This is a genomic window from Mycobacterium sp. 852002-50816_SCH5313054-b (genome assembly GCF_001667185.1).
Lineage (GTDB): Bacteria > Actinomycetota > Actinomycetes > Mycobacteriales > Mycobacteriaceae > Mycobacterium.
Map to the genome: position 1 here is coordinate 1 of NZ_LZIC01000027.1, position 57,671 is coordinate 57,671.

Annotated in this window: 50 protein-coding genes and 1 pseudogene (1 of these 51 running past the window's edge); 24 read left to right on the plus strand and 27 right to left on the minus strand. The window is 69.4% G+C overall.

Annotation, left to right across the window (positions count from 1 at the left end; genetic code table 11):
- Both A5787_RS03940 and A5787_RS03945 read right to left on the minus strand, forming a co-directional pair.
- Window positions 1–565, minus strand: a 565-nt coding sequence (locus A5787_RS03940; protein ID WP_156763750.1) for a PE family protein, incomplete at its 3' end; no start/stop codon positions are given.
- A gap of 11 nt (window positions 566–576) precedes the next feature.
- Entirely contained in the window at window positions 577–1,056 is a 480-nt protein-coding gene (locus A5787_RS03945; RefSeq protein ID WP_066961931.1) for a gamma-glutamylcyclotransferase, read from the minus strand.
- Between the two features lie 84 nt (window positions 1,057–1,140).
- Between A5787_RS03945 and A5787_RS03950 the strand changes: the two genes are divergently transcribed.
- From A5787_RS03950 to A5787_RS03975, 6 genes are all read left to right on the plus strand, one after another.
- Window positions 1,141–2,556 carry an NAD(P)H-quinone dehydrogenase gene (locus A5787_RS03950; protein WP_066961934.1) on the plus strand — a complete coding sequence of 472 codons (1,416 nt, stop codon included), beginning with the start codon at window positions 1,141–1,143 and terminating at the stop codon, window positions 2,554–2,556.
- 56 nt (window positions 2,557–2,612) lie between these two features.
- Window positions 2,613–4,337, plus strand: a complete 1,725-nt coding sequence (locus A5787_RS03955) for a glycerol-3-phosphate dehydrogenase/oxidase (protein ID WP_066961937.1) — start codon at window positions 2,613–2,615, stop codon at window positions 4,335–4,337.
- A 7-nt stretch (window positions 4,338–4,344) separates the two neighbouring features.
- A complete protein-coding gene (locus A5787_RS03960) occupies window positions 4,345–5,205 on the plus strand; it encodes a pseudouridine synthase (RefSeq protein ID WP_066961940.1) in 861 nt (286 codons plus the stop codon).
- 652 nt (window positions 5,206–5,857) lie between these two features.
- Window positions 5,858–6,661 carry an MBL fold metallo-hydrolase gene (locus A5787_RS03965; RefSeq protein ID WP_066961943.1) on the plus strand — a complete coding sequence of 268 codons (804 nt, stop codon included), beginning with the start codon at window positions 5,858–5,860 and terminating at the stop codon, window positions 6,659–6,661.
- 198 nt (window positions 6,662–6,859) lie between these two features.
- The gene (locus A5787_RS03970) at window positions 6,860–8,032 is read left to right on the plus strand and encodes a PPE family protein (protein WP_066961946.1); all 1,173 of its coding nucleotides are present in this window, start codon (window positions 6,860–6,862) and stop codon (window positions 8,030–8,032) included.
- A gap of 102 nt (window positions 8,033–8,134) precedes the next feature.
- Entirely contained in the window at window positions 8,135–9,310 is a 1,176-nt protein-coding gene (locus tag A5787_RS03975; protein ID WP_066961948.1) for a PPE family protein, read from the plus strand.
- Here A5787_RS03975 and A5787_RS03980 read toward each other — a convergent pair.
- Window positions 9,299–11,608: a heavy metal translocating P-type ATPase gene (locus tag A5787_RS03980; RefSeq protein ID WP_231993810.1), complete on the minus strand. Its 2,310-nt coding sequence runs from the start codon at window positions 11,606–11,608 to the stop codon at window positions 9,299–9,301. The two genes, A5787_RS03975 and A5787_RS03980, sit on opposite strands and share 12 nt — an antisense overlap.
- A 249-nt stretch (window positions 11,609–11,857) precedes the next feature.
- Here A5787_RS03980 and A5787_RS03985 point away from each other — a divergent pair.
- A pseudogene (locus A5787_RS03985) lies at window positions 11,858–12,142 on the plus strand (CBS domain-containing protein); the annotation flags it as partial.
- Here the strand turns inward: A5787_RS03985 and A5787_RS03990 are convergent.
- Window positions 12,139–12,747, minus strand: a complete 609-nt coding sequence (locus A5787_RS03990; RefSeq protein WP_066962302.1) for a DUF5994 family protein — start codon at window positions 12,745–12,747, stop codon at window positions 12,139–12,141. The pseudogene A5787_RS03985 and the gene A5787_RS03990 sit on opposite strands and share 4 nt — an antisense overlap.
- A gap of 197 nt (window positions 12,748–12,944) precedes the next feature.
- Between A5787_RS03990 and mgtA the strand changes: the two genes are divergently transcribed.
- A complete protein-coding gene (gene mgtA, locus A5787_RS03995) occupies window positions 12,945–15,581 on the plus strand; it encodes a magnesium-translocating P-type ATPase (protein WP_082977058.1) in 2,637 nt (878 codons plus the stop codon).
- The gene (locus tag A5787_RS04000) at window positions 15,581–18,505 is read left to right on the plus strand and encodes an arylsulfatase (protein ID WP_197506950.1); all 2,925 of its coding nucleotides are present in this window, start codon (window positions 15,581–15,583) and stop codon (window positions 18,503–18,505) included. The genes mgtA and A5787_RS04000 overlap by 1 nt, the downstream gene beginning before the upstream one ends.
- A gap of 308 nt (window positions 18,506–18,813) precedes the next feature.
- Here the strand turns inward: A5787_RS04000 and A5787_RS04010 are convergent, their stop codons facing one another.
- Both A5787_RS04010 and A5787_RS04015 read right to left on the minus strand, forming a co-directional pair.
- Window positions 18,814–19,122: a DUF732 domain-containing protein gene (locus tag A5787_RS04010; protein ID WP_066961957.1), complete on the minus strand. Its 309-nt coding sequence runs from the start codon at window positions 19,120–19,122 to the stop codon at window positions 18,814–18,816.
- Between the two features lie 112 nt (window positions 19,123–19,234).
- The gene (locus tag A5787_RS04015; protein ID WP_066961960.1) at window positions 19,235–19,591 is read right to left on the minus strand and encodes a DUF732 domain-containing protein; all 357 of its coding nucleotides are present in this window, start codon (window positions 19,589–19,591) and stop codon (window positions 19,235–19,237) included.
- A gap of 162 nt (window positions 19,592–19,753) precedes the next feature.
- Between A5787_RS04015 and A5787_RS04020 the strand changes: the two genes are divergently transcribed.
- Complete coding sequence (locus A5787_RS04020) at window positions 19,754–20,680, plus strand: PHB depolymerase family esterase (RefSeq protein ID WP_066961963.1); 927 nt, start codon at window positions 19,754–19,756, stop codon at window positions 20,678–20,680.
- An 81-nt stretch (window positions 20,681–20,761) separates the two neighbouring features.
- Window positions 20,762–21,874 carry a phosphate ABC transporter substrate-binding protein PstS gene (gene pstS / locus A5787_RS04025; RefSeq protein ID WP_066962311.1) on the plus strand — a complete coding sequence of 371 codons (1,113 nt, stop codon included), beginning with the start codon at window positions 20,762–20,764 and terminating at the stop codon, window positions 21,872–21,874.
- Here pstS and A5787_RS04030 read toward each other — a convergent pair.
- From A5787_RS04030 to A5787_RS04045, 4 genes are read right to left on the minus strand one after another with little or no spacing between them, the layout of a single operon-like run.
- Window positions 21,869–22,192, minus strand: a complete 324-nt coding sequence (locus tag A5787_RS04030) for a DUF732 domain-containing protein (RefSeq protein ID WP_066961966.1) — start codon at window positions 22,190–22,192, stop codon at window positions 21,869–21,871. The two genes, pstS and A5787_RS04030, sit on opposite strands and share 6 nt — an antisense overlap.
- Window positions 22,193–22,223: 31 nt before the next feature.
- On the minus strand, window positions 22,224–22,979 hold the full coding sequence (gene nei2 / locus A5787_RS04035; protein WP_066961969.1) for an endonuclease VIII Nei2: 756 nt from the start codon (window positions 22,977–22,979) through the stop codon (window positions 22,224–22,226).
- Between the two features lie 3 nt (window positions 22,980–22,982).
- On the minus strand, window positions 22,983–27,545 hold the full coding sequence (locus tag A5787_RS04040; RefSeq protein WP_066961972.1) for an ATP-dependent helicase: 4,563 nt from the start codon (window positions 27,543–27,545) through the stop codon (window positions 22,983–22,985).
- Between the two features lie 42 nt (window positions 27,546–27,587).
- Window positions 27,588–28,253 (minus strand): TetR/AcrR family transcriptional regulator, encoded by a 666-nt coding sequence (locus A5787_RS04045; protein WP_066961976.1) that lies wholly within the window; start codon window positions 28,251–28,253, stop codon window positions 27,588–27,590.
- A gap of 247 nt (window positions 28,254–28,500) precedes the next feature.
- Here A5787_RS04045 and A5787_RS04050 point away from each other — a divergent pair, with 247 nt between their 5' ends.
- A complete protein-coding gene (locus A5787_RS04050; protein WP_066961980.1) occupies window positions 28,501–28,884 on the plus strand; it encodes a hypothetical protein in 384 nt (127 codons plus the stop codon).
- A gap of 15 nt (window positions 28,885–28,899) precedes the next feature.
- Here A5787_RS04050 and usfY read toward each other — a convergent pair whose 3' ends face one another.
- Window positions 28,900–29,235: a protein UsfY gene (gene usfY, locus A5787_RS26400; RefSeq protein ID WP_066961982.1), complete on the minus strand. Its 336-nt coding sequence runs from the start codon at window positions 29,233–29,235 to the stop codon at window positions 28,900–28,902.
- A gap of 22 nt (window positions 29,236–29,257) precedes the next feature.
- Window positions 29,258–29,638 carry a hypothetical protein gene (locus A5787_RS04060; RefSeq protein ID WP_066961985.1) on the minus strand — a complete coding sequence of 127 codons (381 nt, stop codon included), beginning with the start codon at window positions 29,636–29,638 and terminating at the stop codon, window positions 29,258–29,260.
- A 246-nt stretch (window positions 29,639–29,884) separates the two neighbouring features.
- Here A5787_RS04060 and A5787_RS04065 point away from each other — a divergent pair, with 246 nt between their 5' ends.
- Together A5787_RS04065 and A5787_RS04070 are read left to right on the plus strand one after the other, a co-directional pair.
- Complete coding sequence (locus A5787_RS04065; protein WP_066961988.1) at window positions 29,885–30,322, plus strand: ATP-binding protein; 438 nt, start codon at window positions 29,885–29,887, stop codon at window positions 30,320–30,322.
- Complete coding sequence (locus A5787_RS04070) at window positions 30,319–31,107, plus strand: RNA polymerase sigma factor SigF (RefSeq protein WP_066961991.1); 789 nt, start codon at window positions 30,319–30,321, stop codon at window positions 31,105–31,107. The genes A5787_RS04065 and A5787_RS04070 overlap by 4 nt, the downstream gene beginning before the upstream one ends.
- On the opposite strand, the gene A5787_RS04075 is transcribed toward A5787_RS04070, so the two are convergent.
- From A5787_RS04075 to A5787_RS04105, 7 genes are all read right to left on the minus strand, one after another.
- Window positions 31,078–31,497 (minus strand): STAS domain-containing protein, encoded by a 420-nt coding sequence (locus tag A5787_RS04075; RefSeq protein WP_066961993.1) that lies wholly within the window; start codon window positions 31,495–31,497, stop codon window positions 31,078–31,080. The genes A5787_RS04070 and A5787_RS04075 overlap by 30 nt on opposite strands.
- A 175-nt stretch (window positions 31,498–31,672) precedes the next feature.
- Window positions 31,673–33,466, minus strand: coding sequence for an acetyl/propionyl/methylcrotonyl-CoA carboxylase subunit alpha (locus tag A5787_RS04080; protein WP_066961996.1), 1,794 nt, complete (start codon window positions 33,464–33,466; stop codon window positions 31,673–31,675).
- A gap of 118 nt (window positions 33,467–33,584) precedes the next feature.
- Window positions 33,585–34,004: a SufE family protein gene (locus A5787_RS04085; RefSeq protein ID WP_066961999.1), complete on the minus strand. Its 420-nt coding sequence runs from the start codon at window positions 34,002–34,004 to the stop codon at window positions 33,585–33,587.
- Window positions 34,001–34,894: a sulfurtransferase gene (locus A5787_RS04090; protein WP_066962002.1), complete on the minus strand. Its 894-nt coding sequence runs from the start codon at window positions 34,892–34,894 to the stop codon at window positions 34,001–34,003. Before A5787_RS04090 ends, A5787_RS04085 begins: the two co-directional genes overlap by 4 nt.
- 93 nt (window positions 34,895–34,987) lie before the next feature.
- The gene (locus A5787_RS04095; protein ID WP_066962005.1) at window positions 34,988–35,632 is read right to left on the minus strand and encodes a nucleoside triphosphate pyrophosphatase; all 645 of its coding nucleotides are present in this window, start codon (window positions 35,630–35,632) and stop codon (window positions 34,988–34,990) included.
- Window positions 35,629–35,868: an acyl-CoA carboxylase epsilon subunit gene (locus tag A5787_RS04100; RefSeq protein WP_066962314.1), complete on the minus strand. Its 240-nt coding sequence runs from the start codon at window positions 35,866–35,868 to the stop codon at window positions 35,629–35,631. Before A5787_RS04100 ends, A5787_RS04095 begins: the two co-directional genes overlap by 4 nt.
- Before the next feature lie 35 nt (window positions 35,869–35,903).
- On the minus strand, window positions 35,904–37,544 hold the full coding sequence (locus tag A5787_RS04105; protein ID WP_066962008.1) for an acyl-CoA carboxylase subunit beta: 1,641 nt from the start codon (window positions 37,542–37,544) through the stop codon (window positions 35,904–35,906).
- 51 nt (window positions 37,545–37,595) lie between these two features.
- Between A5787_RS04105 and A5787_RS04110 the strand changes: the two genes are divergently transcribed.
- Both A5787_RS04110 and A5787_RS04115 read left to right on the plus strand, forming a co-directional pair.
- Window positions 37,596–38,411 (plus strand): biotin--[acetyl-CoA-carboxylase] ligase, encoded by an 816-nt coding sequence (locus A5787_RS04110; RefSeq protein WP_066962011.1) that lies wholly within the window; start codon window positions 37,596–37,598, stop codon window positions 38,409–38,411.
- 19 nt (window positions 38,412–38,430) lie between these two features.
- Complete coding sequence (locus A5787_RS04115; protein WP_066962014.1) at window positions 38,431–38,949, plus strand: PH domain-containing protein; 519 nt, start codon at window positions 38,431–38,433, stop codon at window positions 38,947–38,949.
- Here A5787_RS04115 and A5787_RS04120 read toward each other — a convergent pair.
- Window positions 38,904–39,563, minus strand: coding sequence for a GtrA family protein (locus A5787_RS04120; protein WP_066962017.1), 660 nt, complete (start codon window positions 39,561–39,563; stop codon window positions 38,904–38,906). The two genes, A5787_RS04115 and A5787_RS04120, sit on opposite strands and share 46 nt — an antisense overlap.
- Window positions 39,564–39,672: 109 nt before the next feature.
- On the opposite strand from A5787_RS04120, the gene A5787_RS04125 reads away from it, so the two are divergent.
- The 6 genes from A5787_RS04125 (at window position 39,673) to A5787_RS04150 (ending at window position 46,061) form a co-directional block, all read left to right on the plus strand.
- Window positions 39,673–40,890, plus strand: coding sequence for a 5-(carboxyamino)imidazole ribonucleotide synthase (locus A5787_RS04125; RefSeq protein WP_082977059.1), 1,218 nt, complete (start codon window positions 39,673–39,675; stop codon window positions 40,888–40,890).
- Entirely contained in the window at window positions 40,883–41,398 is a 516-nt protein-coding gene (gene purE / locus A5787_RS04130; RefSeq protein ID WP_066962023.1) for a 5-(carboxyamino)imidazole ribonucleotide mutase, read from the plus strand. Before A5787_RS04125 ends, purE begins: the two co-directional genes overlap by 8 nt.
- A 15-nt stretch (window positions 41,399–41,413) precedes the next feature.
- Window positions 41,414–42,580 (plus strand): acyl-CoA dehydrogenase, encoded by a 1,167-nt coding sequence (locus tag A5787_RS04135; RefSeq protein ID WP_066962026.1) that lies wholly within the window; start codon window positions 41,414–41,416, stop codon window positions 42,578–42,580.
- A gap of 238 nt (window positions 42,581–42,818) precedes the next feature.
- Window positions 42,819–44,009: a PP2C family protein-serine/threonine phosphatase gene (locus A5787_RS04140; protein ID WP_066962029.1), complete on the plus strand. Its 1,191-nt coding sequence runs from the start codon at window positions 42,819–42,821 to the stop codon at window positions 44,007–44,009.
- A 71-nt stretch (window positions 44,010–44,080) separates the two neighbouring features.
- On the plus strand, window positions 44,081–45,637 hold the full coding sequence (locus A5787_RS04145; protein WP_082977064.1) for an ATP-binding protein: 1,557 nt from the start codon (window positions 44,081–44,083) through the stop codon (window positions 45,635–45,637).
- A complete protein-coding gene (locus tag A5787_RS04150; RefSeq protein WP_066962034.1) occupies window positions 45,612–46,061 on the plus strand; it encodes a response regulator in 450 nt (149 codons plus the stop codon). The genes A5787_RS04145 and A5787_RS04150 overlap by 26 nt, the downstream gene beginning before the upstream one ends.
- An 8-nt stretch (window positions 46,062–46,069) precedes the next feature.
- Here the strand turns inward: A5787_RS04150 and A5787_RS04155 are convergent, their stop codons facing one another.
- The 7 genes from A5787_RS04155 to A5787_RS04180 all read right to left on the minus strand — a co-directional run bounded on the left by A5787_RS04155 (window position 46,070) and on the right by A5787_RS04180 (window position 56,326).
- Window positions 46,070–47,263 (minus strand): CoA transferase, encoded by a 1,194-nt coding sequence (locus A5787_RS04155; protein ID WP_066962036.1) that lies wholly within the window; start codon window positions 47,261–47,263, stop codon window positions 46,070–46,072.
- A 12-nt stretch (window positions 47,264–47,275) separates the two neighbouring features.
- Complete coding sequence (locus tag A5787_RS04160) at window positions 47,276–48,190, minus strand: class I SAM-dependent methyltransferase (RefSeq protein ID WP_066962039.1); 915 nt, start codon at window positions 48,188–48,190, stop codon at window positions 47,276–47,278.
- A 190-nt stretch (window positions 48,191–48,380) separates the two neighbouring features.
- The gene (gene ctpC / locus A5787_RS04165) at window positions 48,381–50,507 is read right to left on the minus strand and encodes a manganese-exporting P-type ATPase CtpC (protein ID WP_156763760.1); all 2,127 of its coding nucleotides are present in this window, start codon (window positions 50,505–50,507) and stop codon (window positions 48,381–48,383) included.
- 58 nt (window positions 50,508–50,565) lie between these two features.
- Complete coding sequence (locus tag A5787_RS04170; protein WP_066962046.1) at window positions 50,566–50,847, minus strand: DUF1490 family protein; 282 nt, start codon at window positions 50,845–50,847, stop codon at window positions 50,566–50,568.
- A 1,240-nt stretch (window positions 50,848–52,087) separates the two neighbouring features.
- Window positions 52,088–53,779: a hypothetical protein gene (locus A5787_RS27195; RefSeq protein ID WP_156763751.1), complete on the minus strand. Its 1,692-nt coding sequence runs from the start codon at window positions 53,777–53,779 to the stop codon at window positions 52,088–52,090.
- A 358-nt stretch (window positions 53,780–54,137) separates the two neighbouring features.
- Window positions 54,138–54,866, minus strand: a complete 729-nt coding sequence (locus tag A5787_RS04175; protein ID WP_066962049.1) for a TIGR03089 family protein — start codon at window positions 54,864–54,866, stop codon at window positions 54,138–54,140.
- A complete protein-coding gene (locus A5787_RS04180) occupies window positions 54,854–56,326 on the minus strand; it encodes an LCP family protein (RefSeq protein WP_066962052.1) in 1,473 nt (490 codons plus the stop codon). The genes A5787_RS04175 and A5787_RS04180 overlap by 13 nt, the downstream gene beginning before the upstream one ends.
- A 78-nt stretch (window positions 56,327–56,404) precedes the next feature.
- On the opposite strand from A5787_RS04180, the gene rfbD reads away from it, so the two are divergent.
- A complete protein-coding gene (gene rfbD / locus A5787_RS04185; protein ID WP_066962055.1) occupies window positions 56,405–57,307 on the plus strand; it encodes a dTDP-4-dehydrorhamnose reductase in 903 nt (300 codons plus the stop codon).
- Window positions 57,300–57,671 carry the beginning of a glycosyltransferase family 2 protein gene (locus A5787_RS04190; RefSeq protein ID WP_066962058.1) on the plus strand. It continues 516 nt past the right edge of the window, so 372 of the gene's 888 nt are visible here — the first part of the coding sequence; its start codon is at window positions 57,300–57,302; its stop codon lies off the right edge, out of view. The genes rfbD and A5787_RS04190 overlap by 8 nt, the downstream gene beginning before the upstream one ends.

Consider the following 57,671-nt stretch of genomic DNA (forward strand, 5'->3'; position numbering starts at 1 on the left):
CACCGGCGCCGCCCGTCGCGCCGGCGCCGCCCGTCCCGCCCGCGCCGCCGTTGCCGAACAGGCCGCCGGCCCCGCCCGCGCCGCCGGGCACCCCGGCGAGCGTGCTCGGCCCACCGTTGCCGCCGTCGCCGTAGAGCAGGCCACCCGGCCCGCCGGGCTGGCCCATCCCGGCGACGGTCGTCCCGTTGGCGCCGTTGCCGATCAGCGGGCGCCCCAGCAGCGCCTGGGTGGGCGCGTTCACCGCGCCCAGCAGGTCCTGCTCGAGGGTCTGCAACGGCGAGGCGTTGGCGGCCTCGGCGAGGCTATACGAGGCCCCGCCCGCGGCGACGGCCCGCACGAAGTCGCCGTGCAAATCCGCCACCTGGGCGCTGATCGCCTGGTATTCGGCGCCGTGGGCGCCCAGCAACGCCGCGACGGCCTTGGAGACCTCATCGGCGGCCGCCGCCAGCACCCCGGTCGTCGGAGCCGCCGCCGCCGTGGTGGCCGCGGCGATCGTCGAACCGATGCCCGCCAGATCCGCCGCCGCGGACTGGACCATTTCCGGCGCCGCGATCACGAACGACATGCCGCACCTCCCTAGGCGCTGGTCCCCGGGCCGATGTTTTGCGCCGGGCGGGTGCGCAGGTCGTGCACGTAATCCGCTGGTGCACCGGCGATTTCGGCGGCATCGGCCATCACGCCGAGATACCGAGCCGACGGCAGCCCACCCTCCCAGGCGTCGAGCACGTAAAGCCACGCCAGCGCGGGATCGGTGGTGGTGTCCGACGAGATGCGCTCCACCCGGCACCGGATCTTCTTGTGCACCCCGAACTCGGAACCCTCCCACCGGTCCAGGTTGACCTCGTCGGCCGGCGTCATGTCGTAGAGCACGACGAACACCTTCGAACCGGGGTCCTCGACGACCGTCGCGAGGGCGCCTTCCCAGCCGATGTCCTCGCCGCCGAACGTCAACCGCCACCCGTGCAGCCAGCCGGTTCCGGCCATCGGCGAGTGCGGCGCGCGCTTGAGCATCTGCTCGGGATCCATGTTCGACCCGTACGCGGCGTAGATCGGCACGGGGAAAGCTTAAACGTCGCCCGCTCGCGCGGTATTCACCCGAGCGTTTCGCGGGCTTCCGGCCGCGCAGATAGGTTAGGGCTTGTGGTGACCCGCATCGTGATCCTCGGTGGGGGGCCGGCCGGTTACGAAGCCGCACTGGTCGCCGCCACCTCACACCCCGACACAACCCACGTCACCGTGATCGACTCCGACGGGGTCGGCGGGGCGGCCGTGCTGGACGACTGCGTGCCGTCCAAGACGTTCATCGCGTCCACCGGGCTGCGCACCGAACTGCGCCGCGCCCCGCGGCTGGGCTTCGACATCGACATCGAAGACGCCAAGATCTCGCTGCCGCAGATCCACGCCCGGGTGCGGACGCTGGCCGTCGAGCAGTCGGCAGATATCACCGCCCAGCTGATCGCCGTGGGCGTGCAGGTGGTCGCGGGCCGCGGCGAGCTGATCGACCCGACGCCCGGCCTGGCCAAGCACCGCATCAGGGCCACCGCCGCCGACGGCACGACCAGTGAGCACGAGGCCGACGTCGTGCTGATCGCCACCGGCGCCAGCCCGCGGATCCTGCCGTCGGCCCAGCCCGACGGCGAACGCATCCTGACCTGGCGGCAGCTCTACGACCTGGAGGCGCTGCCCGAGCACCTGGTCGTGGTGGGCTCCGGGGTCACCGGCGCCGAGTTCGTCAGCGCCTACACCGAGCTGGGCGTCCCGGTGACCGTGGCGGCCAGCCGCGACCGGGTGCTGCCCTACGAGGACGCCGATGCGGCGCTCGTCCTGGAGGAGTCGTTCTCCGAACGGGGCGTCAAGCTGATCAAGAATGCCCGCGCCGAATCGGTCACCCGCACCGATGCCGGGGTGCTGGTCACCATGACCGACGGGCGCACCGTCGAGGGCAGCCACGCCCTGATGACCATCGGCTCGGTCCCCAACACCGGTGGCCTGGGGCTGGAACGGGTCGGCATCGAGCTGGGGCGCGGCGATTACCTGCGGGTCGACCGGGTTTCGCGCACCTCGGTGCCCGGCATCTATGCCGCGGGGGACTGCACGGGGCTGCTGCTGTTGGCGTCCGTCGCGGCCATGCAGGGCCGGATCGCGATGTATCACGCGCTGGGCGAGGGCGTCAGCCCGATCCGGCTGCGCACGGTGGCGGCGACCGTGTTCACCAGGCCGGAGATCGCCGCCGTCGGGGTGCCGCAGTCGATGATCGACGACGGTTCGGTGCCGGCGCGGACGATCATGCTGCCGCTGCGGACCAACGCGCGGGCGAAGATGTCGGGCCTGCGGCAAGGGTTCGTCAAGATGTTCTGTCGCAAGTCCACCGGTGTGGTGATCGGCGGCGTGGTGGTGGCGCCGATCGCCTCCGAGCTGATCCTGCCGATCGCGGTGGCCGTGCAAAACCGCATCACCGTCAACGAACTGGCGCAGACGCTGGCCGTTTACCCGTCGTTGTCCGGTTCGATCACCGAGGCCGCGCGCCGGCTGATGGCCCACGACGATCTGGATTAGGGCTTAGCCTGGGAACCGCACGCCTACCGACGAGTAACCGGACAGGAGCCCCCGCAGTGAGCGACCCGATCGACGCGCTGGGACCGCAGCAACGCACGCTGGCCTGGGAGCGGCTGGGCGCCGAGCAGTTCGACGTGGTGGTCATCGGCGGCGGCGTGGTGGGTTCGGGGTGCGCGCTGGACGCCGCCACGCGCGGGCTCAAGGTGGCGCTGGTCGAGGCGCGCGATTTCGCGTCGGGCACCTCCAGCCGGTCGTCGAAGATGTTCCACGGCGGGCTGCGCTATCTCGAGCAGCTGGAGTTCGGCCTGGTCCGCGAGGCGCTGCACGAGCGCGAGCTGTCGCTCACCAAGCTGGCGCCGCACCTGGTCAAGCCGATGCCGTTCCTGTTCCCGCTGACCCATCGGGTCTGGGAACGCCCCTACACCGCCGCCGGCATCTTCCTTTACGACCGCCTGGGCGGCGCAAAATCCGTTCCCGCGCAAAAGCATTTGACCCGGGCCGGCGCCCTGCGATTGAGCCCCGGCCTCAAGCGCACCTCGCTGATCGGCGGGATTCGCTACTACGACACCGTCGTCGACGACGCCCGCCACACGATGACGGTCGCGCGCACCGCGGCGCACTACGGCGCGGTGGTGCGGTCCTCCACCCAGGTGGTCGCGCTGGTGCGCGAGGGCGATCGGGTGACCGGGGTGCGGGTCCGCGACTCCGAGAACGGCGCGGTCACCGAGGTCCGCGGCCACGTCGTGGTCAACGCGACCGGGGTGTGGACCGACGAGATCCAGGCGCTGTCCAAGCAGCGCGGGCGGTTTCAGGTCCGCGCGTCCAAGGGCGTGCACGTCGTGGTGCCGCGGGACCGCATCGTCAGCGACGTCGCGATCATCCTGCGCACCGAGAAGTCGGTGATGTTCGTCATACCGTGGGGCAGCCACTGGATCATCGGGACCACCGACACCGACTGGAACCTCGACCTGGCCCATCCCGCGGCCACCAAGGCCGACATCGACTACATCCTGGGGACCGTCAACACCGTGCTGGCCACGCCGCTGACGCACGCCGACATCGACGGCGTGTACGCCGGGCTGCGCCCGCTGCTGGCGGGTGAGAGCGAGGAAACCTCCAAGCTGTCCCGCGAGCACGCCGTGGCGGTGCCCGCCCCCGGGCTGGTCGCGATCGCCGGGGGGAAGTACACCACCTACCGGGTGATGGCCGCCGACGCGATCGACGCCGCGGCCCAGTTCGTTCCGGCCCGGGTGGCGCCGTCGATCACCGAGAAGGTCAGCCTGCTGGGCGCCGACGGGTACTTCGCGCTGGTCAACCAGGTCGAGCACGTCGGGACGGGCAAGGGTTTGCATCCGTACCGCGTGCGCCACCTGCTGGACCGCTACGGCTCGCTGATCGGCGAGGTGCTGGAGCTGGCGGCCGAAACCCCCGATCTGCTCAGCCCGATCAAGGAGACGCCGGGCTATCTGCGGGTGGAGGCGCTCTACGCCGCCACCACCGAGGGGGCCCTGCATCTGGAGGACATCCTGGCCCGCCGGACGCGCATATCCATCGAGTACCCGCACCGCGGCGTCGACTGCGCCCGCGAGGTGGCCGAGGTGGTGGCGCCGGTGCTGGGCTGGACGGCCGAGGACGTCGACCGCGAGGTGGCCAACTACACCGCGCGGGTGGAGGCCGAGGTGCTCTCGCAGGCCCAGCCCGACGACGTGTCGGCCGACGAGTTGCGGGCCAGCGCGCCCGAGGCGCGCGCCGAACTCCTCGAGCCGGTGCCGCTGAGTTGAGGCGACATTGAGGCGCGCGCCGCTTCCCGTGCGCGACGGGCTGGGCCCGGCGCGGGTGCGGCTGCGGGGCGGCCCGGTGCTGGCCGAGCTGACCGACCGGTTCGGCGCGCCCGCCCGCTCGAAGGTGCTGGCCGGGGAGGTGGTCGACGCCGACGGCGCGGTGGTCGACGACGCGACGGTGCTGGGAGCCGGGTCGTTCGTCTACCTCTACCGCGAGCTGCCCGACGAGGTCCCGGTGCCCTTCGAGATTGCCCTGCTCCATCGCGACGACGACATCGTCGTCGTCGACAAGCCGCACTTCTTGGCCACCATGCCCCGCGGCCGGCACGTGGCGCAGACCGCGCTGGTGCGGCTGCGCCGGAAGCTGGGATTGCCCGAGCTGAGCCCCGCGCACCGGCTGGACCGGCTGACGGCCGGGGTGCTGCTGTTCACCACGCGGCACGAGGTGCGCGGCGCCTACCAGACGCTGTTTTCCCGGGGGGTGGTGCGCAAGACCTACCTGGCCCGCGCGGCCGTCGACCCCGATCTGGTTCTTCCGCGGGTGGTGCGCAGCCGGATCGTCAAGCGCCGGGGCGTTTTGCAGGCCGCCTGCGAGCCCGGCGTGGCGAATGCGCAGACACTGGTGGAACTCGTTTCCCAAGAAGGCCTGTACCGGCTGACCCCGCGCACCGGACGCACCCATCAGCTGCGGGTGCACATGGCCTCGCTCGGGCTCCCGATCGAGGGTGATCCGTTGTATCCCAACGTGATCGACGTTGCGGCCGATGACTTCAGCACGCCGCTGCGGTTGCTGGCGCAGCGCATCGGGTTCGACGATCCGCTGTCCGGTGTGCGCCGCGAGTTCGTCAGCCGGCGGCCCGGCCCGTAACAGTATCTCGGGCGGTGCGACGCATCCCGAACGGAGCCAACGACACCGATACCGCGCCGCCGCGCTATTTGACATACGGGTTCCTACCGGCCCGGTTCATGCCCTCGCCGCTGGACTGGAATCAGCACCGGCGCAGCCGGATTAAGCGGACGTCGTCGAGAGCACCAACACAACCCGCCCGCTGCCTGGGTTTAGAGGCGCTAATGCCGCGGTAGCCAGAGTCGCCGAAAACGGGTGGACGTGACAGTCGTGTAGGCCGGGGAGGCTAAGAGGACAGCCAGACCGGCGGAGACAACGCCGGTCACCCAACGGCCATGCGACAGCCCGGACCCTCTCTTACGCGCGGAACCGCAGCATAAAGCTGTATTCAGGGAGGACATCGGATGCCGCTCGCAAGGGTGTGGCAGACGTCTTGGCGGATTCTTGAAGCGGCATGATGCACCGCACGGCGGGCGGGCGAGGCTTTAGCGCCGAGCCCGACCGATGCCATGTGGGAAGACCAAGCGCTGCGGTCTAGGTTGCCACAACCGCCATGCCCGCATAGCCCGCCACAACACTCCCACCGGGACAGCATCGCCGCCCGACGACCCGGCCCTGCACCGCACCCCGCTTCTCGCCGCGTGAATACGGCGGGACCGGGTAGCCCGCGATCATGGACATCACCGTCACCTTTGTGGGCAACGCCACCACGTTGATCAGCGCCGGCGGGCTGACGCTGTTGACCGATCCGAATTTCCTGCACCGGGGGCAGCGCGCCTATCTGGGATACGGGTTGGTGTCCAAGAGGCTCCGGGAACCGGCGTTGAATATCGACGAGCTTCCGCCGGTCGACGCCGTGGTGCTGTCGCACCTGCACGGTGATCACTGGGATCGGGTGTCGCAGCGGGGCCTCGATCATGGGCTGCCGATCGTCACCACCCCGCACGCGGCAAAGCGGCTGCACCACCGCGGCTTCGGCCACGCACTGGGCTTGTCGACGTGGCAGCGACACACGATCACCAAGGGCGGCAACACCGTTCACCTCACGTCGCTGCCGGGACGTCACGCGCCGGTGTGGAGCCATCGGCTGCTGCCGCCGGTGATGGGCACCATGCTGGAATTCGTTTCCGCCGACCGCACCGTGCGTCGGCTCTACGTGTCCGGCGACACCCTGCTCGTCGAGGAGCTCGACGAGATTCCCGTGCGCTTCGACTCGATCGACGCCGGCGTGCTGCACCTGGGCGGGACGCGGCTGCCGGCGGGCCGGCGGCTGCCGTTCGGGCTGACGGTAACCATGGACGGCCGCCAGGGCGCCGAACTGGTGGCAAAGCTCGCGCTGCCCAAAATGATCCCCGTCCACTTCGACGACTACGGCGTGTTCGCGTCGGCGCTGGCCGACTTCGTCGCGGAGATGCGGCACCGCGGCATGGGCGATCGAATCATCGAATTGGACCGCGGCGCCTCGGCGACCGTATGAGGCGCGCGGGGCCGCCTAGCTGCTGATTTACTTCGCTGGCTAACCTCGTCGGTATATCGTTCGTCTCATCCGGTACTCGAACGAGGAGAGATCTGGGGGCCCGCGCGTGAGGCGTCGACGTGCAGTGTTTCAGCGGCGGTCGTGGCGTCGTCAACGCGACTTTCCTGGGTCGTTGCCCGCATAGGGGATGTGAATGTGATGGATTTTCTAGCGCTGCCCCCCGAGGTGACCTCGGCGCTCGTCCACTCCGGACCTGGCGCGGGCTCGTTGATCGAAGCGTCCGCCGCTTGGCAGCGCCTGACCACCGAATTGGAGAACTCGGCCGGCACCTACACGTCGGCGTTGTCCACGCTGAGTGAGTCGTGGAAGGGTCCGTCGTCGGCGGCCATGGTCGACGCCGTCCAGCCCTACGTCACCTGGCTGCGCACCACCGCGCAGCAATCCCAGCAGCTGGCCGACGCGACCCAGGCCGCCGCTTCGGCGTTCAACTCCGCGCAAGCGACCGTGGTGCAGCCCGCGGCGGTCGCGGCCAACCGGACGCGGCTGTCACAGCTGGTGGCCACCAACGCGTTCGGCCGCAATCTCCCGGCCATCGCCGCAACCGAAGACCAGTACCAGGCCATGTGGGCGACCAACTCCGCGGCGCTGACCCGCTATCAGGCGGCGACGACGCAGGCGCTCGACCTGCAGCAGTTCCTGTCGCCGCCCGCGATCACCGATCCGGCCGGGACGGCCGCTCAGGCCACCGCCACGTCCGCCGCGGCCGGCACGCCGGCCCAGTCAATCTTGGACAGCATCTTGGCCCCAAACACCAACGCGACGGGGATGGGGTTGGCCGGGCTGTTGAACCTGTTCTCCGGCAGCGCCCAGTCATCGTTCGGGTCCTGGTTGAACTCCAACCTGGTCACCACCGGCATCATCAACTCCACCTTCTCTTCGGGCTTCCCCATCAACCTGCTCAGCTATCTCGCGCAGAGCAGTTCGGCCCAGGCGTTGCAAAGCGTGGGCGGTGACATCGGCCAGGGCCTCTCGGAGGGCGAGTCGGCGCTGGGAGCGGCGGCCAATTTGTCCGGCGCGGTCGGGGCGGCACCCACCGGGGCATTGGGCGTGGGCGTGTCGGTAGGCAAGCTGACCGCGCCGCCCGCCGTGGTGGGGCTGCTGCCCGCCTCGCAAACGCCGGTCCAACTCGCCTCGGCCGCATCCCCTTTGGACGGCGTGGACGCCGGATTCCCCATGCTTCCGCCGTTGATGCCACCGCCCATCTCGGCGGGCAGTGGCTGGCGCAAGCGGAAGCAGCCAAACCCAGCAGAACTTCAAGTTGGCGCGGAGGTCAAGGGGAAAGTGATGCGCCCACCGCCGTCGGCGGGATGAGGGCCGACACCGAAATGACCGGTACCGCAACGCATTTCGGAATCACCGCGAGAGGCGACACTTCGCGCTCAGCCAACCCACGCTATCTCCGCGGGTGAAGTCATGGATTTTGGGATATTGCCACCCGAAATCACCGCGGCGCTGATCCACTCCGGCCCCGGTGCCGGGTCATGGGTCGAGGCTTCCGGCGTGTGGCAGCAGCTGGCCATGGAGTTGGAGGATTCTCTCCCTGGTTACGGCTCGGTGTTGTCGTCGTTGGCCGACGCCTGGGGTGGCCCGTCGTCGATGGCGATGATCGAGGCTGTCGCGCCCTACCTCGCCTGGGTGCGCACGACCGCGCAGCAGTGTGAGCGGCTGGCCTCGTCGGCACGGGCCGCCGCGGCGGCGTTCGAACTAGCCAGCCGAACGATGGTGCTTCCCATAGAAGTCAGTGCCAACCGGACGCGGCTGGCAGAGTTGTTGGCCACCAACTGGTTCGGCAGCAACCTTCCGGCAATCGCCACAACCGAAGACGCGTACGAGGGCATGTGGCTCAACAATTCGGCGGCCATGTACCGCTATCAGGCGGCCGCGACACGAGCTCTCGCGCTGCCTCAGTTCTCTTCGCCGCCAGCGATTGCCAGTGCAACCACGGCCGCCGCCCCAGCCGGCGCCGTGCCCACTGCCGCCGCTAGCACCTCGGCGACCTCGATATTGCAGAGCATCTTGGCCCCCAACACCAACGCGACGGGGATGGGGTTGGCCGGGCTATTGAACCTGTTCTCAGGCAGTTCCCAATCCTCGTTGGGGTCGTTCTTGAACTCCAACCTCGTGGACAACGGCGTCCTCAACTCGATCTTCGGCTCGGGTTTCCCCATCAACCTGCTCAGCTACGTGGCGCAGCTGAACACCGCCCAGGCGTTGCAGGGCGTGGGCGGCGACGTGGGCCAGGGCCTGGCGGAGGGCGAGGCGGCCTTGGGAGGGGCGGCGGCCAACCTGTCCGGTGCGGTCGGCGGATCGGCGGCGCCCGCGGGGGCGATCGGCGTCGGCGTTTCGATGGGCGGGCTGACTATGCCGCCCGCCGTCGTGCGGATGTTGGCCGCCTCGCAAACGCCGGTGCAGCTCGCGGCCGCAGTGTCGCCGCTCGCCGCCAACGAATCGGGGTTCCCCTTCATGCCGCCGCCGATGATGCCGCCGGTTGTGCCGCGCAAAAAGGGCAAGGGCGGCAAATACGACGACATCGAGATCGGGCTGGAGATCAAGGGGACCTTCATGACCCGGCCCCCCTCAGCGGGATGACCCCTCGGGCTTGGCGGGCTCGTCCTCGGCCAGCGTGAAGTAGTTCTCCTCCTCCTGCAGAAAGTGCAGGCGCAGCAGCGCGTACAGCCCGTACAGGCAGGCGAGCAGGTCGTCGACCTGGTCCGGTGCGATGGAGCCGCCGCTTTGGGCCAGCGCCAGGTGTGCGCCGATCCGGTCCGACAGCCGTTGTATCTCGGCGTGCGTCCGGCTCATGGTGGCGGTCGCCTCGCCGGTGCCCAACGGATGGGCCAGGGCGGGATAGAGCTGGGTTTCCTCCGCGCGTTCGTGGGGCAGGATGCGGTCCACGAGCAGGCCGTGGGCGCGCGTAACCGCCTGCAGCGCAACCGGATCCGGCGCTTCGGCCAGGCGGTCGGCCGCCTCGCGCAACAGGCCGATGGTGTCGCGCAGTTCGTCGTGTTCGGCGTCGAAGCGGCGCAACATCCGTTCGGTTTGCGCGGGCAGGTCGACCTCGAGGGACGGGTTGCCGCGCAGGGCCCGCAGCGCGTTACCGATCACGGCGACGTCGATGCCCTCCTGCAGCAGCGCGCCGGCGGCCGGCGGCAGCCAGCCGAGAGCGGCGACGGCCATCGCGGCCAGCGACAGACCCATGCCCACGACCGCGCTCTGCACGGCGATGCGCCGCGACCACCGCGCGATGTCCATCGCGTCCGCGAGCCGCTCCAGCCGATCGGTGGTCAACACGATGTCGGCGGCTTCCGAGGAGGCGGTGGCGCCGCGCGCGCCCATCGCGACGCCGACGCCGGCCGCGGCCAGCGCGGGGGCGTCGTTCACCCCGTCGCCGACCATCACGGTGACCGCGCGGCCCTGTTCGGCGCGCACGGCGGCGACCTTGTCGGCCGGGCTCTGCTCGGCGTAGACGTCGTCTAGCCCCAGGACGGCGGCGACCTCGCGGGCGGGCTCGGCGCGGTCGCCGGTGAGCATCACCAACCGCTGCAGCCCGGCGCCGCGCAACCGGCGCACGGTGCGCGGCGCGTGGCGGCGCAACGGGTCGCGCAGCAGCACCGCGCCGACGGGTCGCCCGTCGAGGCAGACCCAGGCGATCGCGGCGGTGTCCAGCAGGGCGCGGTTCACCGCGGCGCGGGCCCACTCCGTGGACGTGTCGCCGCCGAGTTTGCCGACGTAGACGCGCTGGTCGCCCACGGTGGCGGTGACACCCCGCCCGGGTTTCTCGACCACCGCGGTGGGTAGCGAGAGCCGCAGGCCGCGGGCGAGCGCCTCGGTGACGATCGCCTCGGCGAGCACGTGCGGGGACAGCTGATCCACCGACGCCGCCAGCCGCAGGATGTCGATGGCGTCGCGCCCCGGCGCGGCCGCCACGTCGATGACGACCGGGCGCCCCATCGTCAGCGTGCCCGTCTTGTCCATCACCAAAGTCGTTGCGTGCCCGAGGTTTTCGAGCGCCGCCCCGCCGCGGACCACCACGCCCCGCCGCGACGCCCTCGACAGCCCGGACACGATCGCCACCGGGGCGGCAAGCAGCAGCGGGCACGGCGTCGCCACCACCAGCACGGCGACGGCCCGCACCGCCGACCCGCTGGCCAGCCACGCCCCGCCGGCGACCAGCACGGCCAACGGCAAGAACCACGCCGCGTAGCGGTCGGCCAGCCGCACCACCGGCGCGTTCTCGGCCCCGGCCTGCGCGGCCAGCCGCACGATCTGGGCGTAGGTGCTGTCTTCGGCCGTGGCGGTGGCGCGCATGTCGAACGCCCCGCCGGCGTTGACCACCCCGCTGCGCACCGGTTCGCCGACACCGCGCTCCACCTGCAGCGGTTCGCCGGTCAGTGCCGACTCGTCGAGCACCGCGGTCGCGCCTGCGACACGCCCGTCCACGGGCACCACCTCGCCGGGGCCGACGACCAGCAGGTCGTCGATCGCCACGTCGGCCAGGTCGATCGTGCTGACCGTCGAGCCGACGCGGCGGCGGGCGAACCGCGGGGCGTGTTCGAGCAGGGCCCGCAGGTCGTGGGACGCGCGACGCTGCGCCGCGGCCTCCAGCGCCCGGCCACCGGCCAGCATCACGGCGATCAGCGCACCGGCGAGGTACTCGCCGACCAGCAGCGTCCCGACCAGCGACAGCACCGCGATGAGGTCGACCCCGAACCGGCCGCGGCGCAGCGCCGCCAGCACCCACACCGTCGCCGGAACCAGGGCCGCCACCGTCCCCGCGATCCAGCACGCGTCGGCGACGTCGCGCGCGCCGGCCAGCCAGGCGATCCCGCCCGATGCCAACGCACCGACGCTGAGCGCCACCAAAACCGCAAATCCCTTGCCGCCCACACCGTTCCCTTCGGCAATACAGGCCTTGCCGCCAGCGTGAACCGCATTCGCCGGGCTGGCTAGGGCCGGGTGTCACATCACTGGCACATTGTGAGGCCAGGAATTGCGATTACCACCGCCACTTGAATTGAGGACTGAGGTCACTAGAAAGGGCGGGCAAGTTCCGGTGAACATTGCTGGCGTGACCGATTTGCCTGCCCCGACTTCCGCGGGTGCCATGCCGATTTCCACCCTCATCGGCGAGCCGGTGGCGACGACACCCGGCCCGCGGCGCTGCTGAGCGAGCGCGACATCGTTCGGGTGGTGGCCCGCGGGGAAAACCCGGCCAGGGTTGCGGCCGCCGACGTGGCCAGCACCAAGCTGGTGTGGTGTGACGCGGCCGCGACGGTCGATCAGGTGTCGGCCCGGATGATGGATCACTACATCCGCCACGTCCTGGTGGAGCACGACGGGGCGCTGGTCGGCATCGTCTCGGCCCGCGACCTGCTGGGCGTCTACACCGCCTACGGCGTCGGCGCCGACGCCGATATCTAGCCGGCGGCCGACCCCGCGGTTGCCGCGCGGGACTCGATCATGCGGTTGCGAACGATGTGTTCGACGAGGATCGGAACGAAGGTCTGCACGGGCGCGTCGACGAACTGGTGGGCGGCCTGCTCACACCAGTCTTTGATCTGGGCGGCTCGCCGCTCGTCGCCAAGCCCCTCGTGGCGGGCCAGCTTGTCCGCGACCTCGGCTACGGACCGCGCGACCGCGGAACGGCTGGCCGGCACCTCGAGGTCGGCGGTTACCCCGGCCCGTTGCAGCGCGAGGTGGGCGGCCTCCTCGCCGGTGTCCGGACCGATCACATGCAACGTGATGTGACGACCGTCCTCGCCGAACAGGATGACACTGGTCGGCTCGTCGCTGGTGAAACCCAGCAATTCAACGGCGTGCCCGGCGATCTCGACCTGCGGTGGCGTCTCGTGCCAACCGTTGCGGCGGTAACCCACCATCACGACCCGTCCGAGCCGGTCGGACAGCGACGCCACCAAGTCCGGTAGTTCGTCGCCGAGGTTGGTCGAGCGCGGCCACCAGGCCCCGTCGACGTGTTCCGACGCAGACCGATAGGGCTTGAGCCCCAACCGATTTTCGTGCTCCATCGCGATCAGGGTACGGGCAACGCGACCCGCTCGCGACTCGAACGCCACGGGTGGCCGCCGTGTGTCCCGCACATGAACGGCAGGTAGCGCCAATCAATTTGGGATCGCCGGCAGCGCCGCAGACGACTTAAGCCCCTAACGCGTCGGCTCGGTCCCGGCGATGATTGGCGTGCGGCCGCGCGGGCTTAGGAGGTTGTGTGACCAGTGTGCTGGATTCGGCGGCGCCGACGGCCAATCAGGTCGCCGGCGCTCCCGTAGCGCAGGTACTGGAATGGCTGGACAGTTCGGCCGGTGGTCTGTCGAGCGCCGAGGCCGCCGCCCGGCTGGCGCGGCACGGCCCGAACGCGGTGCGCACGCACCACGTCAACGCGCTTGCGGTCTTGGGCCGCCAGCTGCGCAGCGCGGTACTCATCCTGCTGGCCGGCACCGCGATCGTCTCGTACTTCCTGGGCGACAGCATGCAGGCGGTCATCATCGGCATAATCCTCGCCGCCAGCATCGGTCTGGGCTTCGTCAACGAATACCGCGCCGAGCACGCCGCCGCCGAGTTGCACGGACGGGTGCACCACAACGCGCTGGTGCGCCGCGACTCGACGTTCGTCTCGGTCGCTGTCACCGACCTGGTTCCCGGCGACGTCATCCGGCTGTCGTTGGGCGAGGCCGTGCCCGCCGACGTCCGCCTGATCGACGTCACCGGCCTGGAATGCAACGAGAGCATCCTGACCGGGGAGTCGATGGGCTCGGAGAAATCGCCCGAGGCGGTGCCCGCCGGCGCCGGGCTGGCCGAATCGGCGGACCTGGCGTTCATGGGCACCATCGTCAGCGCCGGGGAGGGCACCGGCGTGGTGTACGCCACCGGTAAGAACGCCGAATTCGGACGCATCGCAGCGGGTTTGGACAAACGCCAGCCCGAAACCGACTTCCAGGTGGGGCTGCGCAAGTTCTCCTACCTGCTGCTGCAGGTCGCGATCGCGCTGATGGTCGTCATCCTGGCCAGCAACCTGCTGCTGGCCAAGCCGATCATCGATTCGGTGCTGTTCTCGCTGGCGATCGCGGTCGGAATCACCCCGCAGCTGCTGCCCGCCGTGGTCAGCACCAGCCTGGCGACGGGGTCGCGGCAGCTGGCCAAGGCCAAGGTCCTCGTCAAGCGCCTGGTGTGCATCGAGGACCTGGGCGACATCGACATCCTGATCACCGACAAGACCGGCACCCTGACCGAGGGCCGGATCCGCCTGGTCGACGCGATCGACCCCGCCGGCGCGCCCGCCGAACCGGTCCGGCGGCTCGGGCTGCTGGCCACCGACGTCGACCTGGAATCCGGTGGCCTGAGCGCCAATCCGCTCGACGCCGCGCTCTGGGAGTCCCCCCGGCCGCGGCAGCTGGTGGGCGGGGCGGTGCGCCGGGTTGCGACGCTCCCCTTCGACCACGTGCGCCGCGCGTCGTCGGTGTTGGTCGACGACAACGGCATGCGCCTGCTCGTGGTCAAGGGCGCGCCCGAGCAGGTGCTGGACCGCTGCCGGGGCACGGCCGCGGTCGCGCAGGAGACCCTCGCGGGCCTGTTTGCCGCCGGGCGCCGGGTGGTCGCCGTCGGCACCCGGCCCGCCGCCGAGCTGACCAGGATCACCGCCGACGACGAACGCGACCTGACGCTGGCCGGCTTTCTGGTCTTCGCCGACGAACCCAAAGCCGCGGCGCGCCAATCCCTGTCACGGCTGGCGGCACTGGGCATCGAACTCAAGATCGCCACCGGCGACAACGCGCGGGTCGCCGAAAAGGTCTGCGCGGACCTCGCTTTGGCGTCCAAGGGCACCGTCACCGGAGCCGAGCTCGAGCCCCTCGACGACGACGGGTTCGTCGAGGCGGCGCAAAACCACACCATCTTCGCCCGCATCTCGCCCGAGCAGAAGGCGCGGCTGATCGTCGCGCTGCGCCGCAACGGGCGGTCGGTCGGCTTCCTCGGCGACGGCGTCAACGACGCGCTGGCCCTGCACGCCGCCGACGTGGGGATCTCGGTCGACGGCGCCACCGACGTCGCGAAGGACGCGGCCGACGTGGTCCTGCTGGAAAAGGACCTGGGCGTGCTGGCCACCGGCGTCGCCGAGGGCCGGCGAATCTTCGCCAACACCATCAAGTACGTGCTGATGGGCACCTCGAGCAACTTCGGCAACATGTTCAGCGCGGCCGCCGCCTCGGCGCTGCTGCCCTTCCTGCCGATGCTGCCCAGCCAGATCCTGCTGAACAACCTGCTCTACGACAGCTCGCAACTGGCGATCCCGACCGACCGGGTCGACGAAGAGCAGCTGCAGGCGCCGTCGCACTGGAACATCGCCTTCATCCGCCGGTTCATGCTGATCTTCGGCCCGATCAGCTCGCTGTTCGACTTCCTGACGTTCGGGTTGATGCTGGGCGTGCTGCACGCCGGCTCCATCGAGTTCCGCACCGGTTGGTTCGTGGAATCGCTTGCGACGCAAACGCTGATCATCTTCGCGATCCGCACGCGGATGGTGCCGTTCTTCCGCAGCCGGCCGAGCGTTCAGCTCGCGATCACCAGTCTCACGGTGGTCGCGGTGGGCGTGGTGCTGACGATTTCGCCCCTGGCCCACACCCTCGGCTTCACGCCGCTGCCGTGGCCGTTCTTCGCCGTGCTGGGCGGCTTCGTCGCGATCTATCTGGTCCTGGTGGAACTCGCCAAGCTGATGTTCTACGCGGAGCCGATGAATCACACCGGGCAGCCGCGGCGCACCCGCGGGGACGCCCATCGCATCCGGCGCCGCGCCGCGCGCTTCCACTACATCAACGGCGTTTCGCCCCGCACGCGGCAGGCGCGGACGTAATGTCCCCACTCATGAGCGAAGAGCACACGCTGGTCATCGTCGCCGGTTACCAGGATCTCGACTCGGCCCGCCGGGACTTCGACACCCTCACCGCGGCGACCAAAGCCAAGGACCTCCCGCTGCGGGGCGCGGTGCTGGTCGGCAAGGACGCCGACGGCAATCCCGTCCTGGTGGACACCGGCAATCGGCTCGGCCGCCGGGGCGCCGCCTGGGGGGCCGGCGCGGGCCTGGCCGTCGGCCTGTTCTCGCCGGCGCTGCTGGCCTCCGCCGCGGTCGGCGCGGCCGCGGGCGCGTTGGCGGGCACCTTCGCCAACCACCGGATCAAGAGCGGGCTGGCCGACAAGATCGGCCAGGCGCTGGCCGCCGGCAGCGGCCTGGTCATCGCCGTGACGCCCGCGGGCGGCCGGCTGGCCGTCGAGCAGGCGTTGGGCGGCTCGCCGATGAAATCGGTTGCCGAGCTGAGCAGGTCCACGCTGCGAAGCCTCGGCGCGGCGCTGGAAGAGGCGATGGGCAAGTTCAACCCCGACCGGACCCGGCTGCCGCTGCCGCAACGCGGCTTCGGCGGCACCATCGGTCGCACCATGGCGGACTCCGTCGGCGACTGGACGATCGTTCCCGGGGCGAAAGCGCCCGAGGGCGCCCCGAACGTGCTGATCGTGCTCATCGACGACGCCGGGTTCGGCGGCCCGGACACCTTCGGCGGTGCCATCCGCACCCCGACGCTGACCCGGGTGGCGCAAAGTGGGCTGACCTACAACCGCTTTCATGTCACCGCGGTGTGTTCGCCGACCCGGGCGGCGCTGCTGACCGGGCGCAACCACCACCGGGTGGGCTTCGGCTCGGTCTGCGAGTTCCCGGGACCCTTCCCGGGCTACTCGTCGGTCAAACCGCGCAGCTGCGCCGCCCTCCCACGTATCCTGCGCGACAACGGTTACGTCACAGGCGGTTTCGGCAAGTGGCACCTGACCCCCGACAACGTCCAGGGGGCGGCCGGACCGTTCGAAAACTGGCCGCTGGGCTGGGGCTTCGACCACTTCTGGGGCTTTTTGACCGGGGCCGCGGGTCAGTACGACCCCATCATCACCCAGGACAACACGGTGATCGGGGTGCCGCAGGGTAAGGACGGCAAGCCCTACTACTTCCCCGACGACCTCACCGACAAGGCCGTCGAGTGGCTGCACACCGTGCGGGCCCAGGATGCCGAGAAGCCGTGGCTGATGTACTACTCCACCGGCGCGACCCACGCCCCGCACCATGTATTCAAAGAATGGGCGGATAGGTACCGCGGCCAGTTCGACGACGGCTGGGACGTCTACCGGCGCAAGACATTCGAGCGGCAAAAGGAGCTCGGGGTCATTCCGACCGACACCGAGCTCACCGAGCGGCCCGACCTGTTCCCCGCGTGGGACAGCTTGTCGGACAACGAGAAAAGGCTCTACGCCCGCCAAATGGAGGTATTCGCCGGGTTCTCGGAAAACGCCGACTGGAACGTGGGCCGACTGCTCGACGCGGTCGAGGACCTCGGCGAGTCCGACAACACACTGGTCTTCTACATCTGGGGCGACAACGGCGCCAGCATGGAGGGCACCCTCACCGGCTCCTTCAACGAGATGACGTTCCTGAACGGGCTGCTTCTCGACGCCGACCATCAACTCGAGCTCATCGACCAGTACGGGGGCATCGAGGCCCTGGGCGACGAGCACACGGCGCCGCATTTCGCCAGCGCCTGGGCGCACGCCAACAACACCCCGTTTCAGTGGGGCAAGCAGATGGCCAGCCACCTCGGTGGTTCCCGCGATCCGATGGTGGTCGCTTGGCCGGCCCGGATCCGGCCCGACGCCGCGCTGCGGTCTCAGTTCACCCACTGCATCGACGTGGTGCCCACCGTGTTGGAGGCCATCGGGTTACCCGAGCCGACCCATGTCGACGGCTTCGAGCAGGAAGACATGGACGGCGTCAGTTTCGCCCACACCTTCGACCCGGAGTCGGGGGCCGAGGCCGAAGAGCGTCACACGGTGCAGTACTTCGAAATGTTCGGCAGCCGCGCCATTTACCAGGATGGCTGGTGGGCGTGCGCTCGACTCGACAAGGCGCCGTGGGACCTGTCGCCGGAGACGCTGCAGCGGTTCGCGCCCGGCAAGTACAACCCGGACGACGACGTGTGGGAGCTGTACTACCTGCCCGACGACTTCTCGCAGGCGAAAAACGTTGCGGCCGAGCATCCCGACAAGGTCGCCGAGCTCACGCGGCTGTGGTGGGCCGAAGCCGAACGCAACCGGGTGCTGCCGCTGCTGGGCGGCCTCGCGGTGATGTTCGGCAGCCTGCCGCCGCTGCCCACCACCAACCGGTTCACCTTCAAGGGCGACGTGCAGAACATTCAGCGCGGCACGGTGCCACGCATCTTCGGCCGCTCCTACGCGATCGAGGCGCGGCTGGTGGTCCCCGACGACGGCGCGCAGGGCGTGATCGTCGCCAACGGCGACTTCATCGGGGGGTTCGCCCTGTGGGTCGACGAGGATTCGCGGCTGCGCCACACCTATTCGCTGCTCGGTGTGGACACCTACCGCCAGGTGTCCTCCGAGCCGATCCCGACGGGCGAGGTGACGGTGCGGATGTTGTTCGAATCGCAGCGACCGGAACCGGGTTCCGGCGGCCGGGTGACGCTGTGGGCCGGCGATCGGCTGATCGGTGAGGGCGAGCTGCCCAAGACGGTGCCGCTGGCCTTCACGTCCTACGCCGGGATGGACATCAGCCGCGACAACGGGCTGGTCGTCGACCGCCACTACGAGGACAAGGCGCCCTACGCGTTCACCGGAACGGTCAAGGAGGTCGTCTTCGACCTCAAACCCGTTGCGCCCGAAGCCGAGCAGGCGCTGCACGAGCACGCGGCCGTCCAGTCCGTCGGACGGGGCGCCGCGGGCTGATGCCGCGGATCAACTACTGTTGGGCCCGAACGACATTCGTGCCGGCGAGACCGGATGCAATGCCCCGATCGATCTGGTCCGCCACGGAGGACCCGCCGTTGGAGACGGTCTGCGGGCAGCTGCAGCTGAGGTCGTTGAAAACGCTGGGGTCGGCGCCGGCGGGCGCCGCGATCGCCACGGCAGCCCCGACAGCAAGGGCGGCGCAGGCAAGGATTTTCGATACCACTCGTTGGTCTCCGCACTAGTTGGTACGGCAAACTCTAGGTTGCCAAAAGTCGCATCTGCGCTAGCGCGGGGTTGCGATTTCGTTACAAAGAATGCGCAGGGCAGTAAGCCCGGATGGCTGCGCCGACGAAGTAGCCGGCGTGGTAGCCGTCCAGGCCGCTGTTGGCCTGCACGGTGGAGGCGACCTGGGCGGCGCTCTTGCCGTTGTCGAGCTCGTCACAGACCTCATGACCGGCGATGATGGCCTTGCCCGGGGATCCGAAGTGGATGCCCTTGGCGGTCAGGGCCCCCAGAAAGGCGTCGTCGACCGCGTCGGCATGGGCGACCGCGGCGGCCGCGAACGGCGCGAGCGCGGCCAGCACGACCACGAGGGCGGCCCACACGCGTGCCATGTCCCGTCCTCCCTCAGCCGCGAATGTTGCACGTACAGCTTCGCACAGAGCAACGACCGCAAATTGCAATCAGGACGAGAGAAACCCGGCGACGTGGGCGATACGCCGCGCGTTATGCCGTCGGGACGTCCGAGTACTGCGGGCAGTACGCGCGTTCGGCGAGGGCGACGAAGAACCCGGCGTTGTCGCCGTCCAGGGTGCTGCTGTTCATCACGTCCGTCGCGATCTGTTCCTGCGTCTTGCCCATGTCGAGCTGGTGGCAGACCAGGTGGCCGGCCGCGATGGCGGACTTGGGCGATTCGTGGGCGATGCCGTGGGCGTGCAACGCCGCGATGAACGCGTCGTCGGTACCGTCGGCCTGCGCGGTCGGGGCCCCGACCAGCGGGCCGAGCAGCGCGACGGCGGGTACGAAGCCGGCCGCCAGCAGCGGGAGCAGCAGGCGGGCCTTGCGGCTGCGGGTGCTCGTCATTGTTGATACCCCCAAGGGTTCTAAGATCCGGTGTTCGACGACTGAAGGTTCGACCTAGAACGTTGCAAGTAGGTTACAGCCCGGCATCGTCCAATCATCGTAGATCTTGCCAACATCGCAACATTGGTTATGTCGTCCGAGCGCGCTCGGTAACTTGACGGCATGCCGTTCGCGCGCTGGCTGACGCTCGCCGTCCTGACGGCATGCGCGGTGTGCGTGGCGGGCTGCGGCGAGCGGCACGTGTCGGCGGCCAGCGCCCGAGATCTGTCCGCCACGTTGCGTTCCGGCGGCCTGGACCGCACCTACACGTTGCACGTGCCGCCCGGCGAGCCCGTCGGCCTGGTGCTCAGCCTGCACGGCGGCGGCGGGACCGGGGCCGGGCAGCAGGGCCTGACCGACTTCGACGCGGTCGCCGACGCCAACCACCTGCTGGTGGCCTATCCCGACGGTTTCGACAAGAGCTGGGCCGACGGGCGTGGGGCGTCCCCGGCGGATCGCCACCACGTCGACGACGTCGGGTTCCTGGTCGCGTTGGCGGGAAAGCTGCAACGCGACTACAACATCGCGCCCGGGCACGTCTTCGCCACCGGCATGTCCAACGGCGGCTTCATGACCAACAAGCTGGCGTGCGAACGCGCCGACGTCTTCGCCGCGATCGCGCCGGTGGCGGGCACGCTGGGCACGGGCGTGGCCTGCCATCCGTCGCGGCCGGTGTCGGTGCTGGCGGCACACGGCACCGCCGACCCGCTGGTGCCGTTCAACGGCGGGGACGTGCGGGGACGCGGCGGGGTCAGTCACGCGGTGGCGGCGACCAGCATGGTGAACGCGTGGCGCTCGGTCGATGGCTGCCAAGGCGATCCGTCGGCGCAGGTTCTGCCCAACGTCGGCGACGGCACCGTCGTGCACCGCTACGACGCCGCGCCGTGCGCGGCGTCGACCGAGGTGATCTTCTACCAGATCGACAACGGCGGCCACACCTGGCCGGGAGGCAAACAGTATCTGCCGCAGGCGATCATCGGGCGCACCTCGCGTGCGCTGGACGCCTCGGAGGTCATCGCGCAGTTTTTCCTCGCCCACGCGCGCGATTAGCCCGGAGGCGGCGGCGGGCCGATCTTGTTACTATGCCTCATGGCGACGATCGTCCCACCCGGTCTGTTCGCGGGAATTCGCTTGAAGCTCAATCGATTTGGGGTCGCAACGAGCATTCTGGTCACCGGTGCGGCGCTGTTGTCGGCCTGCGGTGGCGACCATCACACCGCCGGGGGCACCGCGACCACGAGCGCGCCGCCGGCGAAGGTCGCCTGCGGCGGCAGGCCGACGCTGCGGGCCAGTGGCTCCACCGCCCAGCAGAACGCGATGACCCGATTCGTCAAGGCCTTCGAAGAGGCCTGCGCCGGGCAGTCGCTGAATTACACGCCGAACGGTTCCGGCGCGGGGATCGCCGAATTCCTGGGCAACCAGACGGATTTCGCCGGCTCGGACTCGCCGCTGAGCGCCGACGAGTACGCACGCGCGCAGCAACGATGCGGGTCGCCCGCCTGGAATCTGCCGGTGGTGTTCGGCCCCATCGCGATCGCCTTCAACGTCAACGGCGTGACCGGCCTGAGCCTCGACGGTGCCACCGCGGCCAGGATTTTCAACGGCGGCATCACGACCTGGAACGATCCCGCGGTCCAGGCGCTGAACCCCGGCGTCCCCCTGCCGGCCGAGCCGATTCGCGTGGTGTTCCGCAGCGACGAGTCCGGCACCACGGACAACTTCCAGCGCTACCTCGATACCGCGTCCAACGGCGCGTGGGGCAAGGGCGCCGGGAAGGGATTCAACGGCGGCGTCGGGGAGGGCGCCAAGGGCAACGACGGTGCCGCGGCCGCCGTCAAGAGCACCGAGGGGTCGATCACCTACAACGAATGGTCGTTCGCCCAGGCGCAGCACCTGAACATGGCCAAGGTCATCACGTCGGCCGGCCCGGACCCGGTGGCGATCGGCGCGGACTCGGTGGGCAAGACGATCTCCGCCGCCTGGTTCATCAAGCAGGGCAACGACCTGGCCCTCGACACCATCTCCTTCTACCGGCCCAACCAGCCCGACGCCTACCCGATCGTGCTGGCGACCTACGAGATCGTGTGCTCGAAGTATCCCGACCCGCAGGTCGGTGCGGCCGTGAAGGCGTTCCTGCACAGCACGATCGGTGCCGGGCAGGACGGCCTGGCGGACAACGGGTACATCCCCATCCCGCAGGAGTTCAAGCCGCGGTTGTCGGCCGCGGTCGACGCCATCTCATGACGCGCGGTACCTCGGGCAGTACGCCGCGACGCTCGCGCCGATGAAGTACCCGGCGCGATAGCCGTCCAGGTTGCTGTTGGTCATCACCTCGGAGGCGATGTCGGACTTCTGCTTACCGAGATCCAGTTCGTCGCAGACCTCGTGACCGGCGACGATCGCCGCTTGCGGCGACGCGAACTCGATGCCCTTGTTCTTCACCGCCGTCACGAACGCGTTGTCGACCGCGTCGGCGCACGCGGCCGGGCAGGCCGCCGCCGCCGCGCCGAGCAGCGTGACAACCGCGCCCAGGGCGCGCAATATCCGGGTGGTCGCTGACACCGGAAGATCATTACATGCCGCGGTTCGAAGTTCAGCGCTGGCAGGACGGGCACCAGTACGCCACCCGCTCGCCGCCGTCGTCGAAGTTGATGAGCGTGCCGCAGCGGCGGCAGGGCTGCCCGGCGCGCCCGTAGACCCACAGCTGCCGGCCCGCCCGCGTGTCGCCGGTGGTGCAGCGGTTCCAGCGGAAGCGGTTGGTCCACAGCATGTCCCGGGCGCGGCTCACCAGCCGGCGCGGGTCGGTGACGGCACTGACCGGTGCGGTGGGCAGGTGGCCGCTGACGAAACACAGTTCGTTGCAGTAGACGTTGCCGATCCCGGCCAGCACCCGCTGGTCCAGCAGCGCCTCGCCGATCGGCCGGTCGGGGCGCGCCGCCAGGTTGGCGGCGGCGCGCACCGGGTCCCAGTCGGAGCCCAGCAGGTCGGGTCCCAGGTGCGCGACCGCGTCGCCGTCGCGGTCGCGGTCCAGGATCTCCAGTACGCCCAGGTCGACGCCCACGGCGCGAATGCCGTTGGCCTCCAGAATGATTCGCGCCCGGTGGTCCACCCGCACCGGCCGGTTACCCACGCGCCAGCTGCCGTCCATCTTCAGATGGGAGTGAATGCTGGACCGCCCGACCCGGATGAACAGGTGCTTGCCGCGGCTGAGCACCTCGTCGACAACCTGGCCGGTCAGGTCGACGGTGGCAAACCGCGGCACCCGGACATCGCAGCGCGTCAGCGTGCGACCGGCCAGGTGCTCGCGCAGCGTCGCCGCGGTGTGCCAGACGGTGTCGCCCTCGGGCATGGTTCAGCGCAGCCGCATTCCGCGTGGGGTCCGGGCGAATCCGGCGTCGTGCAAGGCGTCCGCCACCCGGCCGGGCCCGTCGTGCGGCTGCAGCGCCGGCGTCCCGTCGATGCGTTCCACCAGGATCGACGCGACGCGCCGGGCGGTGACCAGGTCGGCCAGCGCCGCGGCCGCGGCATGGTCGGCAGCGGGGTCGTCGGTGAACGTCAGCAGCGACCGCCCGCCTCGCTCCAGGAACCAGGCCAGCTCGCCGTCGACCAGGACGACCAGCGCCCCCGCCTTGCGGCCGGGCCGCGCGCCTTCGGCGCCCGAGGCGGGCCAGGGCAGCGCGGCGCCGTAGGGGTTGGCCGGGTCGGCGGCGGCCAGCGTGACGGCCCGGTACGCGGGCCGCTCGGGGTCGATCCCGTCGGTGTAGCTGCGCAGCCGGTCGACGGTGGAGGCGACGGCGAACTGGGCGCCGCCCAGCGACTCGACGAAGTAGCCGCGCTGGCAGCGGCCGGCCTCCTCGAACGTGCTCAGCACCTTGTAGATCGTCGCGAAGCCGCCCGGCACCCCCTCGGCCGCGACCGCGCCCCGGGTGAGCACGCCGTGGCGGTTCAATAACAGCTCGGCCTGATAGTGGGCCCGCACCGTGGAATCCGGCTCCGGGGCCGGCACCACCGACCACCGCCCGGCCACGGTCGGGTCGGTGCTGCGGTGCTGCGCGTGCGCGACGCTGTAGCGGCTCAGCCGCGGCGGTCGCTGCGTCCGGTGCGCCGGCGCCGAACGCCTGCGGGCTCCCGCGCCGCCCAGGACGGCGCGCACCGGCGCGAACGTGTCCCCGGTGACCCAGCCGGCCCAGATCAGTTCCCACAGCGCCTCTTTGAGCGCCGGGTCGGGGACCCCGGCCTCGGCGAGCTGGCGGAAGAAGTACGCGCCGCCGCCGGCCAGGGTGTCCAGGATCGCGCGGTGGGCGTCGGTGAGATCCAGCGGGGCGGGGGCGGACAGCGTGAGGGGCGCGGAATCGCTCGCGTGCAGCGCGATCCAGCCGTCGCTGCCCGAGATCGACCCGGCGCCCGACCAGGTGACCTCGCCGGTGGCGAGCAGCTCGTCGAGCAGCGCGGGGGAGTAGTCCCGGATCCGGGGCGCCAGGATCAGCGGTTCCAGCGCGGAGGCCGGCACCCGGACGCCGGCCAGCTGGTCGATCACCGAGACCAGCCCGTCGATGCCCGACTGCGGCGACGTCGTGTGGTGCCACGCCGGCAGGAATCGCCCGTAGGCGGCGGTGCTGACCGGCTCCACCTGCGCGCGCAGGGCCGCCAGCGAGCGCCGCCGCAGGATGCGCAGGACGTCGGCGTCGCACCACTGCTCGCCGCCCCCGGCGCCGGGCACCTCGGCGGCGGTGACGAAGTCGCCGCGCACCAGCTTGCCGTCGGCGGCCAGCCGGCCCAACACGTCGGCCGTGACCCGCAGCCCCAGGCCGAACCGGCCGGCGGCCTCGGCCGTGGTGAACGGGGTGTGCGTGCGCGCGTAGCGGCCCAGCAGCTCGCCCAGTGGGTCGGCCACCGCCTCGGTGAAGGCGATCGGCACGCCCAGCGGAACCGCGGCGCCGACCCCGTCGCGCAACCGCCCGATGTCCTCGATGGCCACCCACCAGCTGCGCCCCGCGAAGGACACCGTCAGCGCGCGCCGGGCGCCCCGCAACCCCTCCAGCCAGCCCCCGACGTCGGCGCCGCCGGCCCGCTCCGAAAGCTCGTCGGAGGTCAGCGGGCCCAGCAGCCGCAGCAGGTCCGCGGCGCCTTCGGCGTCGCGGGCGGCCCGCTCGGCCGACAGGTGCTGCAACTGCCGGCCGGTCGCGGCGATGACGTCGGGGTCGAGCAGCTCGCGCAGTTCCACCCGGCCGAGCAGCTCGGCCAGCAGCGTGCTGTCCAGCGACAGCGCCGCGGCCCGGCGCTCGGCCAGCGGGGTGTCCCCCTCGTACATGAACGCGCCGACGTAGCCGAACAGCAGGGAGGCCGCGAACGGGGAGGGCTTCGCCGTTTCGGCTTCGAGCACCCGCACCTTGCGCTGGGCGATGCCCGTCATCAACTCGACGAGGGCGGGCACGTCGTAGACGTCCTGCAGGCATTCGCGGATGGTCTCCAGCACCACCGGAAAATCGGGGTATTTGCGCGCCACGTCCAGCAACTGGGCCGCGCGCTGGCGCTGGTGCCACAGCGGCGAGCGGCGGCCCGGGTGCCGGCGCGGCAGCAGCAGCGCGCGGGCCGCGCACTCACGGAACCGCGACGCGAACAGCGCCGAGCCGCCCACCTCGGCCGTGACGACCGGGTCGATCTCGTCGGCGTCGAAGACGAAGAGCTCGGCGCCGGGTGGGGCGTCGTCGCCGCCGGAAAACCCGGTGTCGGGCAGTCGCACCACGATGCCGTCGTCGGAGGCGGTCGGCTTCTCGTCGAGGCCGTAGCGTTCGCGCAGCCGACGCCCCACCGCCAGCGCGAGCGGTCCGTGCACCCGCAGCCCGTACGGCGAATGCAGGATCACCCGCCAATCGCCGAGCTCGTCGCGGAACCGCTCGACCAGCAGGGTGGTGTCGGTGGGCACCACCCCGGCGGTGGTCCGCTGCTCGTCCAGCAGCCCCCACAGGTTGTCGGTGGCGTAGGCGTCGAAACCCAAAGCGTCGCAACGTTTGTCGAACGCCGCTCGCTTCAGTCCGGCCAGCTCGCCGGTGAAAGCGCCCAGTGCGGCGCCGAGCTCGGCCGGGCGCCCGACGTCGTCGCCGCGCCAGAACGGCAACCGGGCCGGCTGTCCCGGCGCGGGGATCACCAGCACCCGGTCGTGCGTGATTTCGGTGATCCGCCAGCTGGTGGCGCCCAGCGAGATGACGTCGCCGGGCCGCGATTCGTAGACCATCTCCTCGTCGAGTTCGCCGACCCGCGAGGGCTTTTCGGCCTCGCTGGCCAGGTAGACGGTGAACAGCCCCCGGTCGGGGATGGCACCGCCGGAGGTCACCGCCAGCCGCTGCGCACCCGGCCGCGCGGTCAGGGTTCCGGCGTCGCGGTCGTAGACCAGGCGCGGCCGCAGCTCGGCGAATTCGGTGGACGGGTACTTGCCGGACAACAGGTCCAGGGTGGCCTCGTACACGCTGCGCGGCAGCGTCGCGAACGGGGCGGCCCGCCGCACGGTGTCGAACCACCGGTCGGCGTCCAGCGGCTCCAGCGCGGCGGCCGCCACGGTCTGTTGCGCCAGGATGTCCAGCGGGTTGGCGGGCACCCGCATCGTCTCGATCTGGCCCGCGAGCATCCGCTGCACCGTCACCGCGCAGCCGATCAGGTCGGTGCGGTGCTTGGGGAACAACACCCCCTGGGACACCTCGCCGACCTGGTGGCCGGCCCGCCCGATGCGCTGCAGGCCGCTGGCCACCGACGGCGGCGCCTCCACCTGGATCACCAGGTCGACGGCGCCCATGTCGATGCCCAGCTCCAGGCTCGACGTCGCCACCACCGCCTTGAGCAACCCGCGCTTGAGGTCCTCTTCGACCAGGGCGCGCTGCTCCTTGCTGACCGAACCGTGGTGGGCGCGCGCGAGCACGGCGTCGGCGCCCAGCGTCTGGCCGCTGCCCATGATGTGGGCCGGCGCGCCGCCGGGCACCTGCGCGTTGAGGTCCGTTCCGAGCGCGATCCCGCAGCGCTCGGCGTGAATCTCGTTGAGTCGCGCGGTAAGTCGTTCGGCCAGTCGCCGCGAGTTGGCGAACACGATGGTCGAGGAGTGCGATTCGATCAGGTCGACCAGGCGCGCCTCGACGTCGGGCCAGATGCTGTTGTTCGCCAGGTTGGCCATGTCGGGCACCGGCACCTGCACGGTGAGCTCGATGGTCTTGGCCGACGGCGGGGCCACCACCGTTGTCCGAGTGGTGGGGCCTCCTCCGGACAGGAATCGCGCCAGCTCCTCGGGCGGCCGCACGGTCGCCGACAGCCCGATGCGCTGCGCCGGGCGCCCCTCCCGCAGCTCGTCCAGCCGCTCCAGCGACACCGCCAGGTGCGCGCCGCGCTTGCCGCCCGCGATGGCGTGGATCTCGTCCACGATCACCGTCTGCACGCCCGCCAGCGTTTCGCGCGCGGCCGAGGTCAGCATCAAGAACAGCGACTCGGGGGTGGTGATCAGCACGTCGGGCGGGTGCGCGATGAGCTGACGGCGCGCGGCGGGCGGCGTGTCCCCGGAGCGGACGCCGACGCTGATGTCGGGGGCCGCCAGCCCGTGGCGCTCGGCGATTCGGGTGAGCCCCGCCAGCGGGGTGCGCAGGTTGCGCTCGACGTCGACCGCCAGCGCCTTGAGCGGGGACACGTACAGCACCCGGGTGCCGGCCGGCCTTTCGGCCGAGCCGGCGAGGCTATCCAGGGCCCATAGGAACGCCGCGAGCGTCTTGCCGGATCCGGTCGGGGCGATCACCAGGGTGTTGTCGCCCCGCGCGATGGCGTCCCAGGCCTGGGCCTGCGCGGTGGTCGGCGCCGCGAAGGTGGCCTGGAACCACTCGCGCGTGATCGCGCTGAACCGGCCCAGCGGGTCGGGGCGGGGATCGGCGCGAGTGCTCATTTCACCATCGTGCCAATGCGCACCGACAAAGTGCGGGCCTCGTCAGAGGCGCGCGGTGGCCATGGCCTCCGAGAGCTCACCCGGGATCTCGGGCACCCTGGCGATGGCGTCGAGCAGCGCGTGCGCGCAGGCGTCGGCAAGCCGGTCCGCGTCGGTCGTGGGATCCATGATGCGCTGACGGCAGATCTCGAACGTGAACGCCAGCCAGCCCTGAAGGATCACCCGCAGGTCCCGCTCGACATCGGGTTGCAGCGCGCTGGTGTCCGGCATCCCGCTGACGACCTCGCCGATGCGGGACATGATGTGTTCCATCTGGCGGTTCTTGGCCTCGTCGTCGATGCCGAGCAGAACCGGGTCGGACCGGCCGAGGCCCACGTAGGCGGCCCACGCGGCCTCCGGATTCTGCTGGTGATAGGCCATGTAGGCCAGCACACCCATCCGGATCTCCTCGAACATCGTCAGGCCGGCGGGCGGGGGGTTGTTGGTCGCCTCGTACAGCCGGTCGGCCTCGTCCTTGACGACCGCGGCGAAGAACGCCCGCTTGTCGGGGAAGTAGTGATACATCAGCGCGCGCGACACCCCCGCGCGCTCGGCTATCTCGTCGATGCGGACCTCGTCGTAGGGTCGCTTCCCAAAGACTTCTGCCCCCAAAGCGAGCAGCTCGGCGCGTCGATCCGCAGGGGATAACCGCCTCCTGGCTGTCGGCATGTGTCAGATAGTACTCATCTGAAATGAGACGGCCGCCACACCAGCGCACTCGCGGTTGATCCGAGCCGAATGCCCTGGTCAGGGCGGTCGTGTCCGGGAGTAACGGCCGTTTACCGCGGTTTCCCGCCGGGTATTTGTTCCCCTGCGATCTTTCGCCTTGGGTGGGCGCCGCTACGGGGTCGGTAACTAAATCGGCGCGGCGAGCGATGGACAAAAGGCAGCTGGCAGCAGGACATGAGGGGCAGCTATGCACAAAGCGGATGAGCGGTCACCCGGCGACCGCTTGGGGCAGGAGGACGGCGAGGTGCACGCCGCCATCCGGTTTGCCGTGCTCGCCGCCGCGGCCGGGGTGGGGTTCGTGGTCCTGGCCGCGCTGTGGGTCAGCACCTGCCCTGGGACGGGCGTGGACACCGCGGCCTGCGGCGCGCCGCAGCGCACGATGCTGGCCTTCGGTGGTCCGCTGATTCTGTTTGCCGGGGGCCTCTGGGCCTTCCTGCGCACGTACCGGGTGTGGAAGGCGCACGGCACCTGGTGGGGATGGCACGGCGCCGGCTGGTTCTTGTTCACGTTGATGGTGGTGGCCCTCGGCCTGGGTGTTTCGCCCATCGCCGGGCCGCTGCTGGCTTTGTAGGTCAGGTTCCGTAGCTCAGGACCCGGCGGGCTCCTGACTGACGGCGGGCCGGCGCGATGCGGCGTCGGGTTCCGCGACGCGCTGCCATTGCTCGTCGATGCGGGCCACCCGGCGATGCTCCACGACGAACCACAGCGCCGCCGCGATCACTCCGAGCACGGCGACCAGGCTCGTCGTGGCGAGCCACTCGTAGTGCCCGTAAGCGGCGGCGGCCGTCGTGCTGATCATTCCGCCCAACGCGACGATCAGCAGGATGAACCCGGGCCAGTAGAGGTTGTCCTTCATGGTGAATCCGGCGTGCGGTTGGGTGGTCCGGAAATGATCCGTCGGATCGCGATGCCTGTCGCCCATAACGCTTCCCTTCGTCGTCCGGTCAGGCCGGGACGGCCCGATCGCGAGCGAGCACCTCGGGCAGCGATATCGCCCCGATCGTGGTGATCAGCCACACCACCACGATTGCGGCGGCCCAGGACGCGACGCCGTGAATGGACAGCCCGTGGGTGAAGACCGCGGCCAGCGTTAGCGCGACGAGCGTCAGGACCAGGCCGGTGGCCCCGAGGAGCAGCGATGCGTACGCGCGCGGCAGCCGGACGATCGCCAGCGACAGCGTGGCCTGCGACGCGGTGAACAATAAAACGGCGACCACGAACGCCGATGCCGACACCGAAACGTTCGGAACGACCCGGGCCGCCACCAGCAGTCCGATCGACCATGACGCGAGAAGCACAACTGCGCGAAGCAGAGCCTGCTTCATGCAGTTCAGTGTAGGTCGCGGCGTTGCGACTGTTAAGCAGCCAACGCGCCTTGCTGGGTTATTCGCCACCGCAAGTGGGTATCAGCTCTAAATCATGAATGCCGGAACCGTTGCTGCCTACGGCCAGACCGATCACCATGACCAGTGCGATCCCGGTCGTGCCGCATGACCAATCGGTTGGAACCGACGGTCGACGGCGGGCTGCCTAGCAGTAGTAGTGTCGAGCCGACATTGCCGGGAGACCATATGACCGATGCGGGATCGCGCGCCAACAGGCATCAACGCGGCCATCGCGCCGTCGAATTGCATGTCGCGGCACGCCTGGAGAACCTGGCGATGCTGCGCACGCTCGTGGGCGCCATCGGCACGTTCGAGGACCTGGATTTCGATGCGGTCGCCGACCTGCGACTCGCGGTAGACGAAGTGTGCACCCGCCTGATCCGCTCGGCCACGCCGGACGCGACGTTGGTCGTCGTGGTCGACCCGCAGGACGACGAATTGGTGGTGGAGGCCTCCGCGGCGTGCGACACCCACGACGTGGTGGCGCCCGGCAGCTTCAGCTGGCACGTCCTGACCTCCCTGGCCGACGAAGTCCATACTTTCCACGACGGCCGCGAGCCCAACGAAACGGGCAGCGTTTTCGGTATCACGCTGACCGCGCGACGGGCGGCCTCTAGCAGGTGACAGCGCGAGCTGCAGGCGGTTCGGTCTCGCGGCCGAACGAGTATGCCGACGTCCCGGACATGTTCCGTGAACTCGCCGGCGTCGCCTCCGACTCGATGGAATTCCAGCGCCAGCGCGACAAGATCGTGGAGCGCTGCCTGCCGCTGGCCGATCACATCGCCCGGCGGTTCGAGGGCCGGGGCGAACCGCGCGACGACCTGGTTCAGGTGGCGCGGGTCGGCTTGGTCAACGCCGTCGTCCGCTTCGACGTCGAGACCGGATCGGACTTCGTTTCCTTCGCGGTGCCCACCATCATGGGGGAGGTCCGCCGGCACTTCCGTGACAACAGCTGGTCGGTCAAGGTCCCGCGGCGGCTGAAGGAACTGCACCTGCGGCTGGGCACCGCCACCGCCGATCTGTCGCAACGGCTGGGCCGGGCGCCGACCGCGACCGAACTCGCCTCGGAACTCGGGATGGAACGCGACGAGGTCGTCGAGGGCCTGGTGGCGGGCAGCTCCTACAACACGTTGTCCATCGACACCGGTGGCGGCAGCGACGACGACGACGCCCGTGCCATCGCGGACACCCTGGGCGACGTGGACGCCGGCCTCGACCGCATCGAGGATCGCGAGGCGTTGCGTCCGTTGCTCGAGGCGCTGCCCGAGCGGGAACGAATGGTATTGGTGCTCAGGTTCTTTGAGTCGATGACCCAGACGCAGATCGCGGAGCGGGTGGGCATCTCCCAGATGCACGTGTCCCGGCTGCTGGCCAAGTCGCTAACGCGGCTGCGGGACCAGCTGCAGTAGCGGTCGCGACCCCGAGCCGTCGGCCCGGGTCGGCCTCAACAGCTGCTCGGCCTGCGGCGTCGTCACCGGCAGCGCGCCGTCGGGGTCGCAGATGCGCAACAACCGCTCCACCACCGCGCTGGGCACCATGGCCCAGTGCACCTGGGCCGCCGAGCACGCGACGTTGATCCGGTGTATCGCCGAAAAACCAGCCGTGCCAATGAATTCCAGGCCGCGTAGGTCCAGGATTATGCGCCGCGAACGCCTGACGCTGCGTTGCACGTACGCCGCGAGCTGATCGGCGTTGGCGGCGTCGAGCTCGCCATCGGCGGTGATCACGGTGCCCACCGCGCTCCAGCGAGCGGTGAATTGGGCCGTGCGGCTTTGTTGCCAAGATTGGGCCACAGACATGCTTGTCTCCGTCATTTGGAGGGTCCTGCTGTGGATGACGTCAGGCGGTCCGTGGCGGTTCAAGACCGGGCGTCTCATGCCCCGCGGCCCCGACGTGATCCGGGCGGCTGTGGACTCAACCTGACCCGACCCTACCCGTGGTGGGGCGGGCCGACAACGTTCGGTAACCGAACGGTTACTTGATCTCGGCGAGGACCGTGCCCTGGGTGATGGCCGCGCCGGCCTCGACCGCAAGGCCGGTGATGGTGCCGTCCTTGTGGGCCGTGACCGGGTTTTCCATCTTCATCGCCTCGAGGACCACCACCAGGTCGCCGGTGGCGACCTCCTGACCTTCCTCGACGGCGACCTTGACCACGGTGCCCTGCATGGGCGCGGTCACCGCATCGCCGGAGGCCGCCGCGCCGCCATGCGACCCGCGCTTGCGCGGCTTGGGCTTCTTCCGGATGACGCCGGCCGGGTCGGCGGCACCATTGGACAGCGCCAGGTCACCGGGCAGCGACACCTCGAGCCGGCGGCCGCCGACCTCGACGACCACCTTCTGGCGGGGCCGGGCGTCCTCCTCGTCCAGGGGCTCGCCGCCCGTGAACGGTTCGACCGTGTTGTTCCACTCGGTCTCGATCCAGCGGGTGTGCACCGAGAAGCCGTTCTCGTCGCCGATGAACGCCGGGTCGGACACCACGGCGCGGTGGAACGGAATGACCGTCGCCAGGCCCTCCACCTCGAACTCGGCCAGCGCGCGGCGCGCGCGGGCCAGCGCCTCGTGCCGGTTGGCGCCGTACACGATCAGCTTGGCCAGCATGGAGTCGAACTGGCCGCCGATCACCGAGCCGGTCTCGACGCCGGAGTCCAGCCGCACGCCCGGGCCGGTCGGCGGGTGAAACTTGGTGACGGGCCCGGGGGCGGGCAGGAACCCGCGGCCGGCGTCCTCGCCGTTGATCCGGAACTCGATGGCGTGCCCGCGGGGCGTGGGGTCCTCGGTGATGTCGAGCTTCTCGCCGTTGGCGATCTTGAACTGCTGCAACACCAGGTCGATGCCGGCGGTCTCCTCGGTGACGGGGTGTTCGACCTGCAGGCGGGTGTTGACCTCCAGGAACGAGATCAGGCCGTCCTGGCCGACCAGGTATTCGACGGTGCCGGCGCCGTAGTAGTGGGCCTCCTTGCAGATCCGCTTGGCCGACTCGTGAATCTCCTTGCGCTGCGCGTCGGTCAGGAACGGGGCCGGCGCCTCCTCGACCAGCTTCTGGAAGCGGCGCTGCAGCGAGCAGTCGCGGGTGCCGGCGACCACGACGTTGCCGTGCTGGTCGGCGATCACCTGGGCCTCGACGTGGCGCGGCTTGTCCAGGTAGCGCTCCACGAAGCACTCGCCGCGGCCGAAGGCCGACACCGCCTCGCGCACCGCCGATTCGTAGAGCTCGGGGATCTCCTCGAGGGTGCGGGCGACCTTCATGCCCTTGCCGCCGCCGCCGAACGCGGCCTTGATCGCGATCGGCACGCCGTACTCCCTGGCGAAGGCCACCACCTCGTCGGCGTCCTTGACCGGGTCCGGGGTGCCGGGCACCAGCGGGGCCTGCGCGCGGGCGGCGATGTGGCGGGCGGTGACCTTGTCGCCGAGGTCGCGGATGGACTGCGGGCTGGGCCCGATCCAGATCAGGCCGGCGTCGATCACGGCCTGAGCGAAGTCGGCGTTCTCCGACAGGAAGCCGTAGCCGGGGTGGATGGCGTTGGCGCCCGATTTCGCGGCCGCGTCCAGGAGCTTGCCGAAGTCCAGGTACGACTCCGCCGACGTCTGGCCCCCCAGCGCGAACGCCTCGTCGGCCAGCCGCACGTGCGGCGCGTCGGCGTCGGGCTCGGCATACACCGCCACGCTGGGCAGGCCCGCATCGCGGGCCGCGCGGATCACCCGCACGGCGATCTCACCGCGGTTGGCGACGAGCACCTTGGAGATCCTCGAGCTGGCGTGACTGGCCACTGCGCCTCCTGTTTGGCTGGACGTCTTCGTCTCTAAGAGATTTTCTTACAAGTCTTGTCCGGGGAAGTTTATGCGGCGCGCCGTGCGCCCCCAAACCCGGTCTCCAATCCGTTTGTGATCAGGCCGCCTCGCGCACGCGGCGCTTGATCCGGGCCAGCATCGCGGACATGCCGCGCAGCCGCAGCGGGCTGATCAGAGCGGCCAGACCCAGATCGGTGTAGAAATCCTCGGGCACCGCCAGGATGTCGGCGGCGGGTTGTTCGTCGAGACCGGCGGCCAGGATCGACGCGAACCCCCGTGTGGTCGGCGCCTCGGCGGGCGCGCTGAAGTGCAGCCGCACCCGGCCCGGGTCGCTGGCGTCGACGTGCAGGAACAGGGGCGACTGGCATTCGGGCACCGGCTCCATCGCCGCCTCCTGAAGCTCCGGGGGCAGGGGCGGCAGCTCGTTGGCGAATTCCAGCAGCAGCGCCAGCTTGTCCTGGCCCTGGACCTCGGCGAAGTCGGACACCACCTCGGCCAGGGGCGCGGGCATGCTCATGGGACCGGCACGGCTCCCGGTTCGGCGCCCCCGACGATCGGGACGCGCACCGTGTTGCCCCACTCGGTCCACGATCCGTCGTAGTTGCGGACCCCGGGCTTGCCCAGCAAATGCGTGAGCACGAACCAGGTGTGGCTGGAACGCTCGCCGATGCGGCAATAGACGACGGTCTTGTCGTCCGGCTGCAGGAAGCCGTAAAGCTCCTCGAGCTCGGCGCGGCTGCGGAACCGGCCGCTGTCGTCGACGGCCTTGGCCCACGGGATCGACCGGGCGGTGGGGATGTGCCCGCCGCGCAGCACGCCCTCCTCGGGGTACTCGGGCATGTGGGTGCGCTTGCCGGTGTACTCGTCGGGCGAGCGCACGTCGATCAGCGGCTGGCTGCCGAGGATGGCCAGCACGTCGTCCTGGTAGGCGCGGATGGGCCCGTCGTTGCGCTGCACGACGGGATAGCCCGTCGACGTCTTGGTCGGGACGTCCAGGGTGGTCTCGCGGCGCTCGGCCAGCCACAGGTCGCGGCCGCCGTTGAGCAGGCGGACGTCGGGGTGGCCGAACAGCGTGAAGACCCACAGCGCATACGCCGCCCACCAATTGCTCTTGTCGCCGTAGATCACCACGGTGTCGTCGCGGGCGATGCCCTTGCGGTCCATCAACTCCGCGAACTGCTCGCCGTCGATGTAGTCGCGGACCCTCGGGTCGTTGAGGTCGGTGTGCCAGTCGACCTTGACCGCGCCGGGGATGTGGCCGACGTCGTAGAGCAACACGTCCTCGTCGGACTCGACGATCACCAGGCCGGGAGCGCCCATGTTGGCCGACAGCCAGTCGGCGGTGACCAGTCGTTCGGGGTGGGCGTATTCCGTCAGGGAGGGATGCGGATCAGGGGGTAATGGCACGCCTCCGAGCCTACTCAACCGGTTGGTCCCCGCCCAACGTCGACTTGTTGTTAGGAATTCGGGGTTTTCGACGCAACGAGTCGACGCTCGCCGTCAATTACCAGCCCACAGCGCGGCCACCGACAGGCCCACCCGTGCCAGCAGCGAGCGCAGCAGCGGCAGGCTGACGCCGATCACGTTCGACGGGTCGCCGTCGATCCCGTCGACGAACCAGCCGCCCAGCCCGTCCAGGGTGAATCCCCCTGCCACGCCCAGCGGCTCGCCGGCCGCGACGTAGGCCCGCAGATCCGCCTCGGTTGGCTCCGCGAAATGTACCGTGGTGCAAGCGGATTCGACCTCACGGTGGGTGATCGCGCCGTCGCCCAGCCGCAGCAGGCAGTGCCCGGTGTGCAGCCGGCCGGACCGGCCGCCCATCAGGCGCCACTGGCCCTCGGCGGCTTCGGCCGAGCCGGGCTTACCGCACAGCCGCCCGTCGACCCAGAGCATCGAATCACAGCCCAGCACAACGCAATCCGCCGCCAAGGCGGCATCCACCTGCCCGGCCACCCGGTCGGCCACCCGGTCGGCCTTGGCGGCCGCCAGTGCGCACACCACCTCGGCGGGCGAAGCGCCCGATCCCAAACTCGCGGTGATCGCATCCTCGTCGACGCCGGACACCACGACCAGCGGATCGACCCCGGCCTGGCGCAGCACCTTCAGGCGACCCGAAGAGGCTGACCCCAGCACCAGCCGGGTCACTGCTTCATGTGCGTCATCTGCTGCACGGTGAGCCGCTGATAGTTGGACATCGCGTACCGCAGCCGGTCGACGGGAAGCCCCCAGCGGGTGCGCTCCGGCTCGGCGGGCTCGGGGACGCCGCCGCCGACGCCGCCCAGCACGGCGACCAGCGCGGCCAGCTCCTCGTCGGTCGGCTTGCCCTTGAGGACCTGGATGTGCGGCTCGTGTGCGTGGGGGTGCAGGGTTTCGTCTGTCATCTCGTCGCTCACTGCGTTCGTCCCGCTCTCTCGACTCACAGCGGAATGTTCCCGTGCTTCTTGGGCGGCAGGTGGGAGATCTTGCGTTCCAGCAGGCGCAGCGCCGTGCCGATGTACCCGCGGGTGTACGACGGCGGGATCACCGCGTCGACGTATCCGCGCTCGGCCGCGATGTAGGGGTTGACGAGGGTGTCCTCGTACTCCTGCTGCAACTGCAGTCGCAGCGCGTCCACGTCCTCGCCATTCTTGGCGGCCTCGCCCAGCTGCTTGCGGTAGACGAAGCCCACCGCGCCCGAGGCGCCCATCACGGCGATCTGGGCGCTCGGCCAGGCCAGGTTGACGTCGCAGCCCATGTCCTTGGAACCCATGACGCAGTAGGCGCCGCCGTAGGCCTTGCGGGTGATGACGGTGATCTTGGGCACCGTGGCCTCGCCGTAGGCGAACAGCAGCTTGGCGCCGCGGCGGATGATGCCGTTGAACTCCTGGCCGGTGCCCGGCAGGAAGCCCGGAACGTCCACCAGCATGATGATCGGGATGTTGAAGCAGTCGCAGGTCCGCACGAAGCGAGCCGCCTTCTCCGAGGCGTTGATGTCCAGGCAGCCGGCGAACTGCGTGGGCTGGTTGGCCACGATCCCGACCGGCCGGCCCTCGATGCGGCCAAAGCCCACGACGATGTTCTGCGCGTAACCGGCCTGGACCTCGAGGAACTCGTCATCGTCGAGGATGCGGGTGATCACCTCGTGCATGTCGTAGGGCTGGTTGGGCGAGTCCGGGATCAGCGTGTCGAGCTCCATGTCCTCTTCGGTGAGGTTGTCCTCGATCGCGCCCTCGGGGACGGGCACCGCGTAGCGGGGGGCGTCGGTGGCGTTGTTGGGCGGCAGGTAGCTCAGCAGGTCGCGCACCCAGTCGAAGGCATCCTGCTCGCCGGAGGCGACATAGTGCAGGGTGCCCGACTTGGCCATGTGCGTGTGGGCGCCACCGAGTTCTTCCATGGTGACGTCCTCACCGGTGACGGTCTTGATGACGTCGGGTCCGGTGATGAACATCTGGCTGGTCTGGTCGACCATGACCACGAAGTCGGTCAGGGCGGGGGAGTAGACGTGTCCGCCGGCGGCGGCGCCCATGATCAGCGAGATCTGCGGGATCACGCCGGAGGCCAGGATGTTGTTGCGGAAGATCTTGCTGTACAGGCCCAGCGAGACGACGCCCTCCTGGATCCGCGCGCCCGCGCCGTCGTTGATGCCGATCAGCGGGCGGCCGGTCTTCAGCGCCAGTTCCTGGACCTTGACGATCTTCTCGCCGTACACCTCGCCGAGGCTGCCGCCGAACACCGTGGCGTCCTGGCTGAAGATGCACACGTCGCGGCCGTCGATGGTGCCGTAGCCGGTGACCACGCCGTCGCCGAGCGGGCGGTTGGCCTCCATGCCGAAGTTCTTGCTGCGGTGCCGGGCCAGCGCGTCGAGTTCGACGAAGGAGTCCTCGTCCAGCAGGGCGTAGATGCGCTCGCGGGCGGTCAGCTTGCCCTTGGCGTGCACCTTCTCGACGGCCTCTTCGCCCACCGGGTGCAGCGACTCTTCGCGCCGCTTGTGCAGCTCGGCCAGCTTGCCCGCGGTGGTGTGGATGTCGATGGTGTGCTCGGCGGCGGGCTCGGCGGTGTGGTCGGTAACGCTTGTCATGGGACTCGATGGTATCGGCAGGCCCCGCGCCGGAGTTTTAGGCTGGGTGGAGTGACGGATCGCGATTCGCTTCGGCAACCGTTGGATCAAGCCGCGCTGCGCGCCGAGCTGATCGGGACCGGCCTGGGCTGGCGCCAGCTCGACGTGGTGGAGCAGACCGGCTCCACCAACGCCGACCTGCTGGCGCGCGCGGCCGCCGGGACCGACGTCGCCGGGGCGGTGCTGATCGCCGAGCACCAGACGGCCGGCCGCGGGCGGCACGGCCGCGGCTGGTCGGCCACCCCGCGGGCCCAGATCACCATGTCGGTGGGCGTCAGCGTCGTCGACGTGCCGACCGAGGGGTGGGGCTGGCTGTCGCTGGCCACGGGCGTGGCGATCGTCGACGCGGTCCTGCAGGTGACCGGGGTGCACGCGGGCCTCAAGTGGCCCAACGACGTGTTGGCCGGCGCACCGGGTTCCCCGGGAAAGCTGGCCGGCATCCTCGCCGAGGTGGCGCGGCCGGTCGTGGTAATTGGCATGGGGCTCAACGTGACTCAGGCCGCCGACGAGATCGACGGCCCCGGGGCGACGTCGCTCTTCGACCTCGGCGTGGCCGCGCCCGACCGCCACCGGCTGGTCTGCGCGGTGTTGACCGAACTCGGCAGGCGGATCGTGGGCTGGCGCGCGGCGCGCGGCGCCGACTGGGCGCTGGCGGCCGACTACCGGGCCCGCAGCCTGACCATCGGCCACGCCGTGCGCGCCCAGCTGCCCGGCGGCAAGGACGTCGTCGGCACCGCGACCGCCGTCGACGACCAGGGCAGGCTGTGCCTCGAGGCCGGGGGCCAAACCGTCGTCGTTTCCGCCGGTGACGTGGTGCATCTGCGCTAGCGGCGGTAGCTTCGCTCACGTGAGCTATCCGGACAATGCCCTGGCCGCCGGCGAACAGGTCGTCCTGCACCGCCACCCGCACTGGAAGCGCCTGATCTGGCCCGTCGTGGTCCTGGTGCTGGCGACGGCGCTGGCCGCGTTCGGATCCGGCTACCTCAACTCGACGCACTGGGAGCAGCTCGCCAAGAACATCATCTACGGCGTCATCTGGGGGGTCTGGCTGGTGATCGTCGGCTGGCTGACGCTGTGGCCGTTCCTGGATTGGCTGACAACGCATTTCGTCGTCACCAGCCGGCGGGTGATGTTCCGGCACGGGGTGCTGACCCGCACCGGCATCGATATCCCGTTGGCGCGGATCAACAGCGTGGAATTCCGCGACAAGCTCACCGAGCGGATGTTTCGCACCGGGACGCTGATCATCGAGTCGGCGTCACAGGATCCGTTGGAGTTCTACGACATTCCGCGGCTGCGCGAGGTGCACTCGCTGCTATATCACGAGGTTTTCGACACCCTGGGTTCCGAGGAGTCGCCGAGCTGACCGGACCGGCTCGCCCTTTTCCGCCAGGACCGCAGCAGCGTCACGTTGCCGCCCTCGAGCTCGTCCTCCAGCACCTCCGCGAAACCGCCGGCGGTCAGCGCGGATTCCAGCGCCTTGTCGGGGTTGCGGGCGAATTCGTCGGGGAACACCCAGCGCCGGAACGCATAGAAGCGGAACGCCATCTGCAGCAGGTTGCCGATGATGTAGGCCGAGATGAAGTCCGCGATGTTCTCCATGGTCAGCGACACCGTCGGCACCCGCAGCTGCAGGACGTAGCTCGAGACCCACAGCGGCGCCATGGAGAGCAGCACGCCCACTCCGCTGAAGGCGAAGAACAGCAGCGCCTCGTGGTGGCGCTCGCGGCCGCCGCGGTCGCGGAAGCTCCACTCCCGGTTCAACACGTAGGACGCGATCACCGCGACGATGCCCGCGATAACCTTGGCGGTGACCGGCTTGGGCTCGAGAACCGTCAGCTTCAGCGTGTAGAAAATCGCCGAGTCGATGATGAACGTGGTGCCGCCGACGATCGCGAATTTGATCAGCTCGTGATGGCGCAGCAAATACGGCTGAAAGGCCTCGGGCAGGCGCGAGATTGCGGCATCGGCGAAGGACACAACACGTCAGTGTACGGATGGACTCGAAAACGACGCAAAATGTTACATAGCGCTTGGGCTTCTCGGCCGGTCACCACGCCGCCACCACGACACCGCGAGCCGTGACACCATGATGGCCGTGCCGCGCAGACGCCTTCCGTCAGGAACCCCTTCAGTGGCGATGGTCGGCGGCGGTCAGCTCGCGCGCATGACCCACCAGGCCGCGATCGCGCTGGGGCAGACGCTGCGGGTGCTGGCCACCGCCCCCGACGAATCGGCCGCGCAGGTCAGCCCCGACGTGGTGATCGGTTCGCACACCGATCTCGAGGACCTGCGCCGGGTCGCGGCCGGGGCCGAGGTGCTGACCTTCGACCACGAGCACGTTCCCACCGAGCTGCTGGAGAAGCTGGTCGCCGAGGGCGTCAACGTCGCGCCGCCGCCGCAGGCCCTGGTGCACGCCCAGGACAAGCTGGTGATGCGGCGCCGGTTGGAGGCCCTTGGCGCACCCGTGCCGCGCTATGCCGAGATCCGAAGCGTCGACGAGCTCGATGCCTTCGCGCAGCGGATGGGCGGTCCCGTGGTCGTGAAGGCGGTCCGCGGGGGCTACGACGGGCGCGGCGTGCGGATGGCCCGTGACCCCTCGCACGCCCGCGAAATTGCCGAGAGCTTCCTGGGCGACGGGGTGCCGGTGATGGCCGAGGAGCAGGTGAACATGCGCCGCGAGCTGTCTGCCCTGGTCGCGCGCTCGCCGTTCGGGCAGGGCGCCGCCTGGCCGGTCGTGGAGACGGTGCAGCGGGACGGGATCTGCGTGCAGGTGATCGCGCCGGCGCCGGACCTGCCCGACGACGTCGCCTCGGCCGCCCAGCGGCTGGCGCTGCGGTTGGCCGCCGAGCTGGGCGTCGTCGGTGTGCTGGCGGTCGAGCTATTCGAGACGACGGACGGCGCCCTGCTCGTCAACGAGCTCGCGATGCGGCCACACAATTCCGGGCACTGGACCATGGACGGCGCGCGCACCAGCCAGTTCGAACAGCACCTGCGGGCGGTGCTGGACTATCCGCTCGGCGACACCGACGCCATCGCGCCGGTGACCGTGATGGCCAACGTCCTCGGCGCCCCGCAGCAGCCCGCGATGTCCACTGACGAGCGGCTGCACCACCTGCTCGCGCGGATGCCCGACGCCCGCGTTCACCTCTATGGCAAGGCCGAACGGCCGGGGCGCAAGGTCGGGCACATCAACTTCCTGGGTGCCGACCCCGCGGAGCTCCCCAGGCTGCGTCAGCGCGCCGAGCTGGCGGCACACTGGTTGTCACACGGGCAGTGGACGGACGGATGGGACCCACATGATTAGCAACCCCAGGGTCGGCGTGATCATGGGCAGTGACAGCGACTGGTCGGTGATGTCCGACGCCGCCGAGGCGCTGGCCGAGTTCGACGTCCCCGCGGAGGTCCGGGTGGTCTCGGCGCATCGCACGCCCCAGGCGATGTTCGACTACGCCCGCGGCGCGGCCGACCGCGGCCTGCAGGTGATCATCGCCGGCGCCGGGGGCGCCGCCCACCTGCCCGGGATGGTCGCCTCCGCCACTCCGCTGCCGGTGATCGGGGTGCCGGTGCCGCTGGCCCGCCTGGACGGTTTGGACTCCCTTTTGTCGATCGTGCAGATGCCGGCGGGCGTCCCGGTGGCCACGGTTTCCATCGGCGGCGCCCGCAACGCGGGGCTGCTGGCCGTGCGCATCCTGGCGTCCTCCGACCCTGCGCTGCGGGCCCGGGTGGAGGTGTTTTCCCAGCAACTGGCCGAGACCGTGCGGGACAAGGATGCGGCGCTGCAGCGGCTGCACGGTAAAGTTACCGGCGAGTAGCACAGGAGGCTCAAGATGGCTGGATGGGCCGGAAACCCGTCGTTTGATCTGTTCCAATTGCCCGAGGAACACCAGGAGTTGCGGGCGGCGATTCGCGCGCTGGCGGAGAAGGAGATCGCTCCGCACGCGGCCGACGTCGACGAGAACGCGCGGTTCCCGCGGGAGGCGCTGGAGGCGCTGAACGCCTCGGGGTTCAACGCCGTGCACGTGCCCGAGGAGTACGGCGGGCAGGGCGCGGATTCGGTGGCGGCGTGCATCGTGATCGAAGAGGTCGCCCGGGTGGACGCCTCGGCGTCGTTGATCCCGGCGGTGAACAAGCTGGGCACCATGGGCCTGATCCTGCGGGGTTCCGACGAGCTGAAGAAGCAGGTCCTGCCGTCCATCGCCGAAGGGACCATGGCGTCCTACGCCTTGAGCGAGCGCGAGGCGGGCAGCGACGCGGGATCGATGCGGACCCGGGCGAAGGCCGATGGCGACGACTGGATCCTCAACGGCGCCAAGTGCTGGATCACCAACGGCGGCGAGTCGAGCTGGTACACGGTGATGGCGGTGACCGACCAGGACAAGGGCGCCAACGGCATCTCGGCGTTCATGGTGCACCGCGATGACGAGGGCTTCACCGTCGGACCCAAGGAGCGCAAGCTCGGCATCAAGGGCTCCCCGACCACCGAGTTGTACTTCGAGAACTGCCGCATCCCCGGCGACCGGATCATCGGCGAGCCGGGCACCGGCTTCAAGACGGCGCTGGCGACGCTGGACCACACCCGCCCCACCATCGGCGCCCAGGCCGTGGGCATCGCCCAGGGCGCGGTGGACGCCGCGATCGCCTACACCAAGGACCGCAAGCAGTTTGGCGAGTCCATCAGCAGCTTCCAGGCCGTGCAGTTCATGCTGGCCGACATGGCGATGAAGGTGGAAGCCGCGCGGATGATGGTGTACCAGGCGGCCGCGCGCGCCGAGCGCGGCGAAACCAACCTCGGCTTCATCTCGGCGGCCTCGAAGTGCTTCGCCTCCGACGTGGCGATGGAGGTGACCACCGACGCGGTGCAGCTGTTCGGCGGCGCGGGCTACACCACCGACTTCCCGGTCGAGCGGATGATGCGCGACGCCAAGATCACCCAGATCTACGAGGGCACCAATCAGATTCAGCGCGTGGTGATGTCGCGGGCGCTGTTGCGCTGACAACCGCGCCGACGCCCGGTCCACCCTCGTGGGCGGGACCCTCTTGGGAACTCACAGGCGCACCGAATAGGATCACCGTCGGCAACCGTTTCGAGTGGTAGGGCCGAACCCAGAGTCGGTAAGCAAGCACCGACCATCCACGACGACCTTCGTTACACAGCAAAGGGTCTTACCGCGGCCAGGGGGTCTCAGTGAAGAACGCGGCTACCCAGGTGCATCGTCGGATGAGCGGGAATTGATGCCCGTGCGTGCCCCAGCCGCCCCGGCCGCGCACTGGCAGTCATTGTCGTTGTTGTTGGTCGAGGACGATCGTGCCGACGCGGTGCTCGTTGAAGACCTGATCGCGGACGCGGTCGCCGATATCCGGGTGATCTGGGCGCAGTCGATGGCGCACGCGGAACGTGAGCTGGCGGCGGCCCGGCCCGACTGCGTGCTGCTGGACCTGCACCTGCCCGACGCCAGCGGGATGGACGCGCTGGACCGCATCGCCAAGCGCGACGCCACCGTTCCGATCGTCGTGCTGACCGGGCTGAACGACGAATACTTCGGGGCGTCCGCCGTCGCGGCCGGGGCGCAGGACTATCTGGTCAAGGGACGCGTCGAGCCCGAAATGCTGCGGCGCGCGCTGCTTTACGCGATCGAGCGCAAACGGGCCGAACTCATTTCCGCCGACCTGCATGCCAGCCGGCTGCGGGCCCGCGAAAACGCGCTGCTGGAACGCGGCCTGCTGCCCTCGCCGCTGCTGCTGGAGGAGCCCGGCGTCGACATCGTCGCCCGGTACCGGCCCAGCCGCGAGGGCGCGTTGTTGTGCGGCGACTTCTACGACGTCGTGCAAACGCCCGACCGGGTGGTGCACGTCCTGATCGGCGACGTCGCCGGGCACGGACCGCACGAGGCGGCCCTGGGCGCGGCGCTGCGCATCGCGTTTCGTGCGCTCACCTTCGCCGGCGTGCACGGCGTGGAACTGATGCGGCAGCTCGAACGGGTGCTGCACTCGGAGCGAACCGGGACTGGCATCTTCGCGACGGTGCTCAGCCTGGCAATCCACCCCGACAGCCCGCGGGTCACGGTGGTGCGCGCCGGTCATCCGGGGATGTTGCTGCAGGACGGCACGGGCGTGGGATGGGTCGAGCCCCCGGCCGGTCCGGCGCTGGGCCTGCGCGCCGACGACTGGCCGCAGCAGGATCTGGAACTGCCGACGGGCCACGGCCTGCTCCTGCTGACCGACGGGCTCTTCGAGGGGTATTCGGGCGAGGGCAACCGGCGGCTGGGCGAGGACGGCCTGCTCGAGCTGGCCCGCGGGCACGCGCACCTGCCGGGCCCGGCGTTCGTCGACGCGTTGATCGACGGCGCCCAGCTGCTCGCCGAGCCGCGCGGCGGGCTCACCGATGACATCGCCGTGCTGCGCGTCGAGCGGACGACGGCGTGAGCCCCGCCCGGCGCGCGCCGCGCCTGGCGCAGCTCACCGTGCGCGGCTGGCAGTTCGTGGTGCTGGTCACGATGGGTGTGATGGTGCTCACCGGCGCGATCGTCGGGTGGGCGTTGCTGCACCGCACCGACCAGATGTCGAGCGCGGTGATCGACGGCATCGGGCCGGCGCGGGTGGCCGCCGGTCAACTGCAGGCGGCGCTGCGGGACCAGGAAACGGGGATTCGCGGTTATGTGATCACCGACGATCGCCAGTTCCTCACCCCGTACTACGACGGGCAACACGAGGAGCAGGCGGCCGCCGAGGCGATCCGGCGCCGGCTGAGCCAGCGCGCCGACCTGATCGCGGATCTCGACGCGATCGAGCAGGCCGCCGCCAAGTGGCGGGCGACCTATGCCGAGCCGTCGATCGAGAGCGTGGCCCCGAACGGCCGGAATGTCACGAACCGGCCGGCGGCCGAACGCGGCAAGGCCGAATTTGACCACCTGCGTGGGCTTTTCGACACGCAAAACGCGAACCTCGCCGCGGCGCGCAACCGCGCGGCCGACGACCTCCGACAGACCGACGCCTGGCGGGACAGGGTGCTGGGGGCGATGGTGTTGCTGTTCTTCGGCACGGCCGCGGCGCTGGGGCTTTTGACGCGTAATGCGGTCACCCGCCCAATCGCCGCGTTGGCCGCAGCGTGCCGGCGGATCACGCGGGGCAGCTTCGGCGAGACCATTTCGCCCCCGCGGCAACCCCAAGACATTCGCAACATGGCCATCGACGTGGAGAACATGCGGGAACGGCTCGTCGAAGAGCTCGAGGTATCCCGTTCGGCCCGAACGCTTCTGGATGAACAGGCCGCCGAGTTGCGGCGCTCGAACGCCGAACTGGAGCAGTTCGCCTACGTCGCGTCGCACGACCTGCAGGAACCGCTGCGCAAGGTCGCCTCGTTCTGCCAGCTGCTCGAAAAGCGGTACGGCGACCAACTCGACGGCCGCGGAATCGAATACATCGGATTCGCCGTCGACGGGGCCAAGCGGATGCAGGTGCTGATCAACGACCTGCTCACCTTCTCGCGCGTCGGCCGGCTGGGCACCTCAGAAACCGAGGTCGAACTCGACGCGGCGCTGGACGCCGGCGTGGCCAACCTCGCCACCGCGATCGAGGAAGCCGACGCCGAGATTGTGCGGCCGTCCCAGCCCCTCCCGCAGATCATCGGGGATCCCACGCTGCTGACGATGCTGTGGCAGAACCTGATCGGCAATGCGATCAAGTTCCGGCACAAGGATCGCCGGCCCCGCGTCGTCATCGACTGCGAACGCCGCGCCGGCGAGCACGGTGACGAGTGGTTATTGTCCGTGTCGGACAACGGCATCGGCATCGCCGCAGAATTCACCGAGAAGATCTTCGTCATCTTCCAGCGCCTGCATGGCCGCGAGGTCTACTCCGGAACCGGTGTCGGCCTTGCGCTGTGCAAGAAGATCGTCGAGCAGCACGGCGGCACCATCTGGGTCGACACGTCCTACCCGGACGGGACCCGATTCCAGTTCACCCTGCCGATCCCCGCGTCGGTGGGTGCGGGCGCGGCTACACCAGTCAGTTCGGAAGGAACCCACGTTGACATCACCGACGTCAGCCGGTAGGGCAATCGAGATCCTGCTCGTCGAAGACGACCCGGGCGATGAGCTCATCACCCGAGAGGCGTTCGAGCACAACAAGCTCAAGAACAACCTGCACGTCGCGCACGACGGGGAGGAGGGCCTGGACTTCCTGTACCGGCGCGGCCAATTCGAGGGTGCGCCGCGGCCCGACCTGATCCTGCTCGACCTCAACCTGCCTAAATACGACGGCCGGCAGCTGTTGGAGAAGGTCAAGTCCGACCCGGACCTGGCCCGCATCCCGGTCGTCGTGCTGACGACCTCCTCGGCCGAGGAGGACATCCTGCGCAGCTACGAACTGCACGCCAACGCCTACGTCACCAAGCCGGTCGACCTCGACCAGTTCATGAGCGCCGTCCGCCAGATCGACGAGTTCTTCGTTCAGGTGGTGCGGCTTCCGGGCAGGTAAACCCTGGGCTACGAGGCGGTCTCGGGTGCGGTGAGGAACTCCCCGTTGTGCTGCCCCGGGGCCGGCGGCGGATCGGTGGCCGCGGCGTCGAAGCTCGAGTAGCGCGCCGGCATGCGGACCACCGTGATCGCCCCCTCGCCGCCGCCGAGCCGCAGGGCCAGCTCGTTCTCGGCGAACAGCGGGGTGTCGACCACCTGCTTCCAGGTGTAGGCCAGGCAGGCCATCAGGCCGCCCTCCTGCAGCAGCTCGACCCATTCGGCGGCGGTCTTGGCCGCCAGCGCCGACTCGAGTTCCCCGGTCAGTTCGTGGTAATTCATTGCGCGCGAACGCTGATCGATGAACCGCTCGTCCCCCATCAAATCCGGGCGCCCGATGATCTGGCACAGCTTCGCCCAGTGCTTGGGCACGTAGGCGCTGATCACCAGGTAGCCGTCCGCGGCTTTGAAGGCGTCCGACGGCTGGGTGGCGAACCCAACCCCCTTGCGCTTCTTCACTGTTGGCTCGGAGTCGCCCTTGGGCGCCTCGCTCGGCTTGTTCAGGTGAATCGTGAGCTGGCTGGCCTGCAGTGCGACCGCGACGTCGTACATCGCGACCCGGACAATCTCGGCCACCCCGTGCCGCTCCCGGTTGAGCAGCGCGGCCAGCACCGCCTGGGCCAGCACGTGGCCGCTAGCGGCGTCGACGAGTTGGAACGGGATGATCTGCGGTTTGCCTGTCGGCGTGGGCATCCCGGTGGTCATGCCCGATTCGGCGGCGACCATCAGGTCGACGCCCGGCCTGCTGCCGTGCGGGCCGTTGCCGCCGTAGGCCGACAGGCGCGCGTAGATCAGCCGGGGATTGCGTGCCCGCAGGTCGTCGGGGCCCAGCCCCAGGCGCTCCATCACGCCGGGGCGAAACCCTTCCAGGACGACGTCGGCGGTGTCGGCCAGCCGCAGTATCTGCCGCTTGTTGTCGTCGTCGGTCAAATCGACCGCGACCGATTTCTTGCCCCGGTTGTGGGGCCAGAACAGTGTGGGCAGCGGTGGGCGCCCGGGCAGCACCACGGTGATCTGCCGGGCCGCCTCCCCGCCGGGCGCCTCGACCTTGATCACCTCGGCGCCCAGGTCGGCCAGCACCTGCCCGGCCAGCGGCCCGGCGATGTTCTGGGTGAAGTCGAGCACCCGGTAGCCGTCAAGGGGCTTGGGGGGCTTGGTGTTTGGCATATCGGCCTTCCTTTAACCCGCCTTGTGCAGCACCGCGGTGCAGTAGTAGTTCCTGGCGAACGGCGCGGCGGGGCCCTCGGGCTGCAACGGTAATCCGTTGTCGGCCAACAGCTGATTCAGCGGCGTGCGAACCGGCCGCCAGCCACGCTCGGCCAGGTAGGTCGCCACGTCGTTGCGCTCACCGGGGAAGCCCAGGTCGCCCAGCGCGATGTCGAGGCCGTTCTCCCGCCACTTTTCGCTCGCGGCGTTGAGCGCATCCCCGCTGACCCCCGTGTTCCAGAACACCTCGGCCACCAGCCGGCTGCCGTCGGCGCTGAGCTCGGTGACCTGAGCCAGCAGCCGGTCCTGGGCCTCGGCCGGCAGGAACCCGAGCAGCCCCTCGGCGGCCCAGGCGGCCGGCCGGCCGGTGTCGAATCCGGCCTGCCGCAGCGCCGACGGCCAGTCGTGGCGCAGGTCGATCGGCACGGCCCGCAGCTGGGCCGCGGGCGTGGCGCCGAGCTCGGAGATGGTGGCGGCCTTGAACGCAATGACTTCGGGTTGGTCGACCTCGAACACCGTCGTGCCCGCCGCCCAGGGCAGCCGGTAGGCGCGGGCGTCCAGACCCGAAGCCAGGATGACGACCTGGCGGATGTCCGCTTCGCCGGCCTCGGCGAAGAACGCGTCGATGAACCGCGTGCGTGCGGCCATCATGTCGGTCATCCGCTGCATGCCCCACGGGGCGCCGGGAACGTCGACGTCCGCGGAGCTCAATTCGCCCGCGGCCCACCGGGTCATGAAGTCCACGCCCACGGCCCGCACCAGCGGCTCGGCGAACGGGTCGTCGATCAGCGCGTCCCGGGTGGCCCGGGCCCGGCCCGCGGCCACCATGGTCGCGGTGGCTCCCACGCTGGTCGCCAGGTCCCAGGTGTCGTCGTCGGTGCGCGCCATGTCATCCCTTCCCCGGTCTGCTCGTTAGCCACCATAACGGTGACCAAAGACCCCGCCTGCGGTGGCGCGACCGATCGGCAGAGTCGAGTCAATGGCCGCGCAAATGTTCAGGCGTCACGAACTGGAAACCGCGTCGCTGCTGATGTACGTCCGGTCGGGGGATTGCGAGTGATCCCGCCGGGGAAGGTGCTCAACCGCCTGCTGGGTGGGTGAGGGCCCGCTGGTCGAGCCGGTACCGGATCAGCCGGGAGCTGTTGGCCACCACCGCCACCGACGAGGCGTTGTGCAGGATCGCGGCCAGCACCGGGGACAGCGCGCCGCCCGCGCCGATGATCAGCCCGGCGGCGTTGACGGCGATGGACATGCCGTAGTTCTCGCGGATGACGTCGACGGCGCGGGCGCCCAGGTCCCGCACGTCGAGCAGGCGGTGCAGGTCGTCGTTGGCCAGCGCCACATCGGCGGTCTCGACGGCCACGTCGGTACCGGCCAGGCCCATGGCGATCCCGATGTCCGCGGCGGCCAGCGCCGGCGCGTCGTTGATGCCGTCGCCGACCATGCCGACGACGAAGCCCTCGTCCTGCAGCTCGCGCACCGTGGTGAGCTTGTCCTCCGGCATCACCTCGGCGCGCCACTCGTCGATGCCGAGCTCGGCGGCGACCACCTCGGCGATGTCGGGATGGTCACCCGTGAGCATCACGATGCGGCGAATCCCGTTGGCCCGCAACTCGTTCAGCACGTCGGCCGCCTCCGGGCGCACCTCGTCGCGCAGACTGATCAGGCCGACCAGCGTGCCGTCCACGGCGAGCAGCAGCGGCGTCTCGGCCCGCCGGCGCAGCTTGTCCACCCATTCCGAGGCCTTCTTGGACACCTTCACCTTTTCGGCGCGCAACAGCGACGGGCTGCCCAGCAGCAGGGTCCGGCCGTCGGCCCAGGTGCGCATGCCCAGGCCCACCAGCACCTCGCACTCCTCGTGCGGCGGAATGCTGATGTGGCGTTCCTCGGTGGAGCGGATCACCGCCTCGGCCAGCGGGTGGCGGGAGTGGATCTCCGAGCTGGCCGCATAGGCCAGCACCTGCTCGGGTTGCCAATCCTTATGCAGCGCAATGATGTTGGTGACCACCGGGCGACCGACCGTCAGGGTGCCGGTCTTGTCGAACACGATCGCGTCGACCTGGCCCGCCTGTTCGAGGTGGGAGCCGCCCTTGATCAGGATGCCGCGGCGCGCGCCGTTGCCGATCGCGGCGCTGATCGCGGTTGGGGTGGCCAAACCCACCGCGCACGGGCACGCGATCAGCAGCATGGTCATCGCCCGGCGAACGTCGCCGGTGACGGCCAGGGTCAGGGCGGAAACGATGAACGACGTGGGAACGAAACGGCGGGAGAAGTTTTCGCCGACGGTCTGGATCGGCGCCCGGTCGTGCTGGGCCTCCTCGACCCGGGCGATGATGCGGCCGATGGTGGTTTGGTTGCCCACGGCGCGGGCGCGCACCACCAGCCGTCCGCGCACCACGACCGAGCCGGCGTGCACCCGCGAGTCGACCGTGACGCTCACGGGCAGGTTTTCGCCGGTGATCGCGGACTGGTCGACGATCGCCTCGCCGTCGACCACCTCGCCGTCCACCGGTATCGCGACATGGTCGTGGACCACGACCTCGTCGCCGGTCTGCAGGCTGTCGATGGGTACCTGTATCTCTTGGTCGTCGGGCAGGCGGATCCACGCGGTGTCCTGGGTTCCGCGCAGCAGCTCGGAGATGGCCCGCCGGGTGCGTCGCAGGGTCAGGTCCTGCAGGTATTCGCCGATGTTGAGCAGCCACAGCACCGTCAGGGCGACGACATTCTCCCGCAACACCAGGCTCGCCACGGTGGCCGCCGAGACCAGCGCGTCGGTGCCCGCCCGGCCCGAGCGCAGCGAGCGCAGCGCGCCGCGCAGGAACGGGTAGCCGGTGAAGACCGTGACGCCGGTGGCGAACAGCCGGCCGCTCGGGCCGAGCAGCGGCGGACGGGCGAACACGTAGCGGCGCACGCCGAGCAGGGCCAGCGCTGCGCCGCCGATCACCATGCGCAGCACGTCGGTGTTGCGGATCTCCGACGAATGCGGCACGCGCGCCGGGATCAGCTCGGCGGCGACGTGCGCGGCACCGCCGATCGCGTCCAGCACCGAGGGGCGATCGCAGCGCCGGGGCGAATACCAGACCACCACCGAGCCGGTGCGCGGGTAGGCGTGCACGGCGCGCACCCCCTGCTGCTTGGCGACGGCCTCCTCGACCGCCACGGCACGACGGGAGTCGCCGCGGACCCACCCGACCGACACCCGCATGCGCCCCGCCGCATCCGAAAGCACATGCAGCGCAAGGTCTTCGGCCACTGTCAAGCGATCAGTGCTCGTGCTCGTGGGCGTCGGCGACCGCGGGCGTCGGCGCCTCTTCGCCGATGCGTTCGCGGGCCTCGGCCATCACGTCGGCGAGCTTGAGGCGCGCCGACTCGGCGGCCTCCTCGGCCTTGCGGGTGCCGCGCAGCCCGAGCTCCGCCGCCGACACCGCCGTCTCGTGCAGCGGCGCCTTGGCCATGGCCTTGCGCACCACCTCGTAGGCCGTCACGCCGACCAGGCCGGTGACCACCGTGCCCGCCGCCTTCGCCAAGAGCCCATACCCCGCCATCGCCGCAACCCTCCTGTCCTCGCCGCCTCAGCCCATGCTTGCACGACGTTAACATCGCGATATTGCTATATCAATATGGATCCGGACGCCTTTCAACGCTGGGCCGCGGCCCGTTGGCCAAACCGTTGTCGCTGGCGGGGTAGCCCGCACTGCGTTCCGAGGGTTGGGGTCGGGCTGTGGGCCAATATCGCGCGGGAACAGCTAAATCCGGATCGCCCGGGGCCACTGTTCCCTCACTTCGCAGTGAGGGAACAGTGAGCGATTCGGGTGCCAACAGGCTGGGGCCTCCGTCGCCGCCCGACGTCGAGCCCCATCGATGATCCCTGAGCGCACTCGACGCCGCGTCGTGCCTGCGCGACAGTAGGTTAGCTCAAGCGGCCGGCGCGAGATGCGAAAGCATTACGTACAACCAGGAACGCCAAATATGCGGTGTGTCGAAGGGGGGCACTTCCCGCCGCTCGACTACTGGCGATGTCGCCCTCGGACCTGAATGCGCGCCAGAGGGCCGTGAAAGTGGCTCCATCGGACGACCAGTCGCCCAGCAATAAGCCTGCATTGAGCCATTCATTAAGGATGCTCTCGAAAAGAATCTGGTTATAGGCGCGGACGGTCGCAGCGATAACACCGACTATCTCATGAATCGCGGCTGGAGATCCGAAAGATATCCAGCTTCCCGACGGCACCCCGAGGGCCTTCGCACCCCGTGTCGAGACATAACCACCTGCATGTACAGCTGCATGGCGAATGTGGCAGATACGTTCGAACTCCGTCAGTAAGACTTCCACTGATATCACGCTCTTCAGATCTACCCCCCCAATCTTCTTGGTCCACGTCATTACCTTCGACCTGCTCGAAAAACTCTCACTATCGAGCATGCCCCTGACTGCATCTGCCACGGAGCCCGTGAAAACGAACTCCATCCGGGTCTCAAGGGGTTGAACCCGCTCAGCGCAACACGGGCATATCTTGACAACATCCGTCAAAATGGATCGGAAGTAGTCCTCCGCCGCGGACACTGCCGAGGAACTAAGGATGAGCCCGTGCTGCGTGCGCCAATCTGCAGCTGAGTTCGCGGCAAGCTGAGTTACGACTAGCAGCGCGTCGAAAGCTACATCGATTGGTGAGCGATAATCACCTTCACCACGATTTGTTAAAAATGCAGCATCTGTCAATCGTGTCGAGGCCCCCGGTCCCACTGGCGACGCCGATGCGAGACACACCTGGGGGAAAGCATGCGGCATTACAAGGTCACAAATTCATCCGCGCGGACCTTGATTCGTGCCGCCCACGTTCTGCCGATGCTAGGAACGGTTCGAAGTTGTACCCCTGCGTCGTCAAAAATAATGTCTTGGACCGTGCGTAGGTTGGTCAACTCCAATATTCGTTCGAGTTTTATCGGTGTGAGATGAAGGCTTTCGAGTGGCGATGACAGCAATTCGATATATACGGATTGCTCTGTAAGCGCTGTTCCGCACTTGTAGCAGAAAACGGAGTCTTCGGAGATGCGGGGACTGTGACACTTCGGGCACGGGGAGAGATTCAGGCGGCATCGTTCGCTTTGCGCAGGGTTTAACACACCTACGGGTTGGCGCCGCACGAAGTCATCCGCACTCTGCCTCCGCAATGCGATCAAATGGTCCTCGATGGACGGCGTCCGCGGCAACGCTAGTGCATTGTCGGCAATCAGAAGCGATGTATGGATTTGGACCTTTTCATATCGGTCCCTTCCTCGTGAGACGGATCCAAGACGTCGGACCACTCCGGCGTACTCCATGAGAGAAACAACCTGGCTAAGATCTGCATCCCATGGCTGAGCAATTGCGACTCCGATGTACTTAGCGCTTTGCTTTCCGCGTTGCCGGTTGGTCTCACGGATAGAGGCAATCATGCTATCCTGTACCTCTCGGCCTACCTGAATGAAATTCTCGTATCGCGGCAATTTGCGTGAGACTTCATCGAACAGCGAGCGCACTCGTACCGCATTCTCGCGTATTGCTTCTTGAACCTTTCGAAGCGTCGGCGGTGCGAAGGTTACCGCCTCGTCGTCTTCGTCGGTATCACCAATTGAGTCGGACAGGATATTTAGGAAGTTGCGCGGCAGCCCGAAGGAAGCATACGCAGCGAGATCTACTAGTTCTTGGCGTACAGAACCTTGGAGGTTTTGCGGGTAGCGTGCGGCAAAGATTGCGCGCATCGTCGCCAGGTAACTGGGTGAGTCGGTTCGAATCCAAACCTCAATCTCTTCGGCCTCGTGGCCAACATTGAAATATGGACTATAGGAAGTCACCCCAGGGTAGATCGCAGCTTTGCATGCGACAGCTCGGGACCGTAAAGCACGAAACACTTCAAAGAATTCGCGTTGTTGTTGCTGCATAAAAGCGTGCGCCGCGTCATCCATGAGTAGCACTGCGCGCGATCGACCCATCGTTTCGCTCCAGCCCTCAATCATCGTTAGCAATTCAGCCGGCGCGATTGCCCTAGGCACGAATTTTGGAGTCTGACCTATCAATGTTTGCAGCTCATTGACGAACCGTTGGCCATCGCTAGCTAACTTACGGAGATCTGTCGGGCAATCAGTATCCGCACTTTCTGCCAATGCAATTATGATTTTGTAAATCAACCATTGTCTAAAATATTCGAGCGCACGCTCGGAGCGCAGCATTACGGGTTCAAGTGCGAGATGTTGCGAATAGTTAATATATGCTACGAGAACGTTATCGCTTCCGCGAAGTTTGAAATAGGCGCGCTTCAGGTAGTTCGACTTGCCCGATCCTCGTGGCCCCTTCAGTAGCTTCGGCCCTGGACCTGTCAACCGACGCAAGATCGACTCATCTCCTGGCACCTCTGCAGTGAGTCGTGCGAGATCAGCTTCCGACAGATCTTCGGCCCGGAGCGTGTACAGAGCGTCAAGATCAAGATCCACATCGGCCATGAGGCAATGCTAATGATAATGAAGTTCGCCAGGCTGAATCCCCCACGGCACGTTGAGGCCGACTTCGCCGGCCGATGAAACACTCACGTCACCACACCCTCGATACCGCGCTACTGTTCGCCGGCCTTCGCCACCCGGTCGGCCGGCAGGTATGCCCTGGGCGCCGCGCCCACTGCGCCGGCTGGTTGTAATAACCACGCGGCCGCCATGCCCAACGCATCGCACGCGGCACCCGCGGCGCGCGCCGCGGAACGCTAGGCCGGCCGCACCGTCTGTGGCCATCCCGCCCCACCGAACTGCTTGGCCCCGTTCCGACCCGACCAAGAGCCGCGACCCTTCTGGCTGCCATCCGCGTTGTTCAGAGAACCCGGGTGACCTTTTCCGTCTCGACCCTGCGGGGCAGCGCCCCCGGATCGGGATTGGCCACCTGCACCAGCGACGCGCCGACGGCCAGGATCGCCAGCAGGCCGTCCACCAGATCGCCGGGTCGCGTCCAGGACGCGCTGGACAGCACCCGGTCCGTGGCCGTCAATCCCCGTGCGGTGGCGGATCTTTGGCAGTCGGCCAGGACCTCGTCGACGGATCGCCCGGCCAGCGCCGGACCGGGCCGCCCCTCGCCGACGATCTGGTCGCCGTGCACCCGCACGGCGGTGGCGTAGTCGGTGACGCCGATCGGCAGGTCCGGTGCCGGGCGGCCGAACGGGTCCAGCGACAGCACGGCCACCTCGGCGGCGCCGGTACCGTCGGCCTCGTCCAGCCGTTCCTCGCTGCACAGGGCCACATCCGCATTCGGGTGGGTCGAGCCCGCGTCGAGCACCGCCTCGGCGCCGATCCACCACACCCCGAACAGCACCGCCGCCGTCTGCCAGTGCGCCGGCAGCAGGATCGCGACCCGGCTCGCCGGCCCGGCGCCCATCTCGTCGCGCAACAGGTTGCCGGTCTTGGCGGCCCAGTTGGCCAGTGTGGCGGCGGACAATTCGATGCGCTCGCCGCCGGCGTCGTCGTAGTAGGTGATGCGCGGGCCGACCGGGTCGGCCCGCAACAACGGATCCAGGATGGCCCCGGCCAGCGTGCTCAGTTGATGCACTCGGGCTTGTCGGACCCGGCGGTCAGGATCGGCGACGGCGGCGGAACATTCGGGTCGACCCCGGCGGCCGCGTTCGATACCCGGGCGGACACGGCGGGACCACCGCCGCCGGAGAGGCCCGAGCCCGGCCCGGTGTAGTCGTTGGCCAGCACCACCCGGACCGAGCCTGCCGCGAGGGACGGGTCGGCGATCACGGGCAACCCGCCCAGCTCCTTGGCGACCTGCTGGGCGCCCAGGTCGTCGGTCTTGGCGGCGCGCACCTGGCTGCTCTTCACGTGGCCGCCGTCGTTGTTTCCGACGGTGCCGGCGGCAAATCCCTTGGAGCTCAACACCTCTGACACCGCGGCCGCCAGGCCGTTGATGTCGGTGTCGTTGACCACGCTGGCGGTGGTCTTCGCCGGGGTGTAGGCCAGTTCCTCGGTCTTGCCCTGGGCCTGGTCGTGCAGCAGGCCTGCCACCCAGTCCTGCACCTGATGCGGGTCCACCCGCACCACGCTCTGCATGCCGTCGTCGCTCCAGCCGGCCCCGTCGAGCACCGGGATGGTGGCGAACGCGACGTTGCCGCCGGCCAGCTTCTGCATCTGCTGGACGAAATCCATGACGTCCCAACCCGAGGAGATCACCACAGAGCGCTGGACGGCCGCCTCGAGGCGCCGCAGGGTGGTGGGGCTGGACAGCGTCTTGCCGGAGATGACCCGGTGGGCCAGCGACGCCATCACCACCTGTTGACGCACCACGCGGTCCAGGTCTCCGCGCGGCAGGTCGTGGCGCTGGCGCACGAAGCTCAGCGCCTCGGGGCCGTCGAGTTTTTGCTGCCCGGCGGGGAAGTCGGCACCCGAAAGCGGCTCGAACACGGGCTGTTTGAGGCAGACGTCGACACCGCCGAGCGCGTCGGTGATCAACGCGAAACCGAGCAGGCCGATCTCGGCGTAGTGGTCGACGGTGACGCCGGTGAGGTCGGCGACGGTCTTGATCAGGGCCTCGCGGCCGGCCTCGGTGCCCTGGGCCGCCGCTTCGGTCGCGGAGGCACCGGCCTGGACGAGGGTGGCGCGTTTGGCCTCCCTGGTCTGGCCGTACACGCCGTTGATCTTCGTCTTGCCCAGGCCGGGCGCCGCGACGTAGGAGTCCCGCGGAATCGAGATCGCGGTGGCCGACCTCCCGTTGTTCGGTATCCGGATCAGGATGATCGTGTCGGTGTTGGTCGCTTCCTCGTCCCCGGCCCGCAGGCTGGCCAGCTCCTCCTGGGACAGGGGGTTGCCGTGGGCGTCGGTGCGGCTGTCCAGACCGACCAGCAGGATGTCGATCGCGCCGTCGTCGCCGCCCTTGCCCAGCGAGGGCGCGGACATGTGGAAGATGCCGTCCTCGAAGGCGCGCACGTTGCCCCACGCCATTCCGGTGCCGACGACGACCGCGACGGTCAGCACAGCGGCAACCACACGAACCACACGTTGCACAGGCATCCCAATAGGTTACTTGCGACACAGCGGCTTCGCGGGTAGCCGGGGGCGGCGTGCCTGGGCCGTGCCACACTCGACGACATGTCGGGCAGGTCGGAACGGATCGTGATCACGGGAGCCGGGGGGCAACTGGGCAGCTGTTTGGCCGCGCTGGCGAGCGAGCGGGGGCGCGAGGTGCTCGCGCTCACGTCGTCGCAGTGGGACATCGCCGACCCGGCCGCGGCGGAACGGAACATCCGCCCCGGCGACGTGGTCATCAACTGCGCGGCCTACACCGACGTCGACGGCGCCGAGAGCGACGAGGCGCGCGCCTACGCGGTCAACGCCACCGGGCCGGAAATCCTCGCGGGGGCCTGCGCGCGCGCCGGCGCCCGGCTGATCCACGTCTCCACCGACTACATGTTCACCGGCGACCCCGGGCCGGGCGGGCCGCGTCCCTACGAGCCCAGCGACAAGACCGACGCGCGGGGCGTGTACGCGCTGTCCAAGCTCGCCGGCGAAGAGGCCGTCCTGGCGGCGCTGCCGTCGGCCGTCGTGGTGCGGACCGCCTGGCTCTACACCGGCGGAACGGGCAAGGACTTCGTTGCCGTCATGCGCCGGCTGGCCGCCGGGGACGGGCCGGTGAACGTCGTCGACGACCAGGCCGGGTCGCCGACCTACGTCGCCGACCTGGCCGTCGCGCTGCTGCAGGTCGCCGACGATCGCGTGCCGGGTCCGATCCTGCACGCCGCCAACGAGGGTGCGGTGTCGCGCTTCGAGCAGGCGCGCGCGGTGTTCGAGGAGTGCGGCGCCGAGCCCGACCGGGTGCGGCCGGTCAAGACCGACGAGTTTCCGCGCCCGGCGCCGCGGCCGAGCTACTCCGCGCTGGGCGGCGAGGAGTCCGCGGCGGCGGGCCTGACGCCGCTAAGGCCCTGGCGCGCTGCGCTTGTCGCGGCGCTGGCCGCATCGGGCAGCGACCGACCGTTACCCTCTACGCGTGACTGACATCCTGCCGGTCGTGACGGTGACCTACTCGCCGGGCCCGCACCTGGAGCGGTTCCTGGCCTCCCTGTCGCTGGCCACCGAGCGCCCCGTCAGCGTGCTGCTGGCCGACAACGGCTCCACCGACGGCACCCCGCAGGCCGCCGTCGAGCGCTACCCGAACGTGCGGCTCTTCGAGACCGGCGCGAACCTCGGGTATGGGACCGCGGTGAATCGCGCGGTCGCGCAGCTGGGCGAGAACGACGACTGGGTGATCGTGGCCAACCCCGACGTGCAGTGGGGCCCGGGCAGCATCGACGCCCTGCTGGACGCCGCCACCCGCTGGCCGCATGCCGGCGCCCTGGGCCCGCTCATCCGCGACCCCGAC

What these genes read in the sequence shown, in the direction of transcription:
- A5787_RS04020 (WP_066961963.1), top strand. Translation starts at nt 19,754, where the DNA reads ATGCCGTTCGCGCGCTGGCTGACGCTCGCCGTCCTGACGGCATGCGCG.
- A5787_RS04060 (WP_066961985.1), bottom strand. Translation starts at nt 29,638, where the DNA reads ATGAAGCAGGCTCTGCTTCGCGCAGTTGTGCTTCTCGCGTCATGGTCG.
- A5787_RS27195 (WP_156763751.1), bottom strand. Translation starts at nt 53,779, where the DNA reads ATGGCCGATGTGGATCTTGATCTTGACGCTCTGTACACGCTCCGGGCC.
- A5787_RS04045 (WP_066961976.1), bottom strand. Translation starts at nt 28,253, where the DNA reads ATGCCGACAGCCAGGAGGCGGTTATCCCCTGCGGATCGACGCGCCGAG.
- A5787_RS04085 (WP_066961999.1), bottom strand. Translation starts at nt 34,004, where the DNA reads ATGAGCATGCCCGCGCCCCTGGCCGAGGTGGTGTCCGACTTCGCCGAG.
- A5787_RS03970 (WP_066961946.1), top strand. Translation starts at nt 6,860, where the DNA reads ATGGATTTTCTAGCGCTGCCCCCCGAGGTGACCTCGGCGCTCGTCCAC.
- A5787_RS04100 (WP_066962314.1), bottom strand. Translation starts at nt 35,868, where the DNA reads ATGACAGACGAAACCCTGCACCCCCACGCACACGAGCCGCACATCCAG.
- A5787_RS04145 (WP_082977064.1), top strand. Translation starts at nt 44,081, where the DNA reads ATGGGTGTGATGGTGCTCACCGGCGCGATCGTCGGGTGGGCGTTGCTG.
- A5787_RS04105 (WP_066962008.1), bottom strand. Translation starts at nt 37,544, where the DNA reads ATGACAAGCGTTACCGACCACACCGCCGAGCCCGCCGCCGAGCACACC.
- nei2 (WP_066961969.1), bottom strand. Translation starts at nt 22,979, where the DNA reads ATGCCCGAGGGCGACACCGTCTGGCACACCGCGGCGACGCTGCGCGAG.
- A5787_RS03975 (WP_066961948.1), top strand. Translation starts at nt 8,135, where the DNA reads ATGGATTTTGGGATATTGCCACCCGAAATCACCGCGGCGCTGATCCAC.
- A5787_RS04135 (WP_066962026.1), top strand. Translation starts at nt 41,414, where the DNA reads ATGGCTGGATGGGCCGGAAACCCGTCGTTTGATCTGTTCCAATTGCCC.
- A5787_RS04065 (WP_066961988.1), top strand. Translation starts at nt 29,885, where the DNA reads ATGACCGATGCGGGATCGCGCGCCAACAGGCATCAACGCGGCCATCGC.
- A5787_RS04075 (WP_066961993.1), bottom strand. Translation starts at nt 31,497, where the DNA reads ATGTCTGTGGCCCAATCTTGGCAACAAAGCCGCACGGCCCAATTCACC.
- usfY (WP_066961982.1), bottom strand. Translation starts at nt 29,235, where the DNA reads ATGGGCGACAGGCATCGCGATCCGACGGATCATTTCCGGACCACCCAA.
- ctpC (WP_156763760.1), bottom strand. Translation starts at nt 50,507, where the DNA reads ATGCGGGTGTCGGTCGGGTGGGTCCGCGGCGACTCCCGTCGTGCCGTG.
- A5787_RS04040 (WP_066961972.1), bottom strand. Translation starts at nt 27,545, where the DNA reads ATGAGCACTCGCGCCGATCCCCGCCCCGACCCGCTGGGCCGGTTCAGC.
- A5787_RS04180 (WP_066962052.1), bottom strand. Translation starts at nt 56,326, where the DNA reads ATGCCTGTGCAACGTGTGGTTCGTGTGGTTGCCGCTGTGCTGACCGTC.
- A5787_RS04000 (WP_197506950.1), top strand. Translation starts at nt 15,581, where the DNA reads ATGTCCCCACTCATGAGCGAAGAGCACACGCTGGTCATCGTCGCCGGT.
- rfbD (WP_066962055.1), top strand. Translation starts at nt 56,405, where the DNA reads ATGTCGGGCAGGTCGGAACGGATCGTGATCACGGGAGCCGGGGGGCAA.
- A5787_RS04160 (WP_066962039.1), bottom strand. Translation starts at nt 48,190, where the DNA reads ATGGCGCGCACCGACGACGACACCTGGGACCTGGCGACCAGCGTGGGA.
- A5787_RS04170 (WP_066962046.1), bottom strand. Translation starts at nt 50,847, where the DNA reads ATGGCGGGGTATGGGCTCTTGGCGAAGGCGGCGGGCACGGTGGTCACC.
- A5787_RS03965 (WP_066961943.1), top strand. Translation starts at nt 5,858, where the DNA reads ATGGACATCACCGTCACCTTTGTGGGCAACGCCACCACGTTGATCAGC.
- A5787_RS04010 (WP_066961957.1), bottom strand. Translation starts at nt 19,122, where the DNA reads ATGGCACGCGTGTGGGCCGCCCTCGTGGTCGTGCTGGCCGCGCTCGCG.
- A5787_RS04015 (WP_066961960.1), bottom strand. Translation starts at nt 19,591, where the DNA reads ATGACGAGCACCCGCAGCCGCAAGGCCCGCCTGCTGCTCCCGCTGCTG.
- A5787_RS04050 (WP_066961980.1), top strand. Translation starts at nt 28,501, where the DNA reads ATGCACAAAGCGGATGAGCGGTCACCCGGCGACCGCTTGGGGCAGGAG.
- A5787_RS03990 (WP_066962302.1), bottom strand. Translation starts at nt 12,747, where the DNA reads ATGGAGCACGAAAATCGGTTGGGGCTCAAGCCCTATCGGTCTGCGTCG.
- A5787_RS04140 (WP_066962029.1), top strand. Translation starts at nt 42,819, where the DNA reads ATGCCCGTGCGTGCCCCAGCCGCCCCGGCCGCGCACTGGCAGTCATTG.
- purE (WP_066962023.1), top strand. Translation starts at nt 40,883, where the DNA reads ATGATTAGCAACCCCAGGGTCGGCGTGATCATGGGCAGTGACAGCGAC.
- A5787_RS04125 (WP_082977059.1), top strand. Translation starts at nt 39,673, where the DNA reads ATGATGGCCGTGCCGCGCAGACGCCTTCCGTCAGGAACCCCTTCAGTG.
- A5787_RS04155 (WP_066962036.1), bottom strand. Translation starts at nt 47,263, where the DNA reads ATGCCAAACACCAAGCCCCCCAAGCCCCTTGACGGCTACCGGGTGCTC.